General features: G+C 72.0%; 50 protein-coding genes (1 of these 50 running past the window's edge). 34 read left to right on the top strand and 16 right to left on the bottom strand.

Features of this window, described 5'->3' with window-relative positions; genetic code table 11:
* From QM638_RS21215 to folE, 5 genes are all read left to right on the top strand, one after another.
* On the top strand, window positions 1–697 hold the 3' portion of the coding sequence (locus tag QM638_RS21215) for a zinc-dependent metalloprotease (RefSeq protein WP_415145348.1). 368 nt of this gene lie to the left of the window's left edge; the window shows 697 of its 1,065 coding nt (coding positions 369–1,065); the start codon falls outside the window, past its left edge; the stop codon is at window positions 695–697.
* Window positions 698–703: 6 nt separating this feature from the next.
* Window positions 704–1,738 carry a tRNA lysidine(34) synthetase TilS gene (gene tilS, locus QM638_RS21210; RefSeq protein ID WP_415145346.1) on the top strand — a complete coding sequence of 345 codons (1,035 nt, stop codon included), beginning with the start codon at window positions 704–706 and terminating at the stop codon, window positions 1,736–1,738.
* A 10-nt stretch (window positions 1,739–1,748) separates the two neighbouring features.
* Window positions 1,749–2,300: a hypoxanthine phosphoribosyltransferase gene (gene hpt / locus QM638_RS21205; RefSeq protein WP_415145344.1), complete on the top strand. Its 552-nt coding sequence runs from the start codon at window positions 1,749–1,751 to the stop codon at window positions 2,298–2,300.
* Between the two features lie 132 nt (window positions 2,301–2,432).
* Complete coding sequence (gene ftsH / locus QM638_RS21200; RefSeq protein ID WP_415145342.1) at window positions 2,433–4,598, top strand: ATP-dependent zinc metalloprotease FtsH; 2,166 nt, start codon at window positions 2,433–2,435, stop codon at window positions 4,596–4,598.
* A gap of 7 nt (window positions 4,599–4,605) precedes the next feature.
* Entirely contained in the window at window positions 4,606–5,181 is a 576-nt protein-coding gene (gene folE, locus QM638_RS21195) for a GTP cyclohydrolase I FolE (protein WP_415145340.1), read from the top strand.
* A 34-nt stretch (window positions 5,182–5,215) separates the two neighbouring features.
* Here folE and QM638_RS21190 read toward each other — a convergent pair whose 3' ends face one another.
* Window positions 5,216–6,556 (bottom strand): MFS transporter, encoded by a 1,341-nt coding sequence (locus tag QM638_RS21190; protein WP_415145338.1) that lies wholly within the window; start codon window positions 6,554–6,556, stop codon window positions 5,216–5,218.
* A gap of 53 nt (window positions 6,557–6,609) precedes the next feature.
* Between QM638_RS21190 and QM638_RS21185 the strand changes: the two genes are divergently transcribed.
* The 6 genes from QM638_RS21185 (at window position 6,610) to QM638_RS21160 (ending at window position 10,548) form a co-directional block, all read left to right on the top strand.
* Window positions 6,610–7,620 carry a GlxA family transcriptional regulator gene (locus QM638_RS21185; RefSeq protein ID WP_415145336.1) on the top strand — a complete coding sequence of 337 codons (1,011 nt, stop codon included), beginning with the start codon at window positions 6,610–6,612 and terminating at the stop codon, window positions 7,618–7,620.
* Window positions 7,621–7,681: 61 nt separating this feature from the next.
* The gene (folP, locus tag QM638_RS21180) at window positions 7,682–8,491 is read left to right on the top strand and encodes a dihydropteroate synthase (RefSeq protein ID WP_415145438.1); all 810 of its coding nucleotides are present in this window, start codon (window positions 7,682–7,684) and stop codon (window positions 8,489–8,491) included.
* A complete protein-coding gene (gene folB, locus QM638_RS21175; RefSeq protein ID WP_415145335.1) occupies window positions 8,488–8,853 on the top strand; it encodes a dihydroneopterin aldolase in 366 nt (121 codons plus the stop codon). The genes folP and folB overlap by 4 nt, the downstream gene beginning before the upstream one ends.
* Window positions 8,850–9,419: a 2-amino-4-hydroxy-6-hydroxymethyldihydropteridine diphosphokinase gene (gene folK, locus QM638_RS21170; protein WP_415145333.1), complete on the top strand. Its 570-nt coding sequence runs from the start codon at window positions 8,850–8,852 to the stop codon at window positions 9,417–9,419. Before folB ends, folK begins: the two co-directional genes overlap by 4 nt.
* Window positions 9,420–9,471: 52 nt before the next feature.
* Window positions 9,472–9,936, top strand: coding sequence for a DUF3180 domain-containing protein (locus QM638_RS21165; RefSeq protein WP_415145331.1), 465 nt, complete (start codon window positions 9,472–9,474; stop codon window positions 9,934–9,936).
* A gap of 75 nt (window positions 9,937–10,011) precedes the next feature.
* Window positions 10,012–10,548 carry a hypothetical protein gene (locus QM638_RS21160; protein ID WP_415145329.1) on the top strand — a complete coding sequence of 179 codons (537 nt, stop codon included), beginning with the start codon at window positions 10,012–10,014 and terminating at the stop codon, window positions 10,546–10,548.
* 38 nt (window positions 10,549–10,586) lie between these two features.
* On the opposite strand, the gene QM638_RS21155 is transcribed toward QM638_RS21160, so the two are convergent.
* The gene (locus tag QM638_RS21155; protein ID WP_415145328.1) at window positions 10,587–12,290 is read right to left on the bottom strand and encodes a hypothetical protein; all 1,704 of its coding nucleotides are present in this window, start codon (window positions 12,288–12,290) and stop codon (window positions 10,587–10,589) included.
* Window positions 12,291–12,442: 152 nt separating this feature from the next.
* Between QM638_RS21155 and QM638_RS21150 the strand changes: the two genes are divergently transcribed.
* Window positions 12,443–15,949 carry a CDP-glycerol glycerophosphotransferase family protein gene (locus QM638_RS21150; RefSeq protein WP_415145326.1) on the top strand — a complete coding sequence of 1,169 codons (3,507 nt, stop codon included), beginning with the start codon at window positions 12,443–12,445 and terminating at the stop codon, window positions 15,947–15,949.
* Window positions 15,950–15,967: 18 nt separating this feature from the next.
* On the opposite strand, the gene QM638_RS21145 is transcribed toward QM638_RS21150, so the two are convergent.
* Window positions 15,968–16,603, bottom strand: a complete 636-nt coding sequence (locus QM638_RS21145; protein ID WP_415145324.1) for a sulfotransferase family 2 domain-containing protein — start codon at window positions 16,601–16,603, stop codon at window positions 15,968–15,970.
* A 154-nt stretch (window positions 16,604–16,757) separates the two neighbouring features.
* On the opposite strand from QM638_RS21145, the gene QM638_RS21140 reads away from it, so the two are divergent.
* The 3 genes from QM638_RS21140 (at window position 16,758) to QM638_RS21130 (ending at window position 19,771) form a co-directional block, all read left to right on the top strand.
* Window positions 16,758–18,395, top strand: coding sequence for a glycosyltransferase family 61 protein (locus tag QM638_RS21140; protein WP_415145322.1), 1,638 nt, complete (start codon window positions 16,758–16,760; stop codon window positions 18,393–18,395).
* A gap of 96 nt (window positions 18,396–18,491) precedes the next feature.
* Window positions 18,492–19,241 carry a class I SAM-dependent methyltransferase gene (locus QM638_RS21135; protein WP_415145320.1) on the top strand — a complete coding sequence of 250 codons (750 nt, stop codon included), beginning with the start codon at window positions 18,492–18,494 and terminating at the stop codon, window positions 19,239–19,241.
* Window positions 19,238–19,771 carry a hypothetical protein gene (locus QM638_RS21130; protein WP_415145319.1) on the top strand — a complete coding sequence of 178 codons (534 nt, stop codon included), beginning with the start codon at window positions 19,238–19,240 and terminating at the stop codon, window positions 19,769–19,771. Before QM638_RS21135 ends, QM638_RS21130 begins: the two co-directional genes overlap by 4 nt.
* Window positions 19,772–19,785: 14 nt before the next feature.
* Here QM638_RS21130 and QM638_RS21125 read toward each other — a convergent pair whose 3' ends face one another.
* From QM638_RS21125 to QM638_RS21110, 4 genes are all read right to left on the bottom strand, one after another.
* Window positions 19,786–21,213 (bottom strand): SDR family NAD(P)-dependent oxidoreductase, encoded by a 1,428-nt coding sequence (locus tag QM638_RS21125; protein WP_415145317.1) that lies wholly within the window; start codon window positions 21,211–21,213, stop codon window positions 19,786–19,788.
* Window positions 21,214–21,309: 96 nt separating this feature from the next.
* A complete protein-coding gene (locus tag QM638_RS21120) occupies window positions 21,310–22,533 on the bottom strand; it encodes a hypothetical protein (RefSeq protein ID WP_415145315.1) in 1,224 nt (407 codons plus the stop codon).
* Between the two features lie 74 nt (window positions 22,534–22,607).
* Entirely contained in the window at window positions 22,608–25,910 is a 3,303-nt protein-coding gene (locus QM638_RS21115; protein WP_415145313.1) for a CDP-glycerol glycerophosphotransferase family protein, read from the bottom strand.
* Between the two features lie 205 nt (window positions 25,911–26,115).
* On the bottom strand, window positions 26,116–29,775 hold the full coding sequence (locus QM638_RS21110; protein WP_415145311.1) for a CDP-glycerol glycerophosphotransferase family protein: 3,660 nt from the start codon (window positions 29,773–29,775) through the stop codon (window positions 26,116–26,118).
* A 148-nt stretch (window positions 29,776–29,923) separates the two neighbouring features.
* Between QM638_RS21110 and QM638_RS21105 the strand changes: the two genes are divergently transcribed.
* Window positions 29,924–31,156, top strand: a complete 1,233-nt coding sequence (locus tag QM638_RS21105; RefSeq protein WP_415145310.1) for a hypothetical protein — start codon at window positions 29,924–29,926, stop codon at window positions 31,154–31,156.
* Window positions 31,157–31,181: 25 nt separating this feature from the next.
* Here the strand turns inward: QM638_RS21105 and QM638_RS21100 are convergent, their stop codons facing one another.
* Entirely contained in the window at window positions 31,182–32,165 is a 984-nt protein-coding gene (locus tag QM638_RS21100) for a sulfotransferase family protein (RefSeq protein WP_415145308.1), read from the bottom strand.
* 201 nt (window positions 32,166–32,366) lie between these two features.
* Between QM638_RS21100 and QM638_RS21095 the strand changes: the two genes are divergently transcribed.
* Together QM638_RS21095 and QM638_RS21090 are read left to right on the top strand one after the other, a co-directional pair.
* Window positions 32,367–33,047, top strand: coding sequence for a hypothetical protein (locus tag QM638_RS21095; RefSeq protein ID WP_415145306.1), 681 nt, complete (start codon window positions 32,367–32,369; stop codon window positions 33,045–33,047).
* Between the two features lie 29 nt (window positions 33,048–33,076).
* Complete coding sequence (locus QM638_RS21090) at window positions 33,077–33,403, top strand: hypothetical protein (RefSeq protein ID WP_415145304.1); 327 nt, start codon at window positions 33,077–33,079, stop codon at window positions 33,401–33,403.
* A gap of 11 nt (window positions 33,404–33,414) precedes the next feature.
* Here QM638_RS21090 and QM638_RS21085 read toward each other — a convergent pair whose 3' ends face one another.
* From QM638_RS21085 to pseB, 3 genes are read right to left on the bottom strand one after another with little or no spacing between them, the layout of a single operon-like run.
* Entirely contained in the window at window positions 33,415–34,146 is a 732-nt protein-coding gene (locus QM638_RS21085) for a cytidylyltransferase domain-containing protein (RefSeq protein WP_415145302.1), read from the bottom strand.
* Window positions 34,143–35,264 (bottom strand): DegT/DnrJ/EryC1/StrS family aminotransferase, encoded by a 1,122-nt coding sequence (locus tag QM638_RS21080; protein WP_415145300.1) that lies wholly within the window; start codon window positions 35,262–35,264, stop codon window positions 34,143–34,145. The genes QM638_RS21085 and QM638_RS21080 overlap by 4 nt, the downstream gene beginning before the upstream one ends.
* A gap of 6 nt (window positions 35,265–35,270) precedes the next feature.
* Complete coding sequence (pseB, locus tag QM638_RS21075) at window positions 35,271–36,284, bottom strand: UDP-N-acetylglucosamine 4,6-dehydratase (inverting) (RefSeq protein WP_415145298.1); 1,014 nt, start codon at window positions 36,282–36,284, stop codon at window positions 35,271–35,273.
* A 134-nt stretch (window positions 36,285–36,418) separates the two neighbouring features.
* On the opposite strand from pseB, the gene QM638_RS21070 reads away from it, so the two are divergent.
* The 5 genes from QM638_RS21070 to QM638_RS21050 are packed head-to-tail and all read left to right on the top strand — an operon-like array spanning window position 36,419 to window position 42,902.
* Window positions 36,419–37,534: a PseG/SpsG family protein gene (locus QM638_RS21070; RefSeq protein ID WP_415145297.1), complete on the top strand. Its 1,116-nt coding sequence runs from the start codon at window positions 36,419–36,421 to the stop codon at window positions 37,532–37,534.
* On the top strand, window positions 37,531–39,828 hold the full coding sequence (locus QM638_RS21065) for a glycosyltransferase (protein WP_415145295.1): 2,298 nt from the start codon (window positions 37,531–37,533) through the stop codon (window positions 39,826–39,828). The genes QM638_RS21070 and QM638_RS21065 overlap by 4 nt, the downstream gene beginning before the upstream one ends.
* Window positions 39,821–40,522, top strand: a complete 702-nt coding sequence (locus tag QM638_RS21060; RefSeq protein ID WP_415145293.1) for a hypothetical protein — start codon at window positions 39,821–39,823, stop codon at window positions 40,520–40,522. Before QM638_RS21065 ends, QM638_RS21060 begins: the two co-directional genes overlap by 8 nt.
* Entirely contained in the window at window positions 40,519–41,085 is a 567-nt protein-coding gene (locus QM638_RS21055) for a hypothetical protein (RefSeq protein ID WP_415145291.1), read from the top strand. The genes QM638_RS21060 and QM638_RS21055 overlap by 4 nt, the downstream gene beginning before the upstream one ends.
* A gap of 5 nt (window positions 41,086–41,090) precedes the next feature.
* Entirely contained in the window at window positions 41,091–42,902 is a 1,812-nt protein-coding gene (locus tag QM638_RS21050) for a glycosyltransferase 61 family protein (protein ID WP_415145289.1), read from the top strand.
* 18 nt (window positions 42,903–42,920) lie between these two features.
* On the opposite strand, the gene QM638_RS21045 is transcribed toward QM638_RS21050, so the two are convergent.
* Genes QM638_RS21045 through QM638_RS21030 form a run of 4 tightly spaced genes read right to left on the bottom strand, consistent with a single transcriptional unit; the run spans window position 42,921 to window position 46,685 of the window.
* Complete coding sequence (locus QM638_RS21045) at window positions 42,921–44,087, bottom strand: hypothetical protein (RefSeq protein ID WP_415145287.1); 1,167 nt, start codon at window positions 44,085–44,087, stop codon at window positions 42,921–42,923.
* Window positions 44,084–45,127 (bottom strand): sulfotransferase family 2 domain-containing protein, encoded by a 1,044-nt coding sequence (locus QM638_RS21040; protein ID WP_415145285.1) that lies wholly within the window; start codon window positions 45,125–45,127, stop codon window positions 44,084–44,086. The genes QM638_RS21045 and QM638_RS21040 overlap by 4 nt, the downstream gene beginning before the upstream one ends.
* Window positions 45,124–46,182 (bottom strand): pseudaminic acid synthase, encoded by a 1,059-nt coding sequence (gene pseI / locus QM638_RS21035; protein WP_415145283.1) that lies wholly within the window; start codon window positions 46,180–46,182, stop codon window positions 45,124–45,126. The genes QM638_RS21040 and pseI overlap by 4 nt, the downstream gene beginning before the upstream one ends.
* Window positions 46,179–46,685: a GNAT family N-acetyltransferase gene (locus QM638_RS21030; protein ID WP_415145281.1), complete on the bottom strand. Its 507-nt coding sequence runs from the start codon at window positions 46,683–46,685 to the stop codon at window positions 46,179–46,181. The genes pseI and QM638_RS21030 overlap by 4 nt, the downstream gene beginning before the upstream one ends.
* Window positions 46,686–46,865: 180 nt before the next feature.
* Between QM638_RS21030 and QM638_RS21025 the strand changes: the two genes are divergently transcribed.
* The 4 genes from QM638_RS21025 (at window position 46,866) to QM638_RS21010 (ending at window position 49,755) form a co-directional block, all read left to right on the top strand.
* Entirely contained in the window at window positions 46,866–47,129 is a 264-nt protein-coding gene (locus QM638_RS21025; RefSeq protein ID WP_415145279.1) for an acyl carrier protein, read from the top strand.
* A complete protein-coding gene (locus tag QM638_RS21020; RefSeq protein ID WP_415145277.1) occupies window positions 47,126–48,373 on the top strand; it encodes an AMP-binding protein in 1,248 nt (415 codons plus the stop codon). Before QM638_RS21025 ends, QM638_RS21020 begins: the two co-directional genes overlap by 4 nt.
* 115 nt (window positions 48,374–48,488) lie before the next feature.
* A complete protein-coding gene (locus QM638_RS21015; RefSeq protein WP_415145275.1) occupies window positions 48,489–49,217 on the top strand; it encodes an SDR family NAD(P)-dependent oxidoreductase in 729 nt (242 codons plus the stop codon).
* Window positions 49,201–49,755 carry a hypothetical protein gene (locus QM638_RS21010; RefSeq protein ID WP_415145273.1) on the top strand — a complete coding sequence of 185 codons (555 nt, stop codon included), beginning with the start codon at window positions 49,201–49,203 and terminating at the stop codon, window positions 49,753–49,755. The genes QM638_RS21015 and QM638_RS21010 overlap by 17 nt, the downstream gene beginning before the upstream one ends.
* 133 nt (window positions 49,756–49,888) lie before the next feature.
* Here QM638_RS21010 and QM638_RS21005 read toward each other — a convergent pair whose 3' ends face one another.
* On the bottom strand, window positions 49,889–50,896 hold the full coding sequence (locus QM638_RS21005; protein WP_415145271.1) for a type IV toxin-antitoxin system AbiEi family antitoxin domain-containing protein: 1,008 nt from the start codon (window positions 50,894–50,896) through the stop codon (window positions 49,889–49,891).
* Window positions 50,897–51,343: 447 nt separating this feature from the next.
* Here QM638_RS21005 and QM638_RS21000 point away from each other — a divergent pair, with 447 nt between their 5' ends.
* The 7 genes from QM638_RS21000 (at window position 51,344) to QM638_RS20970 (ending at window position 57,573) form a co-directional block, all read left to right on the top strand.
* Complete coding sequence (locus tag QM638_RS21000) at window positions 51,344–52,306, top strand: Rossmann-like and DUF2520 domain-containing protein (RefSeq protein WP_415145269.1); 963 nt, start codon at window positions 51,344–51,346, stop codon at window positions 52,304–52,306.
* Entirely contained in the window at window positions 52,303–53,190 is an 888-nt protein-coding gene (gene panC, locus QM638_RS20995; RefSeq protein ID WP_415145267.1) for a pantoate--beta-alanine ligase, read from the top strand. The genes QM638_RS21000 and panC overlap by 4 nt, the downstream gene beginning before the upstream one ends.
* Complete coding sequence (gene panD / locus QM638_RS20990; protein ID WP_415145265.1) at window positions 53,190–53,612, top strand: aspartate 1-decarboxylase; 423 nt, start codon at window positions 53,190–53,192, stop codon at window positions 53,610–53,612. Before panC ends, panD begins: the two co-directional genes overlap by 1 nt.
* Window positions 53,613–53,621: 9 nt before the next feature.
* Window positions 53,622–55,370 (top strand): L-aspartate oxidase, encoded by a 1,749-nt coding sequence (locus QM638_RS20985; protein ID WP_415145263.1) that lies wholly within the window; start codon window positions 53,622–53,624, stop codon window positions 55,368–55,370.
* Window positions 55,367–56,272 carry a carboxylating nicotinate-nucleotide diphosphorylase gene (gene nadC / locus QM638_RS20980; protein ID WP_415145261.1) on the top strand — a complete coding sequence of 302 codons (906 nt, stop codon included), beginning with the start codon at window positions 55,367–55,369 and terminating at the stop codon, window positions 56,270–56,272. Before QM638_RS20985 ends, nadC begins: the two co-directional genes overlap by 4 nt.
* Window positions 56,273–56,274: 2 nt before the next feature.
* Window positions 56,275–57,057 carry a type III pantothenate kinase gene (locus QM638_RS20975; protein ID WP_415145259.1) on the top strand — a complete coding sequence of 261 codons (783 nt, stop codon included), beginning with the start codon at window positions 56,275–56,277 and terminating at the stop codon, window positions 57,055–57,057.
* A 183-nt stretch (window positions 57,058–57,240) separates the two neighbouring features.
* Window positions 57,241–57,573 (top strand): histone-like nucleoid-structuring protein Lsr2, encoded by a 333-nt coding sequence (locus QM638_RS20970; protein ID WP_415145257.1) that lies wholly within the window; start codon window positions 57,241–57,243, stop codon window positions 57,571–57,573.
* The last annotated feature ends 98 nt before the right edge of the window (window positions 57,574–57,671 follow it).

Genomic DNA, 57,671 nt, shown 5'->3' with positions numbered 1-57,671 from the left:
CGCGGCCGAGGTCGGCGGCCTGCTGGGATTCCTCTCCGGCAAGGTGCTCGGCCAGTTCGACCCGTTCGCCGAGCCCGCCGGCCGGCTGCTGCTGGTGGCGCCCAACGTCGTCCACGTGGAGCGCGAGCTCGACGTGGACGCCGCCGACTTCCGGCTCTGGGTCTGCCTGCACGAGGAGACCCACCGGGTCCAGTTCACCGCCACCGGGTGGATGCGCGACCATCTCTTCGCTCAGATCGAGGAGCTCGCCGGCACGCTCGACCCGGGCAGTCTCGGTGACGGGCTCAAGCGGGCCATCGAGGCGGTGCGCACCGACGGCAACCTGGTCGAGTCGATGGCGACCCCCGAGCAGCGCGAGATCCTCGACCGGGTGACCGGGATGATGTCGCTGCTCGAGGGGCACGCCGACGTGGTGATGGACGGCGTCGGCCCGACGGTGATCCCGACGGTGGCCAAGATCCGGGCGGCCTTCGACCGGCGCCGCAAGGGTGTCGGCGCGCTCGACCGGCTGGTGCGGCGGCTGATGGGCCTGGAGGCCAAGATGGCGCAGTACCGCAACGGCGCGGCATTCGTCCGCGCCGTGGTGGACAAGGTCGGGATGGCCGAGTTCAACGCCGTCTTCGCCGGCCCGGAGAACCTGCCGAGCAAGGCCGAGATCACCGACCCCGATGCGTGGGTCACCCGTGTCCTGGGGTGAGCCCGGGTGAGCCTGCATCCGGCGATCGCCGCCGTACGCCGCGGCGTACGGGGGGTGCTCGACCCGCTCCGATCCGGAGAGCCGGTGGTGGTGGCGACGAGCGGCGGCGCCGACAGTCTCGCGCTGCTCGCGGCAGCGGTCTTCGAGGGGCACCGGCGCGGACTGCGGATCGTCGGAGCCACCGTCGACCATGGCCTGCAGCAGGGGAGCGCGGCCCACGCCGAGCGGGTGGTGGCGCAGATGGCGACGCTCGGCGCCGACGAGACCGTCGCCGTCCGGGTGCGGGTGGCCGACGCCGGCCTCGGCCCCGAGGCCGCCGCGCGGCAGGCGCGCTACGCGGTGCTGGACCAGGTCGCGGAGCGGTTCGCCGCCCCGCTGGTGCTGCTCGGTCACACCCGCGACGACCAGGCCGAGACGGTGTTGCTGGGCCTGACCCGCGGCTCCGGGATCCGCAGCCTGGCCGGGATGCGGCGCGGCTTCGACCGCTACCGGCGCCCGCTGCTGGACGTCTCGCGCACCGACACCGAGACCGCGTGCACGGTGGCCGGCATCGAGTTCTGGTCCGATCCGCACAACAGCGACCCGGCCTTCACCCGGGTGCGGGTCCGTCGGCAGGTGCTGCCGATGCTGGAGGCGGCCCTCGGCCCGGGCGTCGCGGCCACGCTGGCCCGGACCGCCGACCAGGCCCGCGAGGACGCCGACTTCCTCGACGACGTCGCCGAGAGGACCTATGCCCGGCTGGCGGGTCCGGAGCCGCGGCCTCGTGGCTCGGTCGCCGATGGCGGGATCACGCTGCCGGTCGCCGACCTGGCCCGACTGGACCCGGCGATCCGGCGACGGGTGCTGCGGCGGGGGGCGGTGGCCGCCGGCAGCCCGGCGGCGGAGCTGTTCCACACCCACCTGATGGCCCTCGACGGGCTGGTCACCGACTGGCACGGGCAGCGCTGGATCGACCTGCCCGGCCATCGTCGCGGCGTACGGCGGGGAGGCCTGGTCCATCTCGAACCGACCGCCGGGGGCGATGCCGGGGACGCCGGTTAGGGTGGGCGGCATGGATTCCGCGCGCGTCGGGGACGACCTGGTCAAGGTGCTGTTCACCGAGGAGCAGATCAAGGGCAAGATCGATGAGCTCGCCGCCCGCATCGCCGCCGACTACGCCGGCCGGGACCTGCTGCTGGTGGGCATCCTGCGTGGCGCGGTGATGGTGATGGCGGATCTGGCGCGGGCGCTGGAGCGGGACGTGGAGATGGACTGGATGGCCGTCTCCTCCTACGGATCGGGCACCAAGTCCAGCGGTGTGGTCCGCATCCTCAAGGACCTCGACTCCGACCTCACCGGCCGGCACGTGCTGATCGTGGACGAGATCATCGACACCGGGCTGACCCTGACCTGGCTGAGCTCCAACCTCAGCTCGCGCGGGCCCGAGACCGTCGAGATCGCCACCCTGCTGCGCAAGCCGGACGCCCAGCAGATGCCGGTGGAGGCCAAGTACGTCGGCTGGGACATCGGCAGCGAGTTCGTGGTCGGCTACGGCCTCGACTACAACGAGCGCTACCGCAACCTGCGCGACATCGGCGTGCTCGCTCCGCACGTCTATTCGTGAGCGGCCCGGGGCGCGCGCCGGATTGCGCTGTGAGCGAAAAATACGCCGATTGGGCGCCGCCTGGGACAATGGACGCCGCTGAGACGTTGTAGATGTCGTCGAGTCCTGCGAGAAGATGGTCGGAAGAAGCCTGTGAAGCGCATTGTCAAAGGTCCCTGGTTGTGGATCGTGCTCGCCGTCGTCGGCGTGCTGCTGGCCCTGCAGTACCTCGCTCCCCGAGGCGGTGGCGACGAGATCTCCACCGGCCAGATGATCTCCTACATCCAGAAGGACCAGGTCAAGGACATCACGTTCGTCGACGGTGACCAGCAGATCAAGGCCACCCTCGTCGACGGCACGCGGTCCGCGGGCGACAAGGTCACCACCCACTGGGTCGAGGGCGACCAGGAGTCCATCATCAAGATGGTCCGCTCCGACGACAACAAGAACCTCGAGGAGTTCAACTCCGAGGTCGCGCAGGCGTCGGTGCTCGGGTCGATCCTCAGCTTCCTGCTGCCGTTCATCCTCATCGTGGTGCTGTTCCTGTTCCTGATGAACTCCGTCCAGGGCGGTGGCGGCCGCGGCGTGATGCAGTTCGCCAAGTCCAAGGCGAAGCTGATCACCAAGGACATGCCGAAGACCACCTTCGCCGACGTCGCCGGCGTGGACGAGGCGGTCGAGGAGCTCCAGGAGATCAAGGAGTTCCTCGCCGAGCCGGCCAAGTTCCAGGCGGTCGGCGCGAAGATCCCCAAGGGCGTGCTGCTCTACGGCAACCCCGGCACCGGCAAGACGCTGCTCGCCCGGGCGGTCGCCGGCGAGGCGGGCGTCCCGTTCTACTCCATCTCCGGCTCGGACTTCGTGGAGATGTTCGTCGGTGTCGGCGCCTCCCGGGTGCGGGACCTGTTCGAGCAGGCCAAGGAGAACGCCCCGGCGATCGTCTTCATCGACGAGATCGACGCGGTCGGTCGCCACCGTGGCGCCGGCATGGGCGGCGGCCACGACGAGCGCGAGCAGACGCTGAACCAGTTGCTGGTGGAGATGGACGGCTTCGACGTCCGCGGTGGGGTCATCCTGATCGCGGCGACCAACCGGCCCGACGTGCTCGACCCCGCGCTGCTGCGCCCGGGCCGGTTCGACCGTCAGGTCCAGGTCGACCCGCCGGACCTGACCGGTCGCATCCAGATCCTCCAGGTGCACGCTCGCGGCAAGCCGCTCGCCGGCGACATCGACCTGGCCAGCGTGGCTCGGCGTACGCCCGGCTTCTCCGGTGCCGACCTGGCGAACGTGCTCAACGAGGCGGCCCTGCTCACCGCACGCAGCGACGAGAAGCTGATCACCAACAGATCGCTCGACGAGGCGATCGACCGGGTGATCGCCGGTCCGCAGAAGCGGACCCGGCTGATGAGCGAGCACGAGAAGCTGATCACCGCCTATCACGAGGGCGGGCATGCTCTGGTCGCCGCGGCACTGCCGCACAACGACCCGGTGCACAAGATCACCATCCTGCCGCGCGGGCGTGCGCTCGGCTACACCATGGTGCTGCCGGACGAGGACAAGTACTCCCAGACCCGCTCGGAGATGCTCGACAAGCTCGCCTACATGCTCGGCGGCCGGGCGGCGGAGGAGATGATCTTCCACGACCCGACGACCGGCGCCGGCAACGACATCGAGAAGGCCACCAACCTGGCCCGTGCGATGGTCACCCAGTACGGCATGACCGAGCGGCTCGGCGCGATCAAGCTCGGCGAGTCCAACTCCGAGCCGTTCCTGGGCCGCGACCTCGGCCACTCGCGCAACTACTCCGAGGACGTCGCCGCCATCGTCGACGAGGAGACCAAGAAGCTGCTCGCCAACGCCCACCAGGAGGCCTACGACGTCCTGGAGGAGAATCGGGACGTGCTCGACACCCTGGTGCTGGCGCTGGTGGAGAAGGAGACCCTCGGCAAGGCCGAGATCGCCGAGATCTTCAGCGCGCTGCGGCGCCGCCCGGATCGTCCGGCCTGGACCGGCTCGGAGACGCGCAAGCCGTCGGACCGGCCGGCGGTCACCATCCCGGAGTGGATCCTGGAGCGGGACAAGGCGGCCAGCGCACCGCGGGATGGCGGTGTCGCGCCCGGCTTCGGCGTCGCCGCCCCGGGGGTCGCCGGTCCCGGCGTGGCCGCGCCGCCGATCAACGGCCAGGTGAACGGTCAGATCGGTGGACAGCCCCACGGGCAGCAGGGGCAACCGGGCCAGCACGGTCAGCACGGGCAGGCGGGTGGCCAGGTCGGCGAGGAGGACGGCGGCACACCGCCGCCCCCGCCCCCGCACCTGGGATGATCGCTCGATGACCTTCGACCAGGCCCGTGCCGAGGCGGCCGTTCGGGAGCTGCTCTGCGCCATCGGCGAGGATCCCGACCGGGAGGGGCTGATCGACACCCCGGCGCGGGTGGCCCGGGCGTACGCCGAGCTGACCGTCGGGCTGCACCAGGAGCCCGAGGACGTCCTGACCACCACCTTCGACATCGGCCACGACGAGATGGTGCTGGTCCGCGACATCGAGCTGTGGTCGATGTGCGAGCACCATCTCGTGCCGTTCACCGGCGTGGCGCACGTGGGCTACATCCCGGCCGCCTCCGGCAAGATCACCGGCCTGTCGAAGCTGGCCCGGCTGGTCGACGTCTACGCCAAGCGTCCGCAGGTCCAGGAGCGGCTGACCACTCAGGTCGCCGACGCCCTGACCCGGCTCCTCGAGGCCCGCGGCGTGATCGTGGTGATCGAGGCCGAGCACCTGTGCATGACGATGCGCGGAGTGAAGAAGGCGGGCGCTCGCACCATCACCTCGGCGGTCCGCGGCACCATGCGCTCCAACCCCTCCACCCGCGCCGAGGCGATGGCCCTGATCCGCGGCGGCACGCGCTGACGCAGCGGGCGGGCTGGCTGGCGGTGGGGCAGTTTCACCGGTTCACCGGTGAAACTGGAACTTCCTGCGCGTTGCAACCCTCGAGAAGCGGCAGTTTCCCGCGAGAAGTACGACGACCGGCGACCGCGCAGAGCACCGCCGCCACCGCGCACAGTCCCGCGGCGCCGTAGAAGGCGGGATCGTAGGTGCCGGTGACGTCGCGGACCCACCCCGCCGCCGAGGCAGCCACCGCCGCGCCGAGCTGGTGGGCGGCGAAGACCCAGCCGAAGACGACGGCGGTCCGGTCGGCGAAGTGGCGCCGGCACAGTGCGACGGTGGGCGGCACCGTCGCCACCCAGTCCAGCCCGTAGAAGAGCACGAAGACCCAGGTCGAGGGGCTGGTGTGCGGGCTGAGCAGGGAGGGCAGCGCCAGCAGCGCCAGCCCGCGGCCGAGGTAGTAGACACAGAGCAGCAGCGTCGGCTCGACCCGGTCGGTGAGCCAGCCGGACGCGATGGTGCCGCCGATGTCGAAGACGCCGACCAGTGCGAGCAGGCTGGCGGCCACGGTGGGCGGCATGCCGTGGTCGGTCGCGGCGGGGATGAAGTGGGTGCCGATCAGGCCGTTCGTGGTCGCCCCGCAGATCGCGAAGCTGCCGGCGAGCAGCCAGAACACCCGGCTGCGCGCCCCGATGGCCAGTGCCGCGAGCGCGGTCCGGGCGCCGCCGCCGCGCACCCGGTCGGGACCCGGATCGGCGGCGGTCGCGCCGTACGCCCGGAGGCCGAGGTCGTGCGGGTGGTCGCGCATCAGGACCAGCACCAGTGGGATGACCGCGGCCGCGCCGCAGCCGACCACCACCGCGGCGGTGCGCCAGCCGGCGGCATCGGTGAGGTGGGCCAGCACCGGTAGGAAGATCAGCTGGCCGGTGGCGTTGCCGGCCGTCAGGACGCCGCTGACCAGCCCGCGCCGGGCGACGAACCAGCGGGTCGCGACGGTGGCGACGAAGGCCATCGACATCGCCCCGGTGCCGACGCCGACGAAGATCCCCCACAGCACCAGGAGCTGCCACGACGCGGTCATGAAGACCGTCAGTCCGGCGCCCGCCGCCACCAGCATCAGGGCGAGGGTGACCACCGGCCTGATGCCGAAGCGATCCATCAGCGAGGCGGCGAACGGCGAGATCAGCCCGAAGAGCGTCATGTTGATCGACATCGCGGCGCCGATGGTGGCGTGCGACCAGCCGAACTCCATGTGCAGCGGGTCCATCATCACGCTCGGCGCCGCGCGGAACCCGGCCGCGCCGAGCAGGGTGACGAAGGTGACCGCGGCGATCAGCCAGGCCCGGTGCGGTCGACCGCGTACGGCGGACCGGGGGTGCTGCAGGGTGGGAGAGCTCACCTGAGAGATCCTGCTTGCTGACGATCCGGCGCAGAAGTGGCAGAATTGCCGATATGCGAAAGATTTCTGCCAACCGGCCGCACCGGGTGGCGGTCCTGCTGCTGGCGCCGGTGATCGGCTTCGATGCCGCCATCCCCTCGCAGGTCTTCGCCGGTGCGGTGAGCGCCGAGGACGAGCCGCTCTATCGGGTGACCACCGTCGGCCTGGCCGGCACGGCACCGGTCCCGACCCGCTACGGCTATGCGATGGTGCCCGAGGCCGGCCCCGAGGCGCTGGCCGAGGCGGACACCGTGATCGTGCCCGGCACGCGCTTCCCGGCTGCTCGGTACGACGGCCGGCTGACCGAGGAGCTGGCGTCGGCGTGGGATCGGGTCCGTCCGGGCACCCGGCTGGTCTCGATCTGCACCGGCGCCTTCGTGCTGGCGGCCGCCGGCGTCTTCGACGGCCGGCGCGCCACCACCCACTGGCACTATGCCGAGCCGTTCCGCAGGCTCTTCCCGCAGGTCACGCTGAGCGAGGATCGGCTCTTCGTGGAGGACGACGGGGTGTACTCCTCGGCCGGCCTGGCGGCGGGCATCGACCTGTGCCTGCACCTGATCCGGACCGACCACGGCGCCGAGGTGGCCAACCGCGCCGCCCGGGAGATGGTGGTGCCGGCCTGGCGTGACGGCGGGCAGGCGCAGTTCATCGAGCGGCCGATCCCGGTCCAGGACGGGCCGAGCACCGGGGCGGCGCGGGAGTGGGCGCTGGCCCATCTGGGGGAGCCGATCGAGGTGGCCGATCTGGCCCGCCGGGCCTCGATGAGCCTGCGCACCTTCAACCGCCGGTTCCGCGAGGAGACCGGGGGCTCGCCCGGTGCGTGGCTGCTGGACCAGCGGCTCGAGCACGCCCGACACCTGCTGGAGTCGAGCGACCTGGGGGTGGAGGAGGTGGCCCGTCGCTCGGGCCTGGGCACCGGCACCACCCTGCGACAGCGCCTGCGCGCGCGGGTCGGGGTCAGCCCGTCGGCGTACCGCCGGGCCTTCCGCAGCCCGGAAGGCGACCGATCCCGCGCGACAGGGTAGGTTCGGGGCCGTGTCGGACACCCCGATGGCGCTGTTCGCCCCGCTCGGTCGGCCCAGGGTGATGGGGATCGTCAACGTCACCCCGGACTCCTTCAGCGACGGTGGGCGCTACCTGGCCGCGGACGACGCCATCTCCCACGGCCGCGCCCTGCTGGCCGACGGCGCGGACATCCTCGATATCGGCGGCGAGTCGACCCGGCCGGGCGCCACCCGGCCGTTGGTGGCCGAGGAGCTGGCCCGGGTCATCCCGGTGATCGCGGAGCTGGCGGCGGACGGGGCGGTGATCTCGGTGGACACGATGCGCGCCGAGGTGGCGGCCGCGGCGCTGACCGCCGGTGCCCGGATCGTCAACGACGTCTCCGGGGGGCTGGCCGACCCCGAGATCCTCACGGTCACCGCCGAGCGAGGGGGGGCGTTCGTCGCGATGCACTGGCGCGCACACAGCACGACGATGCAGGACCGCGACCATCTCCACTATCCGGGCGGGGTGGTGGCCGACGTCCGGGCGGAGCTGGAGCTCCGGATCGAGGCGGCCCTGGCCGCCGGGATCGCTCCGGACCGGCTGATCCTGGACCCGGGACTCGGCTTCTCCAAGACGGCCGAGGACAACTGGGCGCTGGTGGCCGGCGTCGCGCAGATCCAGTCGCTCGGCCACCCGGTCCTGGTGGGCGCCAGCCGGAAGGCGTTCCTGGGCCGGCTGCTCGCCGACCCGGACGGGGTGCCGCGTCCGACCGACGAGCGGGAGAGCGCCAACCTGGCCGTCACCGCCGCGCTGGCGGCCCGCGGCGTGTGGGGCGTGCGGGTGCACGACGTGCGCGCCAACCGCGACGTCCTCGCCGCCGTACGACGACTCCAGGAGGCAGCGAGATGACCGACGAACTGGCCATCAGCGGCATCGAGTGCTTCGGATTCCACGGGGTCTTCGACTTCGAGCGTCGACAGGGCCAGGTCTTCGTCATCGACCTGGTGCTGGGCCTCGACACTCGCGCGGCGGCGGTCTCCGACGACTTGCAAGACACCGTCGACTACGGAAGTCTCACCGGCAAAGTCAAGGCAGGAGTGGAGACTGACCCGGTCGACCTGATCGAGACACTCGCCCAGCGCATCGCCGATCTCTGTCTCTTGGAGGCCGGTGTTGAATGGGTGCGTGTCACGGTCCACAAGCCGGGCGCACCCATCGACGCGACCTTCTCGGACGTCGCGCTGACGATCACCCGGAGGCAGAACCAGTGACTGAGACGCCCAACCCGAACATCATCGACGCTGACACGCTGACGGGGGAGATGCGGCCGATCCGGCGGACGGTCCTGGCGCTGGGGTCGAACCTCGGGGAGAGATTCGCGAGTCTGCAGGGCGCGGTCAGCGCGTTGGCCGACACCCCGGACCTCTGGGTCACCGGCATCTCGCCGGTCTACGAGACCGAGCCGGTGGACAGTCCCGAGGGCGCCGGTCGCTTCCTGAACGCCGTGGTGCTGGCCGATACCACCCTGTCCGCGGCCCGGGTCCTCGACCGCGCCCAGGCGATCGAGGATGCCTACGCCCGTGAGCGCTCGGACGTGACCAACGCGCCGCGGACGCTCGACATCGACGTGATCGTCGTCGGCGACCGGCGCAGCGATGACGAGTTCCTGGTGCTGCCGCACCCGCGGGCACACCAGCGGGCGTTCGTCCTCCGGCCGTGGGCGGACGTCGAGCCCGGCGCCGAGATCCCCGGGGTCGGACCGATCGCGGACCTGCTCGCCGGCCTCGACACCGACGGCATGGTGCTGCGCGAGGACCTGGTCCTCGAGGTCGGGTGAGCTCGCCCAGGCCCCGGGTCGATCGACGGCCCGGCCGTCCGGGGCAGACCGGGTGAAACCACGGCTGCGGCCGATCTCGGCGGCCGCGATCACCGCATGGGCCATCGTGGGCCTGATCGGCGGCTGGGTGCTCCACCCGCTGCTGGAGCACTGGCGTGGGGTGGCGCCGGTGGTGACCTGGGTGCAGCCACTGGTGCTGGCGCTGATCGCGTTGATCCTGGCGGGCACGGCGTGGACCACCTGGCGTCAGCTGCAGGTACGGCGCGAGCACCTGGAGCCGCACCATGCGGTCAACCGGCTGGTGCTGGCCAAGGCCTGCATCCTGGTGGGGGCGCTGCTCGCTGGTGGGTACGCCGGGTACGCGGTCAGCTGGCTCGGCTACAGCGGCGATCCGCTGGCCGGACAGCGGATCCTGCGCTCGCTGCTGGCCGCGGCGGCCGGCGTCGGCATCCTGGTGGCCAGCCGAGTGCTGGAACGCGCGTGTCGCGTGCGAGAAGACGACTCCGAGGACGACTAGTCTCGCCCTATGGGTTCCTCATCAGCAACATCTGTCACACGGCGCCGCCAGCGCAGCGCGCGGGTCGGTGTCGCAGTGGTGCTGCTCGTGGTGGCTGCCATCCTGGTCGTCGGTGCCGCCGTGACCGGTTCGTGGCTGTTCGTCACGCTGGCCGCCGCGGTGGCGGTGCTGCTCGGCGCCGCCGCCACCAAGATCACCCATGCCGAGGTGCTCGCCACCCGGCGTGCCGCCGCCACGGACCGCGCGCAGCAGGCCCAGGCCTACCGTCGGCTGACGGAGGAGCGCGCCGCGGAGAACGCGGCCTTCCGGGATCACATGAGCAGCACGCTGGCCGAGAAGGAGGCCACCGTGAGCGAGCTCGAGGCCGCCCTGGCGGCCGCCCACCAGCGGGCCGCGCGGGCGGTGCGGCTGCGCGGCGAGGAGGCTCGCCGCGCGGTGCAGGCCGAGCGGCACGGTGAGGTCCTGCAGACCCAGCTCACCGACGCCGAGGAGCGCGCCGCCGAGGCGATCCTGCGAGTCGCCGAGCTCGAGACCGAGCTGGACGCCGTACGCGCCGAGCTGGAGGCGGAGCGCAGCTCCGCCGCCGCGTGGCGCAAGGCGCAGAGCGCCTGAGGCCTGCCGCCGGACGAGGCACCGGGAGACCCCCGCGATCAGTCCCGGGCCGGGTCGGTGGCCGAGATCGCGCCGGCGACCGTCTCGGCGGCCTCGACCGGCCTGACCTCGGTGGTCGACGCAGCCCCGCCCGGGTCGGGTAGGGCCGGCAGGGCCCGTCGCCGGCGCCACGGAAGCCTGCGGCGCAGTGCGTCGTCCTCCCGCGCCAGCAGCGTCCCGCCCGCCGCGATCCATGGTCCGGCCTCCGGGGGATTGCGCCGATGGCTGAGCATCCAGCCGACGATGCCCTGCTCGACGAACCGGAGCCAGGTGGTCGCGTCCCATCCTTCCTCCGCGGCCCGGACCACCAGGCCATGCAGCACGATCGCCTGCGGCCAGCCGAGGAACTGCTGCTCGGCCGACGGTTCGGCGAGCAGGTCGACCCGTCTGGTGTCGGCCGTCGAGAGCCAGCCGTCGAGCAGCGCCGACTGGGCGGGCGCTCGGGACAGCCAGGTGGCGAAGTCGACGTCCTCGCGGTCGAGCAGCGCGAGTTGCCAGCCGACCGCGGCCGCGATCCAGGGAGCGGTCACCAGCACCGAGCCGACTCGTGGGCCCGGTGCCATCCGGCGGAGGATCGCCCGGGGGTCGAGGGGAGCGGTGCTCGCCGGCCGTGGCTCGTCGTACAGCGGAGGCCTCGTCTTGCGCGAGGCAGCGATCACGGTGTCGGCGTAGGCGGCGGTCGCCGAGACGGAGATCCGCGGCGGTCCCGCAGGCTCGGGCTCGGCGGGGCCGGATTCGGCTGGACCGGATTCGGCGGCCTGCGGGCGGGGCTCGATCGGTGGCTCGAGCCAGCCGAGGTCACCCACGATCCGCACGCCGAGGCTGGTCAGTTCGTCGACATCGCGCGCGGTCCACTCGAGACAGCGTTCGACGTACTCGAGCGGGAGGCGTGGCGTCTGCGCCGCCGGGTCGCGAGGGAGCTCGCGCATGGTGTCCGAGACACCATAGCGGAGGTAGCGATACTGCGCACGGTCGCTCCAGCCGTTGTTGCGGAAGGACGCGTTCACCAGGCGGAGCACCTCGGCCTCGTCGGAGGTCAGCGATCGGTTGGCCGACCGGTCCGCGACCTGGAGCGTGCGATCGCGCAGGCCGAGGAACGACTCGAACACGCTGGACAGCCAGGTGCGGTCGCCCTCGTTCACGACGACGACGGTGAGGTTCTCCGGGCCGACGACCCTCGCCCACGACTCGGTCAGCCGCCCGAACCCGTGCCGCCGCCAGAACCCGTGATCCGGATCCTCGGTCAGCTCCCTGAGCCAGGGCTCGAACGTGGCCGGGGAGCCGTTCACCAGGCGCTGCTGCCACTGCGAGGGGAGCAGTTTGTCGTAGCGACGCACCATCCGGACCACGTGCAGCCGGTCCGGTCCCAGGTCGTCACGGAGCCGGAGGATCGCCTCGTGGTCGGCGTTGGCGAACGACTCGGAGCTGGCGACGACGCGGTAGTCGTCGTACGCCGCACACTCGGCGACCAGATCCGTCCAGGCCTTCGGGTCCGCCCTCGGTCCGCCCCGGCGTCCGCGGTGGCCGATCAGCCCGACGGCCTGGCGGTAGGCCTGGACGGTGCGGCCGAGGTAGTGCGCGCCCTGGTCGTGCATCTCCTCGCGGCGAGCGTCCATCGCATGCTGCAGCGCGGTCGTGCCGGTCTTGTGTGGACCGATGTGGACCAGTCGAACGTTCGCTGGCAGCAGCAGCTCGGGGGTCACTAGTGCTCCTCAGCATGATCGGGCGAATCCGGAGTATCCCATCATGGTCTCGGCTTCCGCCGTGCGGCGGCTTGGCGGAGTCTGCGGCGAGACAACGAGTACCAACGAGTACTATCGGCCCGCGCAGGCGAAGCACCACCAGAGGGGACGGCATGGCGCGCTCTTCGGTCCGCCGACGGCTGCTCCCCTGGGTGGGCGCGGTGCGCCGACGCGGCTGGCCCGCGCCTCTCCGCCGCGCCGGTGCCCTCGTCGATCGACTGGCGGGCCGGTCCCGGCCGCTGGTGACGGTGGTGGTGAGCGAACCTCGGGATCCGGAGTCCGGGGAGTCCACCGGCTCGGCCCTGGCGGCCAGCCTGGCGTCGATCGAGGCTCAGCCATATCGACCGATCGAGGTGCTCGTCGTCGGTTGCGTCGCCGGCGAGGCTCGCTCCGGCGGGCCCGAGCCGGGAGCCGGCGTTCGGATCCGACGGCTCGGCCCCTACCAGAGCGTCGACCGTGGGCACCGGGAAGCGGTCTCGCTCGCCCGGGGTCGCTATCTGCAGTTCCTTCCCGCCGGCTTCCGGCTCCCGACCCGTTCCCTGACGCGAGCGATCGCCAGCCTGGAGCGGACCGGTTCGCAGCTCGCCAGCGGCCGGCTGGCCCGACCGGCCGGGTTCTCGCCCTCGGTGCTGCCGCCCTACGACCCGGTGCACGAGGTCGACAGGACCTCGGTGAGCCTGCCCGAGCTGCCGCTGGTGGCCTGGGACGCGGAGCTGTGCACCCGGCTGTGCCGGACCGACCTGCTGCGGCGGGCGATCGCGGCCGGACCACCGACCGCCCTCGGGCTCTGGGCCGAGGCGGAGCACGCCGACCTGCTGGCGGATCCGATGGCGCTGGCGCCGGCGACGCCGGACGGCCGCTTGCCCGATCCCACGGCGGGGCTGTCGTCATGGTTGGCCGAGAACGGAGCGAGCGAGCAGCTCGCCGTACGGCTGGGGGAGCAGGCGGCGTCCGCGTGGCGCGCCGGCCAGCTCGACGGGCCGGTGGCGGCGATGCTCGCCGAGCCCGAACGGCTCGATGCCCGCGACTGGGGTCGGTTGCGCGACCGGGTGACAGGCCTGGTCGCCGGCATCGACGCCGAGGCGATGAGCAGGGTGCGGGTGGAGTCGCGGATCCGCGCACGCCTGCTGATCGAGGACCGGCGCACCGAGCTCGAGGAGTTCGCGGCGGCGCGCTGGTACGAGCGGGACAACCTGGCGACCCAGGTGCGAGACGGCCAGGTGTACGCCGATCTCGACCTCGTCGTGCCGGAGCGGATCCTCCGGATGGACCCGCCGCTGACTCCGGCCCGGGTCCTCGTGCGGGCGGTGCGGAGCCCGGCCCCGGGCGTCTTCGAGATCACCGTGCTGACCCGGATCGAGCTGGTCGACATGGCGGTCGCGTCGCCGTCGGTCGGGGCCAGGCTGCATCGGGTCGACGCGGGCGGCTCGAGCATCGACCTGCGGGTGACCACGCACCCGGATCCGAGTGCGAACCTGGTCATCGACCATGCCTACCAGGACTACCGGCCGGGAGGGGCGACCTTCCGCGTCGAGGCGGAGGACCTGACGCCGGGCAGCTGGGTGCTCGAGGTCGAGGTCGAGGTGAACGGCGTACGGCGTGCCACGACCCGGGCCGAGCTGGATCCGCGCGGAACGGCGCGACTCTTCGGGACGCCGTACCTCGCCGACCATCGGCTCTCCGGGACGCGGCTCGGGATCCGGTACGACGGCCGAGTGCTCCTCGAGGCCGCACCTGCCGAGGAGCCGGCGGTGTCGGTCGACTCGGTGCTGGTCGGCGACGGACACGCCACCCTGACCCTGGCGGCTGGGCACGGCCTGACATCGGTGCGAGCCGGCGATCAGGAGGCCCCGGTGGTCGGCGACACCGCCCGGCTCCGTCTGCCGGACCGCGACGCCGAAGCGCTCACCGGCCTCTCCGCGGGCGGCCCGGGCCGCCCGCGGAGAGGCATCGACCTCGCGTGGCCGGTGGGCGCCTGGACGGAGTGCCGGATCCCCGCCACCGGCCCGAACCCCGGCGGGGTGACGGTGACGCGGACCGCCGACGGCACCATCGCCACGCTGCCGGCGCTGGGTCACGCCGAGCTGTGCGGCCTCACCCTCGAGGGGCAGCACCTGGTGGTGCACGGTCGCTGGCTCGGTGGCGTGCCCGACCGGCCGGTGGCACTCGCCGTGACCAACGGGCGTGCCCACGTCTCGGCCGAGGTGATCTCGCGATCCGATGGCACCCTCACCGCGTCTCTTCCGCTGCGCTGGTCGGAGTGGGGCGGACCGCCCGACGGGTGGGGCGAGGCTCCGGTGCCGCAGGGGGAGTATCGGTTCGAGCTCGACCTCGGCGACGGCGCCGCCGGCGTGCTGCACTGTGCGGCGAGCTACCTCGGCGACCTGCTCCGCTTCCAGCTCGGTGAGACCTTCCGGCTCCGACCGGTGCGGACCGGCGACGGCCGTCCCGCGTTCTTCCTCGGCAGGCCGCTGCGACTCGAGGACTCCGGCGCCTACCCACAGCGCCTGCTGCAGGAGCGCCTGTTGGCCAGCACCGGCCCGGTCGACGAGGGGGTCGTCTATCTGATGACCTACGCCGGCAGCTCGGCGACCGACAGCCAGCTGGCCATGCACCGGCACCTGCGCCGTACCCGCCCGGACCTGAGCCTCGTCTGGGGCGTGGCCGGCGCCGACTCCCGGGTGCCGGAGGGCGGCAGTGCGGTGATGCTCAACTCACCCGAGTGGTACGACGTCCTGGCCACTGCCGGCTGGATCGTGCAGAACATCGACTTCGACCGCTGGTGGCGCAAGCGGCCCGGCCAGCGCTATCTGCAGACCTTCCACGGCTACCCGAGCAAGTCGATGGGTCTGCGCCAATGGCGAGCCAAGGGCTTCACCCCGCGACGGCTCCGCGCCGAACTGGACAAGGCCGCTTCGCAGTGGGATCTGATCCTCACGCCGGCGCCGGAGATGGACGAGCACTACCGGCGTGAGTACGACTACGCCGGTGCGATCTGCGCCGAGGGGTACCCGCGAGACGATGCCTTGGTGCTGCCGGGTGCCGACGTGGTCCGGGAGCGGACGCGTCGCCTGCTCGGCGTCGCGCCCCACCAGAAGGCGGTCCTCTATGCCCCGACCTGGCGGGAGCATCTGGCCACCAACTGGCGGCGCGCGGCGATGGTCGCCCATCTCGACCCGCAGGTGGTCAGTGAGTCGCTCGGAGACGACTATGTGCTGTTGCAGCGCGGCCACCGGTTCAACAGCGCGCAGGTGGCACGGCGCGGAGTCGTCGACGTCACCGACTATCCGGAGATCAACGACCTCATCCTGGCCTCGGACGCCGCCGTACTCGACTACTCGAGCCTGAGGTTCGACTACGCGCTCACCGGGCGTCCGATGGTCTTCCTGGTCCCCGATCTGGACGAGTACGTCGGCGGACTGCGCGGGTTCCTGTTCGACTATGCCACGAGCGCCCCCGGGCCCCTGGTGAGCACCGGCGCGGAGGTCGTCGCGGCCTTGGCGGACCTCGACGGGCTGAACCGGACCTATGCCGCGGAGCTCGCGGCCTTCAACGCGCGCTTCAATCGCCTCAACGACGGCGGTGCGACCGAGCGGGTGGTCGGACGCTTCTTCGGGTAGCGCGGCGCACGCGGGGAGCTAGAGCTCCGGGACCGGATAGCCGAACGCCTCGAAGTCGCGGGCGTAGAAGGTGCACAACCGTTCCAGCAGTGCCGGACTGAGCTCGACGTCCCGGCTGGCGAGACGTCCGTCGGCGGTGCTGTCCAGATGACGCTTCGGCTGCGCGTCGATGCCGAGGTCGAATCGGTCGTTCAGGTCGGCGAACATCGCCTCGAGCCCGTCCTCGAGCCGATAGACCGCCGCTCGGGCGACCTGGAACTCGTACTGGGGCCGGAGGTGATTGTCGAGCACATAGGGGTTGTCGGCGTAGCGGTCGAGGGTCACCGTCGCCCACTTCTCGACCATCGCGGCGCCGCCGAGCGCCGGGTCGCGGAAGCGATGGGCGTACTCGGAGCGGAACCGGGCGATCGGATCGCGCACCACCATGAAGATCGGGTCGAACTTGTGCAGTCGCAGCGTCGCCCTCAGCAGCGCCGCCTCGTAGTGCTGCGGGGTCACCCGGCGGTAGTCGAACTGGAGCGGGCTGGTTCGTTTGGTCATCCGGAAGTGCATCCGCCAGCCGCTGCCCTCGATCACCCGCTCCACCGACGTACCACCGGTCTTCGGGATGTGCACGAACAACGCGGCACGATCGTCCTTGGTGAAGATGGGCATCTGACCTCAGTTCTCGGTGGAACGGGCGGGGCGCTTGTCGGGTATCACCCTAGGAGATCGGGCTGGGCATCGACCATGCCGCGGCTGTGTGGCGCCCCCGCGTCTGCGGGCATGCCGGGGCCACGTTCGTCGCCCCGGTGCGTACGCTGGGCCGGTGACCTTGCTGAGCACCGCTGCGACCACGATGAGGACGATCAGCGAATCGGTGACGCGGCGTGCCAGGTCATTCCGCCGGCGGGACGAGAACGGCCACGACGACGGCAGCGTCTGGGCGACCGGCGATGTCCGGGCGGTGCTCGACGACCTGGGTGTCGAGCTCGACGGCGACGACTCGGCACGGCTCGACCTGGCCGAGATCTGGGCTCGGACCCCGCCGAAGCTCCATCTCAGGGTCGCGGCGCGCGGGCGTCGACGCCTCATCGTCGACTCGGCCGGTCGGCTGCCGCGGACCCCGGGGGCGATCGGCCGGCTGCTCTTCCATCTCGAGCCGGGTGGGTTGCTGGTGCTCGCCCCGGGAAGCCGGCCGCCGGCGACCGCCGCCGAGGCCGACGCCCTGCAGGGCTCGCTGGAGGCGCGGTATCCGGACTCGGTCGGCCGCATCCGAGCGGTCCGCGGGCACCTGGTGGTGGAGAACCGTCGGCGTCTCCATGCCTGCGTACGCGAGCCGCAGGCGGCCCAACTGCTCAGACTGCGGCCCGACCTGGGCCGGGTGTTGAGTACCCGCCCGTCGGTCACCTGTCGGGCCAAGGGTCGACTGAGTGAGAGCAGGACGGACCTGACCACGGTGCGGCCGCGGGCCTGGGTCGTGCCCGAGCTCGCGATCCGGGAGTACGACGGTGTGATCAGCGCGCCCGGGCAGGTGGTCAGGACGGACTCGCTGCTGTTGCCGGAGACGTTCCGGCACTGGAGTCGCCCGAAGCTGCACAACAAGCACCTGCAGTCGGTGGTGCAGCCCTTCTTCTCCGATGCCTCCCGGCTTCCGCCGTTCGTGCAGAAGCCGCCGCCGGGCGGGCCACGCGTGCTCGAGGGCTCCTTCTTCCATCTCGACAACGAGATCCGTGGTCACTTCGGCCACATGACCACCGAGGTGGTGGCCAAGTTGTGGGGGTGGCGGGAGGCGAAGCGCGCCGATCCCGGCCTTCGGGCGCTGCTGCACGCGAACGGACCCAGGACCACGCTGGCATCCTGGGAGCTGGATCTCCTCGCGGCCGGCGGGGTCGCCGCCGAGGACATCGTGGTGACCCCGGATCCGGTCCGGGTCGAGCATCTGCTGACCGCCACCCAGATGTTCGAGGATCCGTATTACGTTCATCCGGATCTGGCCGGGATCTGGGGCGAGATGGGTGACCGACTGGTGGCCGAGGGGAGCACGGCGACTCCGGACCGTATCTTCGTCTCCCGGCGCCTGACCAAGCGGGCCTGTCGCAACGGCGCCGAGGTCGAGGCGCTCTTCGCCGAGCTGGGATTCACCGTCATCTTCCCCGAGGACTATCCGCTGCCCGAGCAGGTCCGGATCTTCCGGCAGGCGTCGGCGGTGGCGGGCTTCATGGGAAGCGGCATGTTCACGCTGATGTTCGTCAGCGATCCGAAGCCGGTGCTGCTGGTCGGCTCCGACACGTACACCCCGCGCAACGAGTTCCTGATCGCCGGTGCGCTCGGGCACGACCTGTCGGTGGCCTGGTGCGAGGCAGAGCGAGATGCCCCCCCGGATGGGAAGCGGTTCCAGGCGGGGTTCGTCTTCGACATGGACACCGAAGGGGAGTTCATCAGGGCTGCCGCAGCCGGGCTGTAGCCGGTGGCCGCGCGTCGCACCCGGGAGCCTCAGGTTGTCACCACGCTGAGTGGGAGGCGTGTTTCTGGCAGTCGGCTGTGGCAGTGTCTAAGGACGATGAGAAGACATGACCTGCTTGCCGGAGTGCACGAGCTGTTGCAGCCGAGGACCTACTTCGAGATCGGCGTCCGCAAGGGAGACAGCCTCGGGCTCTCCCGCGCCCGGAGCGTGGCGGTCGATCCCTTCTACGAGGTGGAGCGAGAGCTGTGGTGCGACCTGCACCTCGTGCGCACGACCAGTGACGAGTTCTTCGCGCGCGAGCAGCCGTTCGCCCACTTCGAGACTCCCGTCATCGACCTCGCGTTCATCGACGGGATGCACCTGTCCGAATACGCGCTGCGCGACTTCATCAACACCGAGCGCTTCTGCCATCCGGGCAGCGTGGTGATCTTCGACGACGTCCTGCCGCGCAGCGTCGAGGAGGCGGCCCGGGACCGGATCACCGGTCCGTGGGCGGGCGACGTCTACAAGGTCATCGACACTCTGCAAGAGCTCCGGCCCGACCTCACCGTGATCGAGCTGGACACGGCGCCGACGGGCACCCTGGCGATCCTCAATCTCGCGCCCCGCAACCGCACGCTGGTTCGCGCGTACGACGACCTGGTGGCCGACTACGTGACGCCCGACCCGCAGGACGTCTCGATCGAGTATCTCCAGCGGACCCGCGCGATGGCGGCCGAGGACCTGCTGGCCGCGCCGATCTGGGACACCTTGCGAGCGGTTCGCTCGATGCCACCGGCACGGGCCCGACGCGACGTGCGCGGCGCACTCCTCGCCGCGGGGCTGACCACGGGGGACGCGGCATGACGAGGGACGAGGTCAGCCTGACGCACAGCTACGCGCGGCGCACCGAGCAGGGCGTCTGGGTGGAGCTCCTGCTTCCCGGCAGCGCCGTTGCGGAGGGGGAGACCGTCCTTCGGTTCCGGGCGAGCGACGGCCGCCGGCGAAGGATGTCGGCCTCCGCCGTGGCGACCGGCGAGGGCGCCGTACGGGTCACCGTCACCGAACCACGGCGGCTCGGCGCGGGGACCTGGTGGCTCTCCGTCCGCGACGACCAGTCATGGCGACCCCTCGGGGCGCGGGTGGTCACCGGACCGCGCCCGACGCTGACCTCGCTGGTGGTGGGGCCGGCTCCGCTGACCCGGATGGCCCCGCCGGTGCTCACGCCGCCGGCGCCGCCGGTCCAGATCGTGGCGCCGAGCTCGGCACAGGCGGAGCCGGTCGCGCCGCGGGCACTGCGCGACCGGACGGTCACCGAGCTCGCCCAGGGCGTCGGCCGCCGTGGCCGCCGGCTGGGCGGTCGCGCGGTACGCGCGCTGCGCCGGGGCGCTCCCTGACTCGCCGGCTTGGCTCAGCCGTCGTACTCGGCGGCACCGGCGTGCAGCGCGGCCTGGATCGGGTCGAGGCGACGTAGGTCGACGACATGCCCGGTGCCCGGTGAGATCAGGGTGTCCAACGAGGCCTTGGCCACCGCCGTCGACTCCAGCAGCGACTCCGGCGGCTCCTCGCCGAACGCCTTGGTCCGCATCGGCGTTCCGGTGCGCTCGGGGTTGACCACGTTCACCCGGACGCCGGCCTCGGCCCACTCGTCGGCCAGCGCCTGGGTGAGGTTGACGGTGCCGGCCTTGGCCGAGGAGTAGAGCGCGTAGCCGCTGCGGCCCCGGGTGTAGGAGCTGGAGGTGAAGAGCAGCAGCGAGCCCTTCGTCCGGCGCAGCTGCGGATAGAACTCCTGGGCGATCAGGATCGGCGCGATGTAGTTGATCTCGGTCGCGGCGTAGATGGTCTCTTCGCTGGCCGCGGCGAGCTCGCCGCGGGGGAGCACGCCGGCGGTGTTGACCACGAAGTCGATGCTGCCGAACCGCTCGACCGCGTCGGCGGCCGCGGCCACGATGTCGGCCCGGCGAGCGACGTCGGTGCCGGTCGCCGAGCGGCTGTAGGAGGCGACGTTCGCGCCGTACTTCTCGGCCAGCGTGGCGATGTCGGCGCCGATCCCGTAGGAGCCGCCGAAGACCACCAGGGTCTTCTCGGCCAGCGACGCCCGGTAGTCCTCGTCGGTGTAGGTCGGCAGCGGCTGGTGGGCGTTGAGCTGGAAGAGCTTGTCGGCCAGGTAGACGTCGATCGGCTCGGTGACCTTCATGTTCTGCTCCTCGCCGTCGACCACCCAGATGGGCACCTCGGGCTGATAGCGGAGCACCACCGAGCAGTCGTCGGTGGCCCTGAAGTCCGGGTCCCGATCGGCCACCTCGTACGCCGCACGCAGCGTCGAGGCGAGGAAGGCCTGCGGCGTCTGGCCGCGGCGCAGCCGAGACCGGTCGGGGATCTCGGCGATGGTGTTGTCGTCGGCCAGCTCGATGATGGTGTCCGCCGAGGGGATCGCCACGTCCACCGCGCGGTAGGTGCGCAGCGCGGCGAAGCAGTCGCTGATGATCCGTGCGCTCAGCAGCGGCCGGACGGCGTCGTGCAGCAGCACGTGACAGTCCTCGTCGCCGAGTGCGGCCAGGGCGCGCTTGGTGGTCTCGTTGCGGGTCTGCGCGCCCTCCAGGATCTGGGTGACCTTCGGGTACCTGCCGCCGCGGGTCATCGCGTGGACCGCGTCCAGGTACCCCGGCGCCATCAGGACGACGATCTCGTCCACCTCGGGGTGGCGATCGAGGATGCCGAGGGTGTGCTCCATGATCGACGCCCCGGCCACCTTGATCAGCTGCTTGGGCAGATCCAGCCCGACCCGGGTGCCCACGCCGCCGGCCAGCAGCACCGCCACGTTGCGCAGTTCGGTCATCTCACTCCTCGCTCGGTACGACACGGCAGTGTCCCACAGCCCACTCGTCGGCACCGACGCTCGCCGTGGCTCGTGCCACCGGCTCGGCCGGGCCCGTCACCGGGGGCGACGCAGGCGCGCGCGTGCGCGCCGGGCCAGCTCGCGCGCGAGCCGCTTGCCGGAGACTCCGTCGAGGCTCCGGTCCGGGTCCTCGAGCCGCTCCACCCTGGCACGGAGCCGCTTCACCGTCCCGATCTGGTCCTGTTCCAAGCGGCAGGCGCGATCGATCACGCCGCTCAGTGCCGACGCCGCGGAGTTGAGCGATATCTGCGCCGGTGGACCGGCGTCGGTGTCGGCTTGGAAGTCGGCCGGAAGCAACAGGCACTCCGGATCGCCGACGACTCGAAGGCTCCGCTGCTCGATCAGGTCGACCCGCTGGCGACCCAGCTCGCGGACCGGTTCGAGCGCCCACTGCGGCAGGCCCGGGATCCGCTCGTCGAACTCGCTGGGCTCGGCACCGGTGATGCCGCGGAACGCCCCACCGCGCATGAGCTTGACGTAGGTGCTCTCCGGCCAGGGCTGCTTGTGCGACTCCACGTTGAGGCGGCGTACCAGTTCGGCCGCGTTGTAGCTGAACGACTCGTTGGAGCGCTCCGCGGAGATCAGGAAGCCGTCCGGCAGACCGAGCATCCGCTCGAACGCGTGCGGAAGCAGCGCCCGGTCGGAGTCGTCGGTGACGATCAGCGTGAATCGCTCGGGTCCGACCGCGGCCAGCCAGGCCGCCGTGGTCCGTGCCAGGTCGTGGGAGCGCCAGAACGCCTTGCCGGCCTCCTCACGATGCTCGGGCAGCAACACGCTGCGCAGCCATTCGTCGTAGGTCCGCGGGTCGAGGGCACTCTTGACCCGCTCCTGCCAGTGCGAGGGGAGCAGCCGGTGCAGGGCCCGCGAGGTGGCGACCACGTAGACGTTGTCGCCGCCCAGGTCGTCGACGATGCGCTGCGCCCTCTCCGGGTTGCCCATGCTGCCGAAGTCCTCGGTGCTCACGCACACTCGGGTGGCCGTCTGCTCACGCACGGTGGCGGCGAACTCCTCCCACACCGAGATGTCGGGCACCGGCTGGCCCGGTGGCGCCCATCGCAGCACCGCCCAGCCCGGCCGTACCGCGCGGTGGTAGACATGCCAGCCGGGCTCACGTGGCGGGTGCGGGTAGGCGGCGCCGTACTGCTCGAGCCGGTCGCGCGCCTGCGCGAGCGACCTCTGGATGGTGGTGGAGCCGGTCTTGTACGGACCGACGTGCAGCAGCACCGACCCCTCGGGCAGCAGGAGGTCTTCGGGGGACATGGGTACCTCCCTGGGTCGTGCCGGGCGATCGGTGCCCGGGGGCGCTCCGGCTTCGTCGGTCGTGTCGGGGTCGATCATCGTGCTCGTCGCCGGTACAGCCGAGACCCGGCCGATCGCATTCGTCGCCGGACGCCGCCGAGTCGCCTGCGGACCGCGCGGATCCGGCGTCGCAGCGGTCCGGTCGGCGCGGGCATGGGCTCGTCGGCGGGTCGACGGGCGGCCTCCAGCACCGCGCGGTCGTGGGCGTCCCGACGCCACCGGCGGGGGTCATCGGGCTTGCGCTCGGCCGGTGGAATCCATCTCGGCCAGTCGTATCGCTGCCGCCACTCGAAGAGTCGGAGGGCCATCGCGCCGGACCGTGCCTCGCTCATCTCCAGGGAACGGGTGAGCGTGGAGATGCGCTCGCCCTTCATGTGCCGCACGAAGTCGGCAAGCGTCAGAGCCGGAGCGAACTCGCGCTCGGTGGCACCCAGGTCCACGGCGTCGCGCAGGTGGGCGATCCGGTCGAGGTAGTGCGGGTCGTCCTTGTTCTCCTCGAAGTCATCGAAGGCGAAGGTGAGCAGAGCGCGGCGGACCCGGTCGCGGTCGACGAACGGCAGCCGAGCGAAGTCCCGCGCGAAGCGGGGGAGCTGGGTGGCCATCGCCTCGTACAGCTCGGCATCGCACGCCCGTGGCGTCATCACGGGTACGACGCGCTCGCCGTCGCGGCGATAGCCCTCGACGGTGCCGTAGGGCAGGTTCGCGAAGATCGCCTCGACGAAGAGCATCGAGTGCGTCGAGGAGGTGAAGTTGTGGCGGATCGCGTCGCCGTCGGTGAGATAGATGCTGCGTGCGTAGTAGAACGGGGTGGGTACCGGTCGACCGGTGGCATGGGCGATCAGTCGCACCAGGCAGTCCTGGGTGTAGCCCCGGCCCCAGTACTCCACGACCGCGAACGGCTCGTCGACATCGATCTCCTGCTGCAGGTAGGCGGTGACCAGATCCCGGTCCTCGCGCGCCTGGCGCTCCAGGTGTCTCCGGAAGGTCGCCGAGGCGGCCAGGGACTCCCGCAGCTCGCGCGACGCCGCCCGGCTGCGTGTCTCGGCGTCGCCGTACTGACGGGTCTCGGGCACCATCGCGTGCAACTCGGCGACGCTGAGGCTCGCGGTCTCGGCAAGCTCCGCGACCGACTGGACCCCGGCGAAGTTGCCGAAGGCGGAGAACGTGTTGGCGTCGATCCCGTCGACCTGGGAGGCCAGCCGCCAGGCCCGGCGGGACCCGTAGATGTAGCGGGTGCGCAGGTTCAACCCGTGCTCGGCGATGAGCGTGTCGGCGATCTCCTTGAGATGGTGGCCGTCGCGGGAGACGAAGTACAGCGTGCGGTAACCGCGGGCGATGGCATCGCCGAGCACCCATTCCAGGTAGGGGACCAGGTACAGCGCGACCCGCGCGTAGACGAACCGCTCGGTGTGGGAGAGATCCAGCTGGACGCGATCCTGGCGGAACAGGCCCGCCAGCAGCCTGCCGTCATAGGTGTCCAGCGCGGTGGCGAGACGACGCTCGTACGGGGTGAACCTCGGCGTGCGGACGCGGCGGGTGTCGATCCCGAGCTCACGCGCTCGGAGGATGTCCGCGTGCGGGTTGTCGCCGACATGGTGCCAGCGACCGTAGTGCCACTCCTCCTGGTCGGCGAAGACCTTCAGATAGAGCTTGCGAGTGCTCTTCTGGGCGTGCTGCTCGTTGGACAGGTAGAGCGGAAGCTCGGCGAGCATCGGGTCGGCCTTGGCGAGCATACGGCGGACGACGTCGATCGGTAGGTACTGGTCGCTGATCAGGACCACGGTGGCGCCGTCGTCCAGCAGATCCCTGATCTGCTGGATCTGCGCGTCGCACGGGATCACATTGTCGAGCTCCGCCTCCAGCTCCCAGCCCTTGAGCAGGGCGATCTGCTCATGGTCGAGCCGATGGAGGTCGGCGAGACGCTCGTAGATCTGATCGAAGGTGATCTCCAGATCGCCGCTGGCCTGGAGGTCGGGGTGCTTGCGACGGCTCTCCCGGACGTTGCTCTCCGCCTCCATCCGCAGCCGGACGAACTCGGCGGTCACATAGGCCGGGAACTTGTCCGGGGACTGCTCCATCATGTGGCGCACGTAGTAGAAGATCCCGTCCGGCTCCACGACCTTGCGGGCGATGACCGTGTCGAAGACGTCGAAGCTGTGGAAGGTGGGCAGACGGTCGTGGGTGGGCTCGAAGTCGAGTGCCCGCTGGACGATGGTCTCGAAGGTCTGGTCATCGGCGTACGCCCAGAAGTAGTCGTGCAGCCGTGCCAAGGTGGCCTCTGGGACACGACAGTCCTCGCCGAGCCGGGTGAGCAGCTCGTCGAAATCGCTGGCGATCGAGCCACAGGAGAGCTCCAGATAGTCGGTGCCGGGCTCGATGACCGCATTCCCGCCGTCGCCGCGCCCGGCGGCATCGAAGTCCAGGTCGAAGACATAACGGATGACCTTGGAGACGCCGGCAGAGAGCAGGTCGTAGAGGATCGAGGAGTAGTCGACGATCGCCAGATCGATCTTGTGAAAGACCTCGTAGATGTCCTCCTCGTTGTCCCAGAACATCAGGTGCGGTTCGTCGCCGTACTCGGCCCGCAACTGCCGGAAGGCGGGGTCCTTCGTCATGTGCGGGTGCATCTTGAGGATCAGCAGGATGTTCTCCCGGCGGAGCGTCTCGATCAGCCGCGGCAGGTCGGGGAACGCCTCGGCGAGGAAGTCGGCGTCGAACTCGCGCCGCGGCGTCGGGGCGTACAGCGCGATCCGGGCATCCGGCGCCAAGCCTCGGCGTGCCGGCAGATCGTGGTCGAAGGTGGACACCTCGCCGTACAGCCGGGTGTAGAGATCTTGTGGGTAACCCGCTCGGATGGCCTGGTCCGGGCCGAATCCGATCTGCTTCGCGAAGTGCCGCTCCATCGCCGGGGAGGTCACCAGGAACAGCTGGCGGTCGTGATAGGCCTGATTGTTGGTGATGTACTTGCGGAAGATGCGCTCCTGGAGGTATCCCTCGTTCATCCCGCGTTCGATGCTCTTGACACCGACGCCGTGCCACAGGTTGAGCAGGACGGCGCCCCGCAACCGAGGCGAGATCACCTCCTTGACCTGGTTCACCACCCAGACGCTGGCGCGGTTCTGCAGCGCCTGGCCCTGCCGTGAGGACGTGACGACGGCGTTGAAGCCCAGCCGGCGGACCTCGGCGACGGTGCCGGCATCGGGAGTGATCCACCAGGCCTCGATGTCCGGCCGGAACCGATTGACGTAGAGGAAGAGCCACTTCGGGTTCCCCGAGAAGGTGTCGGCGCAGTTGAACAGCCAGAGCGCCCTGCTGTGCCTGGTCTCGCCTGCTGCCATCCGTCGGTCACCCAGCTTCCTCTGTCCTCTCGTCGTGCGTGCTCGCGCCGACCCCAGACCCTTGCCCGGGCACCAGCGTGACCCGGCAAAGACCGGCCCTCATGCTAACGGTCGGCCGACGCCGCGGGAGAATGCGCTCCGCTCGGGCCCGACGAGGAGTCACCGTCGGTATCGGGTCCCGGCGGCGGTCGGCCGGGAGCGAGGGTCACGCCTCGACGGCGGGCGCGTCGCCGCGGGGCACGAAGACGGCGTCCACCAGCCGGGCGCTGGCGTGACCGTCTTCGAGGTCGGCGTACTCCGCGCGGAAGCGGGCGCGGTCGGCGGCGTACTCCTCGCTGAGGCGGGGCAGGTCGGCGAGCCAGGCGACCACCTCCGTGGTCGAGGTGGCGAACGGGCCCGGCGCGGTCGGCTCGTAGGCGATCACGCCGCCGCGAGCCTCGTGGTACTTCGCCAGATCCGGGACCAGGAAGATCATCGGCTTGTCGGTGACGCCGTAGTCGAAGCGCAGCGAGGAGTAGTCGAGGACGCCGACGTCCGAGGCCAGGACGAGGTCGTTGACGTCCGGGTAGTCGGTGACGTCGATGATCGAGGCCGACCGGTCCAGTACATCGTCCTTCGCCCGGGAGTGGAAGGCGTGTCCGCGCAGCAGCACCACCACGTTCTCCAACGCCGCGACGACCCGATCCGCCTCGAGGAAGTCGACCCGCTTGGCGGTCATGTCGTCGGCGGACATGTAGTCCCGGAACGTCGGGGCGTAGAGCACCACCGTGGTGTCCTCGTCGATGCCGAGGAGCTCGCGGGTACGACGCCGGACCGCGTTGCCCTCGGGGGTGAGCAGGATGTCGTTGCGCGGGTAGCCGATCTCCAACACCTCGGCAGTGGAGCCGGCCGGCTCCAAGAAGGCGGCCCGCAACAACGGGGTGGCGTAGGAGGCGGGGGAGACGAAGTAGTCCCACTCCCGGGCGCGCCGGTCGAAGCTCTCCACCTGGTGACGGGGAAAGCCGCCCTTGTCCCACCACTCGTGACCCATCACCTTGTACGGGTAGCCGTGCATCGTCTCGATCATCACCTGGCCGGTCGGCTTGGTGAACCAGTCGAGCTGGTGCACGTTGACCAGGTGGTAGCGGGCCTGGGCGAGGGCGCGGTGCCAGGCGGTCGTGCCCTCGACCAGGCCGAGGCCGCCCTCGGGCACCGGGACCGAGTGGTCGGCGACCGACCAGATCAGGCTCAGCTCGGCACCGCGGCGGCGAAGCTCGGTGTGCACGCCCAGCCCGTTGCAGTTGGTCACCTCGCCGTACAGGGACCGGAAGAAGACGCTGTCGTCGGACGCCTCGACCACCCGCGACTGCTCCGCCAGGCGACGCTGGTTGCGCCGCCCCCGCTCGTCGTCGCCCAGCGGCGGTTCCAGCTGGATCGCGAAGGTGGGCGGCGTGGTCGGAGCGATGTGCGTGCGGGCCCGGTGTCGGGTGCCGACATGCTCGGCCGGGAGGTCGGCGAGCAGCTGCGGCGCGACCGTGACGGGCACCCAGTCCGCCTCGTCCGAGGCGCCGTCGGTGAGGCCGATCAGATATCGATCCGTCGGGAGCGCCAGACCCGGCGTGCCCCAGTGCGTCCGGGTCATCGAGAACCTCAGTGTGCTGATCCCCGGCCGCGGACCGGCCTGGACGGTGCCCGGCACGTCACCGACCTTGGAGCGCAGCACCGGCGTCCCGGGAAGCTCCTCGGCGTGGCTCACCGCGACGCTCAGGTCGTCGCCGGTGAGCCGGTAGCCGGTGGCCACCGGAAGCCAGTCGAAGAGCTCGAGCTCGCCGGTGCCGGCGCGGGTGAGGACCCGTGGCGTGGCGTCCCGGTCCGGTACGCCGGGCGAGGCCGCGAGGCCGGCCGGGGCGAGCAGCGGAACGGCCCCGCCGCCGGTCTGGACCCTGACCCGCAGCGGTCGGCGCCGCTCGGTGGTGCTGAGGCCGACGAGCTGCGCGCCGAGACCGGACAGGTCGAGTCGTGCCCGCCAGCCCGACCGGGTGCGGGTCGCGGTGGTCGCGACGAACGGCCGGTCGCGATCGATGTGCGTCAGCTGAACGACGAGCGGGTCGGTTGCCTCGAAGTCGATCTCCAGGGTGTCACCGTCCCATCGGGTCGCGGTGGCCCAGGCCGGCCTGGAGGAGACCCGCAGCGCGAGTGGGTTGACCGCCCCGGCCGCGCGCCGACGGCCGTGGCGGAGCACCATCGCCCGGCCGCCCGGCAGGATACGGCTGTGGGCCACGCCGGCCGATCCGGCGACGGCGGGCTGGTTCAGTGGACCGGTCTCGCTCAGCCCGGCGACGCTCACCCGGAGCTCGAACTGGTAGTCCCCGTCGGGCAGGTCGGAGGTGTCGAGGATCGCCTCGAACCCACTCGGCGTGTAGTCGCTGTACAGGTGCCGTCCGGTGACGTCGGCGCGCGGCTGAGGGTGGGCACTGACGGTCAACGAGCGTCGGAACCGGTCTCCGTCGGTCAGGGTGAGCTCGAGGGTCTGTGGATGCTCGGCCAGGTCGATGCAGTTCAGGTAGGCCCAGCCGTCCAGCCGGAGCAGGTCGTCCTCCCAGGCGACGTGCAGCAGCCGGTGCACCAGATCGATCTCCCGGTCGGCGAGCAGGGTGGCCTCCTCGGCCACCTGGTCGGCGTACGGGAGGACCACGTGGACGCCGTCCTCGCCGACCCGGGTCGGGTAGCGCCGCACGTCGCGACCGTAGTTCTCCAGGATCGCGATCGCGTCCTCGCGCCGGTCGGTGACGATGAGCTCGTAGAGCACCTTGTCCATCGCCGGCACCTCACGCAGGTAGGTGGTGTGGGTGATGCCGTGGGTCAGCTCGCCGATGCCCTCGCGCAGGTGGTTCCAGAAGTCTTGGCCGGCGACGGCGATGTGCCGGACGAAGTACGGCATGTTGTTCGCCAGCAACTGCAGCACCCGGTGGTCGGCGGCCTCGGGGTGGCCGGCCTCGCGCAGTGCGGCCAGTGAGGTGCGCACCGCCTCGTTGTGCTCGGCCAGGTTCGTCACCGTGGCGGCCGCCTGCGAGATGGAGGATCCGTCGCCCCGCACCCGCCAGTGCACTCCGATCGTCGGCAGCACGTCGAAGGCACGGGCCGTGCCGAAGGCCGCCATCGAGACCGGCTGGTCCTCGTAGAGCCGGCCCACCGGGAAGCTCAGTCCGGCAGCATCCCAGAACCGTCGCCGGTAGACCTTGCTCCAGGCGACCGCGTTGACCATGGCGTCGGGGAACTCGGCGAGCGTGACGCCGATGTGTGCTTGTTCGTGGGCGCGTCGGATCCATGGGGCCGCCGGCACCGGCTTGCCGTCCCGCGCAAGGCGGTCGTAGTTGGTGACGGCGAAGTCGGAGCCGGACTCGGCCAGCGACTCGATGGCCGCGCTGAACGCCTGTGGACCGACCGTGTCGTCGGCGTCGACGAAGACCAGGAACTCGCCGACGGCGTGCTCCACGCCGGTGTTGCGGGCCGCGGAGAGCCCGCCGTTGGGTCGGCGCACCACCCGGATCCGCCGGTCCTCCCGAGCGATCTCGGCAGCGATCTCGGCGGAGGCATCGGGTGTCCCGTCGTCGACGACGATGATCTCCAGCTGGAGATAGTGCTGTGCACGCAGCGAGTCCAGGCACTCGGCGATGTACTCCTCGACGCCGTACGCCGGGACGACGACCGAGAGCAGCCCCGGGACGTAGGAACCCCGGCCGGTGGCACGGCGCACCGTGACCTCGGCATTGCGACGCAGGTTGCGCAGGAGTCCGTTGGGCCGCCGCTCGATGCCTCGGGTTGCGCCTCGGAGCAGGCGTTTCGACTCGGCTGAGATCCTGCGCAGACCGCTCAGTCCGCTCATCGGGGGCCGCGCCCGGTGGACCCCGGTCCACCGCCATCACGACGACCGCCTGGCTGGAGCCTCGCGCCGGCGTAGTCAGACATCGCGGCCATCGTAGACGATCGTGCCAGACATAATGTGGTCGCCGTCGGAGCAGAGACGAGGAGCGATGAGCAGCGACGAGATCCATCCGTCAGCGGTCGGGGTCAGCGCCCTTCCGGACGACGCGATCCTGGTGCATCTCGGCCCGTACAAGACCGGAACCACCGCGCTGCAGGCCTCCCTTGCGCAGCATCGCGACGACTTGGCGGCCCACGGGGTCCTCTATCCCGGACCCCGGCGCCATCATCATGAGGAGGTCTGGGCGCTGCGAGGGCGGTCGACCACCGGGCACTCCGAGGTGCCGCTTGCGCGCTGGCACCAGCTCGTCGAGCAGGTGCGCGCACACCGGGGTCGGGTGGTGATCAGCAGCGAGTTCCTGGCCGGCACCGGACGGGAGCACATCGGGAAGCTCGTGGAGGACCTCGGCCGGGACCGGGTCCACGCGGTGATGACGATCCGCAGGCTGATCTCGCTGCTGCCCTCGGACTGGCAGGAGAAGGTCAAGACGCACGGCTTCACTCAGCCGTATCAGGACTGGCTGGCCGAGGTCATCGAGCCGGCCGGAGACACCCGGGCGGCCAGGGACTTCTGGCACCTGTACGGCGTCACGAACCTGATGAGCAGGTGGAAGGGCCTGGTCGGTGCCGACCGGGTCGTCACCATCGTCTCCGACGACACCGACCGCGAGCAGGGACCGCGCACCTTCGAGGCGCTCCTCGGCCTGCCGAACGGCCTGCTGACCCCCGCTGCGGAGGTGACCAAGAACGCCAGCCTGACCGAGGACCGCATCGAACTGCTGCGCCAGGTCAACCTCGCCTTCGAACGACAGGGTTGGAGCGACAGGGAACTGCGGCTGCTGGTGCATCGGGGGCTGCTGACCGGCCTGCGCCAGCCGGTCGCCAGGGAGCTCGGCTCACCGATGCCGGTGCTGCCCGCCTGGGCGTCGCCGCGGCTGGAGCGGCTCAGCGACGAGCGCGCGGATGCGGTGGCGACCTCGGGTACGACGGTCGTCGGTGACCCCGACCGGCTCAGGCTCGACACCGCCGCGACCGCCACCCCGCTCGGCCCGTGGGAACCGCCCGAGGTGATCGGCATCCAGGCCGCCGCCGGTGGCATCGAGGCGACCATCGCCGCCGCGATCCGGCGCGCAAACAAGCCGACCGGACGGGTCCGGCAGGAGACCCGGGAGACACCGTCGGGCGAGCCACTCGACCGAGCACCTGCGTCGGCGCTCATCCGCGAGGTCGCCCGGCGCGGCCGGCGCCGGCTGGGGCGGGTGGTGCGACCGGGCCGAGCCTGACTCGGCTCGGCCGTGCACCGGACTCCTACCGACCGGCGGCGTCCATCTTGTCGGTGACCTCGCCGGCGACCCGGGCACGTTCCGCGGCGACGGCCTTGCGTCGCTCGCGCCGCACCAGTCGACGGCGTCGGTGGCTGCTGATCTCCCAGCACTCGTCGTAGTAGGCGGTGAGCTCGGCGGCGGCCTGGGCCAGCGCCGCCCGTCCGGCGGCGAGAGCGGCGGCATCGGGGACTCCGACAAGATCGCCGTAGGTCTGGTAGACGCTCCGGGTCAGTGCCTCCGCACGGGGGACCACCTCCATCTCGGACCAGTCGGCGGCCGAGCGGAGGAGCGAGGGATCGACCAGGCCGGCCGCGGAGGCGATCTGGTCGGGTGTCGCCGAGGTGACGAGGTCGAGGCCGAGCGCGGTCCCGGCGTCGGTGAGCGCGGTCTGCCAATCGGTCAGCAGGTCGGCGTACCGCACCACGGCGTGCGGGATGTCGCGAGCGTGTTCCTCGACCCCGAGCATCATGTTGACCCAGCCGAGCGCCCGCACGCTCGGCGTGGTGCGGGTCCCGTAGGCGAGCTCGCGAGACCTGAGCACCTCGGCCGGGTCGCGCAGCAGGGTCACCACGTAGGTCTGCGCGCCCAGGTCCTCGCCCACCCGGCGATAGAGGTCGAGAAACCAGCCGATCCGTGGGTCCTTGACCACCACCCGCGGGCTCTCGGCCAACTGCGCGCCGAGCCACTCGCGCAATTCGGCGTACACGGGCTTTCGCTCGCCCACCGACGTCGCGCGCTGCCACGCCTCCGGGCGGCTGTCGTCGACGGCGATCGCGGCCTTCTCCAGCAGCGTGTTGTGGAAGTCGACGGCCCACCGGGGCTCGCTGAAGCCGCGCGGGTTGGTCCGGCCGGCGGAGACCTCCGGCTTCGGCACGTGGTAGCCGAGCCTGCTCAGCAGACCGGTGAACAGGCTCGTGCCGCTGCGACCCGGGCCGGCGACGAGCACGACGTGGGGGGCGTGTTGCATGGGCAAACCCTGACACACGTTCCCGTGTCGCATGAGGTTCGTCCGTCGGCCGGTTGGTCGCGGGACCTCCGCTGGGGCAGGTGAACATCCGAGGACGCCGAGGTGAGCGGACCCCGACCCCGAGCGGAGCGTTCGATGGCGACTCGGTGAAGCCTGGCGCCGGGACCCCTTCGCGGTCGGAATCGCTGCCATGATCGGCCCATGACCGCCTCCGTCATCACTCGGGCTCGCGTTCCGGAGGGCCTCTCGCACCTGCGCGACCTGATGTCGGCGTACGCCGCTCGGACATCGGTGCGCACCGTGGCCGCACTCGGCAATGCGCCACTGGCGCCCAGCGAGGAGCGCGCGGACGCGATCGACGCCGCCGATCTGGTGATCCGGGTGAACAGCTTCGTGCTCGACGAGCCGGAGACCCCGCGGGCACAGGGCAAGCGCGCCGACGTGGTGGTGTGGAACCGGATCACCCGGCCGACGCGGCACACCTTCGACAGGTACCGCGACCGGCTCTACCTGTTGGCCGAGCCGATGCGCGCCCACGGCAATCCGGAGATGTGGCCGGCCTCCTGGCCGGCGGACCTCGGCATGGTGCCGTTGCCGAATCGGGACGTGCTGGCCCCGATCGGGGAGTCACTCGGCGTGCCGTGGCGCGAGGAGCGGCTCGCCCCGACCACCGGTCTGACGGCCGCCTGGCTGGCGGTGACGCTGTTCCCCGAGGCCGAGGTGCTGCTCTCCGGCTACTCCTTCGTCGACAACCCGACCCAGACCGGCTGGACCTACCAGGGCGGCGGCTGGTCTCCGGTCGCCCGTGAGCACCGGATCGAGGCGGAGGCACAGCTGGTGCGCTCCTGGCTCGCCGAGGGGCGGGCCACGCTGTGGCGCTGAGCGCGGTCAAGGCCAGAGTGCGCGAGCGCGTGCGACGCCTGGCCGGTCGCCAGGAGCTGGTCGACCGACTCGACCGCCAGTTGGCGCGGATCGAGGAGCACGAGCGTGAGCTGGCGCGGATCGGTCCGCAGCTGGCCGCCTTGGAGGAGCGGGTGGAGAGCCTGCGGGAGCGGGTCGAGGGCGTGCCGGTGGTCGCGCCGCGGCCGGACGGCTCGGCGGACGCGCTCGACCAGGTCGAGGCGCGCAGCCTGTGGGACGAGCTGCAGCGTCAGCGGGAGCAGGTCCGTGCCCGGATCAGCGCCGCGGCGCGATTCGAGGAGAGGCTGCGGCAGATCGAGGAGAGTCTCGGAAGCTGAGGGATTTCCGGTCAGCCGGCCTTCTGCGCCACGTGGGCGTTGAGCGCGGCGAGATCGGGCCGGGCGTCGAGGAGGTCGACCAGGCCGGCGGCGTCGAGCCGCAGGGCGTCGTGCTCCTCGATCAGGAGGCGCAGCAGGCGGAGGTCGTCGGCGACGTCGAGGGTGAGCCGGTACGCCGAGGCGTCCCGGTGCCACGGCAGGTTGAGCTTGGGCCGGTCCGGGTCGTCGTAGAGCCAACCGGTGACGTGCTCGCGATGGGCGGGCTCGGTCGCCGCCGCGTCCGCCTCGAGCAGTGCCGCCGCGGAGAAGACCTCGAAGTCCAGGCCGCGGGGATAGGTCCGACTCAGGGTGTTGCTGGCGTACAGCTCGGGGTCCCCCACCCGCAGGTACGCCTCCACGCCGGCCCGCACCACCGCACCGTCGATCAGCGGGCAGTCCGAGGTCACCCGGACCACCGTGTGCGGCCGGTGCTCCCGGACGGCCAGCCCGTAGCGTCCGAGCACGTCGTCCTCGCTGCCGCGCACCACGACGACCCGGCAGCGCTCGGCGACCGAGACGATCGGGTCGTCGGTGCGGTGGGTGGTGGTGGCCACCACCACCGGCAGGCCGGAGGCGGCCAGCCGGGAGAGGTGATGCTCCAGCATCGTCGCGCCGGCCGCCGGCCGGAGCACCTTGCCGGGGAGCCGGGTGCTGGTCATCCGGGCCTGGGTCACGATCAGCACGCCTGGGTCGGGAGCGCTCACACGATCCCCCTCAGCGTCTCGCAGACCAGGTCGACCTGGTCGTCGCGCAGGTCCGGATACAGCGGCAGGGAGAGCTCCTCGGCGTAGAACGCCTCCGCGCGCGGGCACAGCCCTCGGCGGTAGCCGAGATCGGCGTACGCCGGATGCCAGTAGACCGGCAGGTAGTTGACCTGTACGCCGATCCCGCCGGCGCGCATCCGCTCGTAGACCTCGCGCCGGCGGCCGTCTCGGATCCGCACCGGGAACAGATGCCAGGCCGGGTCCACCCCCGGTCGCTGCACCGGCAACACGACGCCGTCGACTCCGGCCAGTGCCTCCCGATAGCGCGCCACCAGCTCACGCCGTCTCGCGGTGAACCGCGCCAGCCGACCCAGCTGGGCCAGGCCGAGCGCACAGCCGAGGTCGCTGAGCCGATAGTTGACCCCGAACTCGTGCACCTCCTGGTGCCATCCGCCCTCGGTCCCGATCTCGAACCGGGACGGGTCGCGCACCAGCCCGATGTTGCCGAACTCCCGTCCGCGACGCGCCAGCTCGGGGTCGGCGAAGAGCACCGCACCGCCCTCGGCGGTGGTCATGTTCTTGGTGGGGAAGAACGAGCAGGTGGTCAGATCGGCCAGCGCGCCGACCGGCCGGCCGCGGTAGCTGCCGCCGATCGAGTGCGCGGCGTCGGCGAGCAGCAGCGCTCCGCATCGCGCGGCGATCGGTGCCAGCGCGTCGTAGTCCGCCGGATGACCGGCGTAGTCCACGGCGGCGATCACGGCGGTGCGGCCCGAGGTCACGGACGCGACCGCGGCCGGGTCGATCAGCGCGGTGTCCTCCTCGACATCGGCGAAGATCACCCGGGCGCCGTGGCGCGACGCCGTCGACGCGGTGGCCACGAAGGTCATCGGGGTGGTGACCACCTCGTCGCCCGGGCCGACGCCCGCGGCGGCGTAGGCGAGGTCGAGGGCCGCCGTACCACTGGTCGTGCTCACGCACCGCAACCCGCCGGCCAGCGCGCCGAGGGCCTCCTCGAAGGCGCTCACCGCCGGCCCCGTGGTCAGCCAGTCGCTGCGCAGCACGGCGACGACCGCCTCGATGTCCTCCTCGTCGATGGACTGGCGTCCGTAGGGCAGCATCGCCGGTCACAGCCCGGCGTCGATGATCGCGGCGATCTGGTCCTGGGTGTACCACTCCTCGTTGGTGTTGGAGCGGTAGCTGAAGTCGTCCGGCACCGGCTTCCCGTCGGCGGGCGGCTGGTACCCCCAGGTGGCCAGGTCGGGCTGGATCACGAAGTACCTCCCGTCCCGGACGACGACCGCGCGGCGGCCCTCCTCCGGGCTGATCATCTCCTCGTGCAGCTTCTCGCCGGGGCGCAGCGAGATGTCGTGCATCGGCGCCCCGGGGGCGATCGCCTGCGCCAGGTCGGTGACCTTCATCGACGGGATCCGCGGCACGAACAGCTCCCCGCCCTGCATCATGTCGAAGGCGTCGACCACCATCTGCACGGCCTGGGGCAGGGTGATGAAGAACCTGGTGCAGCGCAGGTCGGTGATCGGCAGCGACCTGCCCTGCTCGGCGAGCCTGGCGAAGAACGGGATCACCGAGCCGCGGCTGCCCATCACGTTGCCGTAGCGCACCACCGCGAACCGGGTCTGGTAGGCGGCGGCGTAGTGGTTGCCGGTGACGAAGAGCTTGTCGGCGGTCAGCTTGGTCGCGCCGTACAGGTTGATCGGGCTCGACGCCTTGTCGGTGGAGAGCGCCACCACCTTCTTCACGCCCGCGTCGATCGCCGCCTCCACCACGTTCTGCGAGCCGATCACGTTCGTCTTCACGAACTCCCACGGGTTGTACTCGGCGGTGTCGACCTGCTTGAGCGCGGCGGCATGCACCACGTAGTCGACGTGGTGCATCGCGCGCAGCAGCCGCTCCCGGTCGCGGACGTCGCCGAGGAACCAGCGCAGCCGCGGGTCGTCGTCGAAGAGGTGCCGCACCTCGTACTGCTTCAGCTCGTCGCGGGAGAAGACGACCAGGCGCTTCGGGTCCAGCCGGTCCAACGCGTAGCGGATGAACGCCTTGCCGAACGACCCGGTGCCGCCGGTGACCAGGATGCTGGCACCGCTCAGGAGGGGGTCCGGGACCAGTGCAGAGGCCGTCACGATCGTCGATGTTCCGGTCCCGGCGGAAACCGATGGTGACCTGGATGTGGCGGGTCGGCGACAATGCGATGGCGAGCGTGCCAAACGGGCCGGATCCGATTGGTCGCGGGGCGCCGATCCCGCAGGATCGGGGGGTGAGCAGTCCGGTCGGCGCCGAGGTGGCGATGATCTGCGACGCCGGCCCCGCGCTGGGCGTCGGCCATGTGATGCGTTGCCTCGCGCTCGCCGAGGAGCTGATCGGCCGCGGGATGGCGGTGACGATGCTCGCCGACCTCGACCGATGTGGCGACCTCGGCTGGGCCGCCGAGGCCGTCGTACGACGCGGGATCGAGCTGCGCGCCGAGCCGGCCGATCCGGCCACCGCGCGCCGGCTCGTCGCCGAGACCTCGCCGAGCGTGGTGGTGGTCGACTCCTATCGCCTGCCGCCGTCGACCTACGCCGAGCTACGGGCGCCGGGCCGGCGACTGCTCGCGGTGGTGGATGGCGATGACGGTGGCGATGACGGCGACGGCGGTCCCGCCCGGCGCGCGGCCGACGTCTACCTCGATCAGAACCTGGGTGCCGAGGCGGAGGACCGGCCTCGCCCGGCCGGCTCGATCCGCCTGGCCGGCCTCGACTACGTGCTGTTGCGCGACGACGTCCGCCGGCACCGACCGGCCGTGCCTCCGGCGGAGGTGGGCACGCCGCCGCGGGTGCTCGCCTTCTTCGGCGGCACCGACGCCGCCGGGGTCGCGCCGCCGGTGACACGCCTGGTCGCGGCGACCGGGGTGCCGTGTGAGCTGACGGTGGTGGTGGCGCGGCCGGAGCTGTCGGCGGCCGCCGAGGAGGTCGTCCCGGCGCCGGGTCAGCGGATCGAGCTCACCGGGCCGGTCGACGATCTGGCCGCCCGGGTGGCGCGGGCGGACGTGGTGATCAGCGCCGCCGGCACGTCCAGCTGGGAGCTGCTCGCCCTGGGCGCGGCGGTGGCCTTCGTCCGGGTGGCCGACAACCAGCGGATCGGCTACCGCAGGCTGCTCGACGCCGGCCTGGGGGTCGGTCTCGGCACGCCCGCGGAGCTGTCCGGTCCCGCTGCCTGCGCCGCGCTGGCCGGTCTGCTCACCGACCCCGGACGTCGGACCGCGTTGCGCCGGGCCGGGTGGCGGGCGGTCGACGGGGACGGTCGGGTCCGGGTGGCCGATGCGCTGGTCGGCGTACCGGACCGGCGACCGGTCCCGGGCCCGGCCTCGGCGTCGGCCGGGAGCCGCCGGTGAGGCCCACCCTCAGCGTGGTGGTGCCGTTCTACGGCGTCGAGCGCTACCTCGCCACCTGCCTGGACTCGCTGGTCGCCCAGTCGCTGACCGACTTCGAGGCCATCCTGGTCGACGACGGCTCACCGGACGGGAGCCTGGCGATCGCGGAGCGGTATGCCGCGGCCGACGACCGGTTCCGCATCGTGCGGCAGGAGAACGCCGGACTCGGGCCGGCCCGCAACACCGGGGCCGAGCAGGCGCGCGGGGAGTACCTCACCTTCGTGGACTCCGATGACGCCGTCCCGCCGCGCGCCTACGAGCGGATGGTGGGCAGCCTGGAGCGCACCGGCTCCGACCTGGCGGCCGGTGACGCACGCCGGTTCAACGACCAGGGCGTGCGCGACTCCTGGGTGCACCGGGTCCCGTTCGCCCGGGAGCGTCTGGCCACCCACGTGCGCGCGTTCAAGCCGCTCGCGCTCGACCGGATGGCGTGGAACAAGGTCTACCGCCGCAGCTTCTTCGAGCAACGGCGGCTGCGCTATCCGGCCGGGCTGTACGAGGACTATCCGGTCACCATCCGCAGCCACGTGCTCGCCACCCAGGTCGACGTGCTGGCGACGCCGGTCTACTACTGGCGCGAGCGCGACGGCGGCGACCTCTCCATCACCCAACGGGTGTGGCAGATCGCGAACCTCCGCGACCGGGTGGACTCCGACCTGGGCGTGCTCGACTTCGTCGCGGCCGAGGCGCCCGAGCTGCTCGGCCAGGTGCAACGACACTTCCTGCAGATCGATCTGCCGGCGGTGGTCGCCGCGCTGCACCGCAACGACGCCGGCGAGCACCCCGAGATCCTGGACCTGGCCCAGCGGCTGCTGGCCTGGATCGACCCCCGCCAGGTCGCCCGGATTGGGCCCTTCGACAGGGTGCAGGCACAGCTGGTCGCCGCCGGCCGGCTGCCCGAGCTCGAACAGCTGGTGGCGCACCGGGCCCGGCACGGCACCGCCGGACCGGTCGTCCGGCGCGGTCGGCTGCGGCCGCGCTACTACCGCGTGCTGCCGTTCCTCGACGATCGCACGGTCGGGGTGCCGCTCGACGTCTTCCGGGTCGACCATCGCCGGCTCGCCCTCGACGCCTGCGTCACCGACGCCCGGTTCGAGGGCAGCGAGTCGGTCATCGAGTGCCGGGTCGGGGTGAGCACCCTCTCGCTGACGGAGGCGCCGGCGGTGCGCGCGCGGCTGTGCGGGCCGGACGGACGCCTGCACCCGGTCGCGGTGTCGCAACGCCCGGGGCCTACCCCGACCCGTCGGATGGTGGAGGTCCGGTTCCCGATCGCCCTCCTCGCCGAGGCAGCGGGGCACTGGACGGTGCAGTTCGAGGTCCGCGCCCAGGGGCTCACCGTCCGCGGGCCCGCGCGGGAGTACGACGGACCCCGGACCCGGTGGACGGAGCAGCACGAGCTGCGGCCGGGCCTGTGGGCCAAGCCGCAGCGGTCGGGCGGCGCCTTCGGCGTGACGGTACGGCGAGCGCCCCACCTGGTCACCGCGGTGGAGCTGGGCGGCGACGGTGACCTGGTGATCACCGGCACCCACGGCGCCGGCGGGACGCCGGTGATGTGGTTCGGCGTGGCCGGCGGGGGCGACAGCGTCGCGGTCGAGCTCGACCGGCCCACGGGAGACGGCCGGTTCCGCGCCCGGGTGAGCGCCCGGGCCTTCGCCGAGCACGGCAGTCACGACCGGCTCACCGAGCGCACCGTGTGGGCCGCCCGACTGGCGATCGGGACCGCGCCGCCGGTGGGGCTGCTGACCCCCACCCGCGTCGGCGCGGTCAGCACCGTGGTCGGGAGCCGCCGGGTCACCCTGCTGCCCGGGGCCGGCGGCAACCTGACCGTGCACGAGGAGTTCGCCCATCCGCTGGTGGACCGGATCGCCTTCGCCGGCGTACGTGCCCGGATCGACGGCCGCGTCGACCGGCAGGGGCCGAGGTGGCAGAGCCTTCGGCTGCGGCGCTACGTCACGCCCGCGGACCCGATCGTCCTCGAGCTGCCGGTGACCTGGACGGGTGATCGGTTCGGTGTCGAGGTCGACCTGTCGGCGCTGGTCAAGGAGCGCGATGCGCTCGAGGTCGAGACCGAGGGCCATGCCCCCACCCCCTGGGACCTGCTCGTTCCGGGGCTGGCCGGGAGTCAGGACGAGCCGGTCCTGCTCGATGTCGCGCTCGCCCATCTGCTGCCCGCACCGGTGGTGGTCGACGGCCGCGAGGTACGGGTGAGCATCGGCCGGATGGCGCGGCTCGGACTGACGGTGGCCGATGGCTGAACCACGCGACACCGGGCCAGGGAGCACCGGGCCAGGGAGCACCGACCCGGTCGGCGAGCTGCTGACGGCGTACGCCGCCGGCCCGGTGCGCCGGGTCGCGGTGGTCGGCAACGCGCCGCTGGCGCCGAGTGCGGCGCGCGCCGACGAGATCGACGCCGCCGACCTGGTGCTGCGCTGCAACAGCTTCGTGCTGGACCGTCCCGGCGAGCCGCGCTGTCAGGGGAGCCGGGTGCATGGGGTGGTCTTCAGCCGTGGCCTGCTGGCGACCGAGTTCTCCTACGCGCGCTACTCCGAGGTCGCCTACCTGGTCACGGAGCCGTCCCGGATCTACGCCCGTCGACCGTTGGCGCGCTACGTCAAGGAGTGGCCGCGCTGGTGGCCCGACGACCTCGGCTACCTGGCGGTGCCGAACCATCGCTTCACCCTGCCGCTGCTCGACGCGTTGGCGGAGCCGTGGCAGGAGCAGGTCTGTGTGCCCACCACCGGGATGATGGCGCTCTGGATCGCACGCACCTGCTTCCCCGACGCGGATCTCTGCTTCGCCGGCTTCTCCATGGTCGATGACCCCGACCAGACCAGCTGGCGGCATCAGGCCGGCGACGTCTCGCCGATCGGCGGCGCCCACCACATCGGCCCCGAGGGGGCCCTCATGCGTAGTTGGATCGACGAGGGGAAGGCACGGTTCTTGCGATGAGACGAGAAGAGACGGCCGACTCCGTGGGCGAGGACGGCGAGCGCCGGGTCCTGCCGGCGGGGTCCGGGCTGAGCCGGCGGCTGCGGGCGACGGCGCGGGGAGGTCGGGACCGGGTACGCCGGGCACTGCGCCGGTGCAGCGGTCGGGAGGCCACCGACCAGATCGTCCGGGTCCGTGCCCGGGTCGACGGGCTCACCGAGCGTGCCCAGGTGAGCGTGCAGCAGTCGGCCAAGGCGGCCCGGGACGCGGAGTTCTCCTCCCGCGAGGTCAATCGGCTGGCGCCGCAGCTGGCGGCGCTGGAGACGAAGGTGGAGCGGCTGCGATTGGCGCTGGACCAGCTCGCGCCGGATGCGGCGACGGACCCGGCCGCGCCAGCTGCGGCGGTGACAGATCCGGCGGCGGATCCGACGGCGCCCGACCCGACCGCACTGAGCCAGGCCCGCGGGCTGGTGGCGACCATCCAGGACGAGCATCGCCGGATCCGGGTGCGGCTCAGCGCGCTCACCCGGTACGAGGAGCGGCTGCGCCGGATCGAGGCCCAGCTCGGGCTGCCGCACGAGTGACCCGGATGACCCGAGTGCTCAGGCGACTGCGCGACGGAGTCGCTCGGCGCCTCGGCCCGAACATTGAGCAGGAGATGGCCCCGGTCGACGCCGCCAGGTGGGTGCCGGCCGCCCGGGCAGCGGGCTGGGAGCCGGATCGCCCCGAACGTCGTCTGCTCCGGCTGCTCGACCGGCTCGCCGGAGACCCCGCGGACCCGGAGCGGCAGCTGCTGGTGGTCGGCGACGACGCGGGCCAGCGGCTGGGGTCACTGGTCGTGCCCGGTCGGTTCCTGCGCGCCGACGCCGGTCCGCGCCGGCTCCGTCAACGCCTCGCCGATCGTCGCTGGCAGGTGATCGTGCTCGATGTCGCCGACCCCGAGCTGCGCCGCCGGCTGGCGATCCCGCTGTCGCTGGCGCTGGCCAAGGGCGGCGTGCTGGTCGTCGGCCGGGTGCGCACCGGCGTGACCAGTCCGGAGCAGAGCACGCTGCGCCACCTCGCCCGGCTGATCGACCGTGGCGTGGGCGAGCAGCCGCCGGCCGACGTACGCCGCCAGGACGTGGCACACCTGCGCGCCGCCTGGCGCGAGGTGGAGCTGATCGGCAACACGCTGGTGATCCACCACGACCTGCACACGTATGTCCGCCTCGACGACCGGGCGACCGAGCGCTGGCTCGACCGCCGGCCGGACCGCGGTGCCGAGGTGGTACGCCGCCCGGCGGCCCGGTTCGAGTCCCGCTCCGTGCTGCGGGAGAGCGACTCGTCGCGGGCCGGCAGCTGGCGGCGACGCTTCGCGGCTCCACCGGCCCGGCTGCGCGAGTACCTCGAGGTGACCTGCCGCCCGGGTGGGGTGCTGCTCAGCGATCCGGTGATCCTGCCGGAGTCGTTCCGCCGGCCGACCCGGCCGCGATCGCAGAACAGGTTCGCCCCGACCATCGCCGACCTGGCCGCGCGACCGCGGCCGCACCCGACCGGGGAGCCGGCGCCGCCGAGCGTGGAGGAGCTCGACGAGCCGCACTTCTACTGGGACTCGGAGTTCCGCGGGCACTTCGGCCACGTGCTCACCGAGATGCTCTCCAGGATGTGGGCCTGGGAGGAGGCCCGGGCGCGGCACCCCGGACTGAGGATCCTGATGGCCACCAGCAGCAACAAGGAACGCGACCTGACCGCCCACGAGCGGGCGCTCCTGCGCACCTTCGGCGTCGGCGAGGACCGGATCACCTTCTGCTACCGGCCGGTTCGCGTCCGGACGCTGCTCGCCGCGACCCCGATGTTCGCCCAGCCCGGCTATCTCCATCCGGAGATCACCGACCTCTGGGACCGGGTCGGTGTGGCGCTGGCGGCCCGTGGGCCGGCCGCCGGTGGGCCGACGACCGGTGGGCCGACGACCGGTGGGCCGACGACCGGTGAGCTGGCGATCGGGCGTGCTCCTCGGCGGATCTTCGTCTCCCGGCGTACCCGCCTGCGGGCCTGCGAGAACGCCGCGGAGGTCGAGGCGCTCTTCGTCGGGCACGGCTTCGAGGTGGTCCATCCCGAGGAGCACCCGTTCGAGGCCCAGGTCGAGCTCTTCCGCCGGGCCGAGGTGATCGCCGGCTACGCCGGCAGCGGTCTGTTCACACTGATGTTCGCCGAGACGCCGAAGCATCTGATCCTGATCTGTCCGGAGACCTACACCGCCCAGAACGAGTGGTTCATCGCCTCCGTCCGGGGACACCGCGTCGACGTGGCGTGGTGTGCGGCACGCGCCACCGGCGAGCGGGACTTCCACGCCACCTACCGGGTGGACTGGACGCGGGAGGGCCGGTTCCTGCGGCAGGTGCTGGCGGAGGTGTCGCGCTGACGCACCGGTGTGCCCGGCCTACCGTGCGGTGCTCCCGGCGGCGCGGCGGATGGCCGAAGCGGCGTGCCGACTCCGGCGTACGACCGACCGCCGGACCTCACGCCACCGAGCCGGTGGCTGGTCGGCCGGCGGCGCGGCGGCCGGTCCGGCCACCTCGGCCGGTTCGGCATCCTCTCGGGTCTGTCGCGCGCGGAGCCGGAGCAGCTCGGCGATCGCCGCCACCGCGACCTGGTTGATCGAGGTCTCGTCGACCTCGTCGGGCGCCATCGCCGCCGGGTCGAGCCGTGGCTCGAGGTCGGCCAGGTCGCCGACGAAGTCGCACTCCAGGGCCCTGAGGCCCTCGATCAATCGGGCCGACTGCTCCCGCACCCAATCGTGGTAGCGAGCCGGTATGCCGAACTTCGTGCGCTCGCCGACCTGCAGCAGCACCGGCTGGATGAACGGCTGCTGCACGTTGAGGCGCCAGGGCTCGCGCAGCACGAACTCGTCGTCGAGTTCGATCGACACCCGGCGGAGCAGCTCTGCCTGGGCGGCACCGAGCGACTCGTTGGCCGCGCTGTCCGGAGTGAGGTAGCGCTCCGGATCAACTTGGAGGACGGAGGCGAACCGTTTCCACAGCAGCGTCGGATCCCCCTTGGAGGCCGGCATCGTGACCACGTGCAGGCGCTCGGGCGGCACCTCCTCGCCCCACCGGCCGAGGATGTTCACCGGGTCGTGGTGGCGCCAGAAGCCGTGCCGGGCGCCGGTCTCGATCTCGGTGAGGAAGTCGGTGAACGGGAGCTTGTGATTGGCCTTCAGGTTCTGTTGCCACGCCGACGGCAGGGCACCGGACAGGGCGCGGCAGGTCACCACCACGTGCACCTCGCACTCGGCGAGCGGTGACAGGGCGGCGCGTATCTGATCGCGGGTGGCCCCGGCGAACATCTCCTTGCTGACCAGTGCCGTCTCCTCGCGCTGGCGGACCTCGTCGACGAACCGGTGCCAGGTCCACGGATTGCTGGGGGTGCGCCACATCCCTCCCCGCACGTCGCCCATCAGGGCGTCGTGATCCCACTTGGAGCGCCCCGGCATCCAGATCCCGTCCTGGCGCAGCAACCGACGTTGGTTGCGCCAGATGATCTTCTCGATGTACGTCGTCCCGGTCTTGGGCGCCCCGACGTGCAGGATCACCTTCTGCGCGCTCACATGTTCCTCTTCCGGTCGATGGCGACCCGGCTCCGGGCCGATGACAGCCGTCCCTGCACCTCGCGCAGCGGCGCGGTGACCCGCCACGAGCGAGACGCGCGCAGGTCGGCCTCCGCCAGCTCGGCGCGCTCGGCCCGACGGATCGCCCGCGCGTGCGCGGCGAGCAGCTCCGCGATGCGCTGGTGTCGCTCGACCAGCGCCGCCACCAGCGGCAGCTGCTGCTCGGCGTGGAGGGCCCATCGGTCGTAGTCGGCTGCCGCGGACCGCTCCGCCGGTGGCCAGGCGGCCAGGTCGTCGGCGAAGATCCGGGCGAGCGCGACCCCGGCCGGCTCGTCGTACACGCCCGGGTGGAACCCGATCGGGTTCTCGTTCTCCCGAGGTACGTCGGTGGCCAGGACGTCCGGGTCGACCCCCTGCGCCACCAGGTGGTCGCGCAGCCGGTCGAGACTCGCCTCGGGTGCCTCGGCCCGGCCGACGTACGTCGGCGCGAAACCGCCCAGCAGGCCGGTCTGGCTTCCCCAGTGCGCATCGTGCGGAGCCCGCTCCGGATCGGTGTCCAGCGCGGCGACGAAGGTTCGGAAGGCGCCCACCAGCCGGTCGGCGTCGCTCACTCCGCGCGGGAACCACGGCGCCGACCCGAACCGCTCCACGAACCGCGGCTCGGCCAGCAGCGCCTTGGACTGCCACGCCGACCACAGCCGCGCCGCGGGGTCGCGCACGATGGTGAACCGCAGCCAGTCCTCGGCGCCGAGGATCTCGGCTCGGCGCTCGGCGCTCAGCTCGTGCCAGCGGTGGCGCGGCGACCATCTGGTCATGTCGTGCACCGCCATCGCCCGGGTCACCTCGGCCTGGGTGGAGCCGGCGAAGTCGTCGGGTCCGAGGCCGGCGAGCCCGGCGAGGGTCCACAGCATCGAGGTGCAACCGGACTTCGGGATCGGCAGGAACGCGACCCGGATCTCGTCGAGCACCACGATCCGGGTCTCGGAGTGACGCCACAGCCGTTCCGCGACGCTCGGGGGCAGGCATCGCGGAACGGTCACAACAGGTCCCACGACAGCGGCGTCCCGGCCGGCACATCGCTGCGGAACGATCGCCCGGCCACCCGGTCGAACTCGGCGGGTGGCAACCCGTCCGCGGGACGCACCGAGCGCACGTTGTCGGCTCCGACCGGTTCGCCGGCGGTGACGTCGCGGGTGACGAACAGCGAGCGACGGAAGCGCAGCCCCTCGGCCTCGACCGCCTTGGGGCCGATCCGGGCCTCACCCAGGGCCTGCCACGCGGTGCGGGTCTCACGGACCAGCGCGGCCAGTTCATCGGGCTCCAGCGAGAACGCGGAGTCCACCCCGCCGTCGCCCCGGTCGAGGGTGAGGTGCTTCTCGATCGCCACCGCGCCGAGCGCGACGGCGGCCACCGCGGCACCGATCCCGGTGGTGTGGTCGGAGAGCCCGACAGCGATGTCCAGGGCACCGCGCAGCACCGGGAGGCCGCGCAGGTTGGTGGACTCCGGCGGGGCCGGGTAGGAGGCGGTGCAGGCCAGCACCAGGATCTGCTCGTTGCCGGTCGCCCGCGCGGTACGGACGGCGGCGTCGATCTCGCCGAGCGTCGCGGTGCCGGTGGAGATGATCATCGGCAGACCGGTCTCGGCGATCCGCCGGATCAGCGGCAGGTCGGTGATCTCCGAGGACGCCGACTTGATCAGCGGTACGCCGAGGCCGGCCAGGAAGTCGACCGCCGTCGGGTCGAAGGCGGCGCTGAAGCCGACCATGCCGAACTCGGCCGCCAGCGCGAAGATCGGCTCGTGCCACTCCCACGGCGTGTGTGCCTCGTCGTACAGCTCATGCAGCCGACGGCCGGGCCACAGCGGATGGTCGGCGGAGAGCCGGAACAGCGGAGAGTCGACGTCGAGGGTGATCGTGTCGGCGGTGTAGGTCTGGATCTTGAGCGCGTGCGCGCCCGCCTCGCCGGCCGCGCGCACGATGTCCAGTGCGCGCTCCAGGTCGCCGTTGTGGTTCCCGGACATCTCCGCGATCACGAACGGTTCGTGGTCGGCGCCGATGGCCTGCGAGCCGACGCTCAACTCCCGCGACGCGGTCACCGCGCTCCTTCCCGTTGCCGGCTGATCGGGACAACCTCGCGCAACGCTCCCCCCACCGGACGGATCCGAGGTGTCTGCTCGGTGAAGCCGAAGCGACGATTCATCGCGCGGACCGCCTCGTTCTCGGCCAGCACCTCGCCGGTGAGCCGCTCGACGCCCAGCCCGTCGGGCGGCTCGGCGAACGCGTAGCCGACCGCCTCGCGCATCACCCCCGTCCAGGCCAGCAGCGCGATGCCGTCGGCGGTGGTCGACTCGTGGTCGAGATAGAACCCCCAGCTGGCCTCCCGGTCGGTGATGTCGCCGAACGTGACCACGCCCAGCGGCCGCTCGGCGTGGCTGAAGATCAGCACCCGCCGGGACGGGTCGCCGCCGGTGCGGGCCCACCAGGCCGCGTGCTCCTCGGCGGAGATGACGTGTTGGGTGAGGCTGGCCAGGCGATTGGCCCGTTGGTTGCGCCAGGCGAGCATCGCGGGCAGGTCGGCGTCGGTGGCCGGTCGCAGCATGGTCCTCCTCGGTCGCTGTCGGTGGCCTGCTGTCCGCTGCCGTTGTGTCGCTCCCGGATGGCCGGTCGGTGTCCGCGCCGCGACGCGGGAGTGGCCGGACGATGGCGGCCTCGTGACGCCTGTGCGAAAGGCCCGATCCGGGGCGAGCGCGGGCCCGGATCGTGGGTAGTGTCCGCGACCATGCAGACCCTCGACCGTGCCGCGATCCGCGACCTGATGGCCCAGGTGCTCAGCGTGCAGGGAGCCGCGTTGCCGGCCGAGGAGGCGGATGCGGTGACCGCGCTCGGTGACATCGGGTTCCGGTCGCTGGACTTCTCCGAGCTCGCCCTGCGGGTCGAGGACGAGATCGGCGGCGAGCTCAACTTCGAGGCGGCCGGGCTGCGTGCCGTCCGCACCGTCGCCGACGTGCTCGACCTGATGGTCGACCTGCAGGCGGCCCCGTGAGTCCTCGCCGCCCCGGTGACGCCGGCGGGAACGCCGTCGTCTTCGCCGGCTCCGGGCGTCGTACGACGTGGGCGGAGCTGAGCCCGGCCGGGCGTGACCTCGTTCCCGACGGCGGTCCGACGGCGTACGGCGTGGTGGGGAACGCCGAGGCGCTGCCGATCGTCCTGGGGCACGCCCGGGCCGGCGCGGAGACCCTGCTGACCACGGCCGGACGGCTCGACGAGACGATGCGTGCCGAGCTGACGGCCGACGGGTTCGCGGTGATGGCGGGCGGCGTACGCACCGAGCCGACGGCGACGCGTCCGGGGGAGCCCGGCCGGCTGTGGCTGCTCACCTCCGGCTCGACCGGGCGACCCAAGCGCATCGGCCACACCCTGGCCTCACTGACCACCGTCACCGCGGGCCGGCCGCCGCAGACCTGGCTGTGTCCGTACCTGCCCGGCTCCTACGCCTGGTGGCAGCTGGTCACCCTCGGCCTCGGCGTCCCCGGCCAGGACCTGGTCATGCTCGACCCCGGCCGGGACGAGTGGACGCCGGCCGCGACCGCGTACGGCGTCACGGCGGTCTCCGGCACGCCGACGTTCTGGCGGCGCGCGCTGATCGGCGAGGGCCCGGCGCTGGCCCGGCTGGGCCTGCGGCAGATCACCCTCGGCGGAGAACCGGTCGACCAGGCGGTGCTCGACGAGCTGCGGGCGGTGTTCCCGGCCGCCCGGATCTCCTGGATCTACGCCTCCTCCGAGGTGGGCGCCTCGATCGTGGTGCACGACGGACGGGCTGGGTTCCCGGCCGGCTGGCTCGACCGCGAGACGCCGGGTCGGCCCCGGCTTCGGATCGTCGGTGGCCCCGAGGGTGGCGAGCTGCTGATCAGCTCGCCACACCATGGGGCCGGCCTGGCCGGCGAGGTGGCCACCGGCGACGCGGTCCGCCGTGAGGGCGATCGGATCCTGATCACCGGGCGGCTCGACCGGGACGAGATCAACGTCGGTGGCGCCAAGGCGTCGGCCGGCCGGGTGCGCGAGGTGCTGCTGAGCCACCCGGACGTCGCCTGGGCGACGGTCCGCGGGCGGCGCGCGCCGCTGGTCGGCAGCGTGGTGGTGGCCGAGGTGGTGGACCGGTCCGGCGGCCTCGACGTCGCCGACCTGACCCGGTGGGCCGCGGGCCGGCTGCCCGACTATGCGGTGCCGCGCCGAATCAGCGTCCTGCCCGCCATCCCGGTCAAGGAGAGCCTGAAGAGCGATGTCTGAGATCCCCGCTCCGATGCCCGAGCAGGTTCGCGGGCAGGTTCGCGGGCAGGTTCGCGGGCAGGTTCGCGGGCAGGTTCCTGGGTCGGGTCCTGGGTCGGGTCCTGCTTCGTCACCCGTGCCGGCCTCGTCGGTGGTCCTCGTCTCCGGCGCCTCGCGCGGTCTCGGCCTGGCGATCGCCGCCGACCTGATCGGCCGCGGCGTCAAGGTCGCGGCGTTCGCCCGCCGCCTCTCCCCGGACCTGGCCGAACTCGCCGCTCGGCATCCCGGCGCGGCGCACGTGGGTGCGGTCGACATCACCGACGAGGCCGCCGTCAGGGTCTTCGTGGGCCAGGTCGAGGAGCGGCTCGGCGTGGTCGACGGGCTGGTCAACAACGCCGCCATCGGCCAGGACTCGCTGCACGTGCACACCTCGCCGGACCGGATCGACCAGATCATCGAGACCAACCTGACCGCCCCGTTGGTGCTCACCCGGCACGTCGTACGCCGGCTGCTCGGCCGGGGCCGGCGTGGTCGAGTGGTCAACGTGACCTCGATCTGCGGCCAGCGCGGCTATCCGGGGCTGGTCGCCTACTCCGCCACCAAGGGCGGTCTCGACGCCGCGACCCGGTCCCTGGCGCGCGAGCTCGGCGGACGGGTGCTGGTCAACGCCGTCGCGCCGGGCTTCTTCGCCTCACAGATGTCTGCGGTGCTCGGCTCCACCCAGCTCGACTCGATCATCAGGCGTACGCCGTCCGGGCGGCTGACCACCGCCGCCGACGTACTCCCGGTGGTGGCGATGCTGCTCCTGGAGCAGACCAACCTCAACGGCCAGTCGATCGTGATCGACGGTGGCGGCGCCAGCTGAGCCGGTGCTCCCGGTGGCCGGCTCGTCGGTGCCACCGGTGGCCGGCTCGCTGCTCCTCGGCTCGGTCGCCGAGCTCGCCGGCTTCGCGGCGCGCAGCCACCTCGGCGACGGCCGGGTCGTCGCCTGGGCGGGACCGTACGAGACCCCGGTGGCCCTCGACGCCGAGATCGACCGGCCGGTCCCGTCGGCCCTCGCGGCACGCTTCGGGACCGCCGGGTTCTGGACGAGGTGGACCCGTACCGAGTGCCTCGCCAAGCTGACCGGTACCCCGATGCAACTGCTGGTCCGTGCCGGCCTCGTCGGTGCCTCAGGCGGTGCAAGCGGTGCAAGCGGTGCTGCTGGTGCTGCTGGTGCTGCCGGTGCTGCCGGTGCAGGCGGTGCTGGCTCCGACTGTCACCTCCCGGGCCTGGACCTGTGCACCGTCGTCCTGGGCTCGGGCCCGGTCGTCGTCTCTGTGGGTCGCCTCTTCGGCACGCCCGCCGACGGTTCCGGTCGCTGGCTGGGTCGTCGGCTGGGGGGTAACACGTTGTCCGCCTAGGTAGCAGCGTGTCGCAACATGCTGCTACCTAGGTGGACAACGTGTTACCCGACGCGGACAACGTGTTCCCCCCCAGCCAACGACAGGATCCGCCGGCCGCACGGCCAGAGCTCCGGCCCGCCCAGCAGCCGGGTCAGATGGCCGGTTTACGACGGGTGATGATGTACGGCGCCAGGTCCGCGATCGAGACTCCGTAGCGCCGGTTCGTCGCCTCGATCTCGCGTCGCAGGCGAGTCTTCGCGGCCTCGCGGCCAGGTCCCCAGACGTCCGCCCAGCCGACTCGGGACATGCCGAGGTGGAAACCGCGCAGGAAGTCCTCACGCACCTTCTCGTCGTACACCACCTGCTCTGCGGAGACCGGCGCGAGTCCGCCGAACTCGGAGCTCCGGTACTTGACGCGACCGTCGAACTCGATCAGATGGCGCCCGACTCGCATGTCGGCCCATGCGGTGCGGCGGCCATCGCTCAGCCCGAATTGAGTGTGGACGGTGTAGCCCATCTCGGTCAGAAGAACACGCCCGAGAGTCTCCCCGACGCTCTCGGAGTCGGCTACAGAGAGCTCGACCGCATCGATGGCGGCTCGCCGGTCCGGCCAGAACCGCATCCCTTCGATCACGGCCTGCAGTTCGTCCTTGCCGACCCCGATCGCCCGCACGCGATCCACTGCCACGAGGCCGTACGGCTCGCCGTACTCACGGGCGATGTCGACCGCGGTCCGCGCCATGCCGAGCACCTCGAACCGGCCGGCTTCGACCACGTCGTCCTTCGAGTACGGCGCGAGATGGTGTTTGATCCCGAAGGTGTTGTGTGTCCCGACGCAAGGGCGGGTCACGTGGGTCATCGGCTTCGGCGGTAGCAGGATGGCGATTCCCAGCTCCAGCGCGGCGGTCGTGTGGCTGCGAACGAACGGGACACGGATTCTGAGGCAGGCCGCCCGATCTCGGATGAGCTGCTTGGCGCCGGGCGTTGTCACGCTCGCAAGCAGTCCGGCCTCGGCGTACACACCTCGGCGTACGGCGACCCAGGTCCCCTTGCGCACCAATCGGTCGATCTCGGATCCGCTCATGCCGGCATCGACCGCTTGCTCGCGGGTGATCAATCCCTGGTTGGTGGCCATGATGGCGCGTACGCGACCTCGCATGCGCTCACGGTCCATGGAACCGTGACGTCTCGTTCGTACGCGCCGCGTGGCTGTGCATATCCGCGTCACGAATGGCCGCTGTGCACGATTCTCGGCCGGAATTCATGCGGCATCGGGTCGGTCGCGCCGGCGACGCCTGCGGTGGGTAACACGTTGTCCGCCTAGGTAGCAGCGTGTCGCAACATGCTGCTACCTAGGCAAACGACGTGTTACCCACCGCGGACAACGTGTTACCCCCCGGTCCCGGCAGCACTACCCCAGCCACCCCCAGCCGCCCCCACCCGGGGCCTGTGACCGGAGCCACAGGCCCCGGCGGTTTCGGCACCGGCGCCGCTCGACGTACCGTGGACACGCTCGGTCGCACGACCGAACGCAGGCACAACGTCCGGTACCCGAGCCGGCTCCGCGAGGAGTGGTCGGCGGGACTGGAACGAAAGGTCAGCAACCATGGACCAGACCCCCATGCGGGTTGGTGTCGTCGGCGCGGGTCGCGTCGGCGCCGTACTGGCGGCGGCGCTTCGAGCCGCCGGACACGAGATCGTCGCCGTCGCCGGCGAGTCGGACGCCTCCCGGGAGCGGGCGGCGGCGCTTCTCCCCGGCGTCCGGATGGACAAGCCCACCGCGGTCGCCCGGGCCAGCGACGTGCTGCTGCTCACCGTCCCCGACGACATGCTCGGCAACGTGGTCACCACGATGGCCGACGCCGGCGCCATCGGTGCGGGGCAGTACGTCGTGCACACCTCCGGCCGGCACGGCCTGGCGGTGCTCGAGCCCGCCCGCCGCGTCGGCGCCCGGGTGATAGCGCTGCATCCGGCGATGACCTTCACCGGCACGGCGGTCGACCTCGACCGGCTCGGCGGCTGTGTCGTCGGCCTGACCGCGGCCACCCCCGCCGACCGCGCCTTCGCCGAGCGCGTCGCCGCCGACCTCGGCGGCCGGCCGATGTGGGTTCCCGAGGAGATGCGCACCCTCTACCACGCCGGTCTCGCGCACGGGGCCAACCACCTGGTCACGCTGGTCGCCGAGGCGATGGAGGTCCTCGCTGCCGCCGGTGCCACCGACCCGGCCGGCACGCTGCGCCCGCTGCTCGGTGCCGCCCTCGACAACGCGCTCGCCGCCGGTGACGACGCCCTGACCGGCCCGATCGTGCGAGGCGATGCCGGCACCGTCGCCGCCCACCTGGAGGACATCGCCGCCAACGCGCCGCAGACGCTGCCGTCGTACGTCGCGATGGCCCGGGCCACCCTGACCAGGGTCGTCGCCGACGGCCGGGTGCTGCCGATCAGGGCGGCCAAGATCGAGCGGCTCCTCGACCGGGCGGAGCACGCCGCCACCGCCACTTCGCGCCACACCGAGACGACGAGGACAGCAGGGACGACGAGGACCGCGAAGACCGCGGAGGCTCCGTGACCGACCGAGCGGGTCGGCCGGCCGTCGCCGCGACCCGGGCGGAGCTCGCCGGTCTGCTCAGCGGGTGGCGCGGGCGTGGGGGGACCGGGCAGCGACAGGTTGCGCTGGTGCCCACCATGGGCGCGCTGCACGAGGGCCACGGCAGCCTGATCCGGCTCGCCCGCGAGCGGGTCGGTGACGGCGCGGTGGTCGTCTCGATCTTCGTCAACCCGATGCAGTTCGGCGCCGGCGAGGACTTCGACCGCTACCCTCGCACCCTTGCCGACGACCTCGCGGTGTGTGCCCGCGAGGGCGTGGACGTCGTCTTCGCGCCGGACCTCGCCGAGGTCTATCCCGGCGGCGAGCCCCAGGTCCGGATCGACCCCGGCCCGCGCGCCGACACCCTGGAGGGCCGCGCCCGCCCCGGACACTTCGCCGGGGTGCTCACGGTGGTCGCCAAGCTGTTCGGCCTGGTCCGCCCGGATGTCGCCGTCTTCGGCGAGAAGGACTACCAGCAGCTCGCCCTGGTCACCCAGCTGGCCACCGACCTCTGTCTCGGTGTCGAGGTGGTCGGTGCCCCGACCCGGCGCGAGCGCGACGGCCTGGCCCTCTCCAGCCGCAACCGGTATCTGGACCCGGAGCAACGCGCCGCCGCGACCGCGCTCAGCCGTGCCCTGTACGCCGCCCAGGCCGAGGCCCGCTACGGGGTCGATGCGGCCCTGGAGGAGGCCCGGGCCGAGCTGCGCACCGCGCACGGCGTCGACCTGGACTACCTGGTGATCACCGACCCGGCGCTCGGCGAGCTGCCGGACGTCGTCCCGCCCGGGACGCCGGCGCGGATCCTGATCGCCGCCCGGCTGGGCGACACCAGGCTGATCGACAACATGGCGCTGGTGATCGGCTGATGGCGTTGCGCACCATGATGACCGGCAAGATCCATCGCGCCACCGTCACCCAGGCCGACCTCCACTATGTCGGCTCGGTGACCGTCGACGAGGACCTCCTCGACGCCGCCGACATCCTGCCCGGCGAGCTCGTCTCCATCGTGGACATCACCAACGGCGCACGGCTGGAGACCTACACCATCGCCGGTCGACGCGGCTCCGGGGTGCTCGGCATCAACGGCGCGGCCGCGCACCTGGTCCACCCCGGCGACCTGGTGATCCTCATCGCCTACCAGCAGATGACGACCGGCGAGGCCCGTGAGCTGCGGCCGCACGTGGTGCACGTGGACGCGGAGAACCGCGTCGTCGGCGCCAGCGCCGATGCGGCCGAGCCGCCGCCGGAGGCTGGACTGCGGCGCGGCGACGCGCTCGGCGAGCAGTAGCCTGCGCTGGTGGATCTCGATGGACCCCGGCTCCCCAGCCGACTGAGCGCCCCCGAGCCGGGCTGGACCGAGACGGCCGACGTGGTGGTCGTCGGCTCCGGCATCGCCGGGCTGACCGCGGCGCTGCGGCTGCGCGGCGCACGCCCGGGCGACGGTACGACGCCCGGCCCGGTCGGCCGGATCGTGGTGGTCACCAAGGACGTGCTCGCCGCCGGATCCACGCAGTGGGCACAGGGCGGCATCGCCGCCGCGCTCGGGCCGGGCGACACCCCGGCACAGCACGAGATCGACACGCTGGTCGCGGGGGCCGGTGCCTGCGACGCGGAGGCGGTCCACGTGCTGGTCAGCGAGGGCCCCGACGCGGTGCGCGAGCTGATCGCGCTCGGCACGCGGTTCGACCACGACCCCGACGGCGAGCTGTCGCTGACCCGCGAGGGCGGACATCATCGCGACCGGATCGCCCACGCCGGCGGTGACGCCACCGGCGCCGAGATCCAGCGCGCCCTGATCGCGGCGGTGCGCCGGGCACCCGAGATCGATCTGGTCGAGCACGCCCTGGTGGTCGATCTGGCGCTCGACGCGGCCGGTGCCACCGCTGGGGTCAGCGTGCACGTGATGGGGGAGGGCCAGCGAGACGGGGTCGGCCTGATCCGTGCCCGCGCGGTGGTGCTCGCCTCGGGCGGTCTCGGCCAGATCTTCTCCCAGACGACCAATCCGGCGGTCTCCACCGCCGACGGGATGGCGGCGGCGCTGCGCGCCGGTGCCCGGCTGCGCGATCTGGAGTTCGTCCAGTTCCACCCCACGGTGATGTATCTCGGCCCCGACTCCCGTGGGCAGCAGCCGCTGATCTCCGAGGCGGTCCGCGGTGAGGGGGCGGTGCTGCTCGACTGGGAGGGCGAGCGGCTGATGGACGGCGTACACGAGCTCGCCGACCTGGCCCCGCGCGACGTGGTCTCCAAGACCATCATGAAGCGGATGCTGGAGACCGGCCGGCCGCACATGTGGCTCGATGCCCGGCACCTCGGGGTTCCCGCCGGCCGGTCGGGGCTGGCCAGCGACGAGCCCGACGCCCCACAGGCCGGCGCGTTCTGGCGCACCCGGTTCCCCACCATCTACGCCGCGCTGCGATCGCACGGGCTGGACCCGGTGCACGACCTCATCCCGGTCGCGCCGGCCTGCCACTACGCCTCCGGCGGCGTCCACACCGATCTGTACGGGCGTACCGGGGTGGCTGGCCTCTACGCCACCGGGGAGGTCGCCTGCTCCGGGGTGCACGGTGCCAACCGACTCGCCTCCAACTCGTTGCTGGAGGGTCTGGTCTTCTCCCGCCGCATCGCCGAGGTGTTGCCCGCCGAGCTGTCCGCCGAGCTCCCCGAGCCCGTCCCCGACGACCGTCCCGCCGGTCTGGTGGCCGGCGGCCGGCTCGGCGAACTGCAGGAGACGATGACCGCCCACGTCGGCGTGCTGCGCTCCGCCGTGGGACTGGCCGAGGCGGCGACCCGGCTGGGCAAGCTCGCCGCCGACCGATCCGACGAGGTCGACCTGGCCTCCTGGGAGGCGACGAACCTGCTGACGGTGGCCACCGCACTCACCGCCGCGGCCATCCGGCGCGAGGAGACCAGGGGCTCGCACTGGCGCGAGGACTTCCCCGACCGCGACGACCGCCGCCAGGCCGGCCACACCGAGGTGCGGCTCGCCGACGGTCTGCTCGATCTCGACTTCCATCCCGCGCCCGCCACCGACGAGAGGCTGCCATGATCCCGGCACGTCCCCGGCTCGATGAGATTCCCGCCGACCTGGTCGCCGAGCTGCGCGCCGCCGGCCTGGTGGTCGAGGACCTGTACGACGAGGTGGCCCGGGCCATCGACGAGGACCTTCCGGGCGTCGATGTCACCAGCGTGGCCACCATCCCGGCGGGCAGCACCGGCGTCGGCGTGTTCGCCGCCCGGGAGCCGGGGGTGGTGGCCGGGCTCGGCCTGGCCGAACTGGTCTTCCGCTACGTGCTCGGCGACGGGGTCTCGGTCACCGACCGGCTCCCGGACGGCAGCAGGGTCCGTCCGGGGGAGGAGGTGCTGCAGCTCGCCGGGCCGACCCGGGGCCTGCTCACCGCCGAGCGCACCGCGCTCAACTACGCCAGCCACCTCTCCGGGATCGCCACCGCCACCGCGACCTGGGTGGATGCCCTGGCCGGCACCGGAGCGGTGGTGCTCGACACCCGCAAGACGCTGCCGGGGTACCGCGCGCTGCAGAAGTACGCGGTGCGCTGCGGGGGCGGGTGCAACCACCGCTTCTCTCTCTCCGACATGGCGCTGGTCAAGGACAACCACGTGGTCGCGGCCGGTGGCGTGGTGCCGGCCTACCGGGCGGTGCGGGCGGCGTACCCGGATCTGGAGGTGGAGGTGGAGGTCGACGACCTCGACGAGTTGCGCGAGCTGTTGGCCGCCGGCTGCGAGCGGATCATGCTGGACAACATGACCATCGACCAGTTGCGCGCAGCGGTGGCGATCACCGCCGGCCGGGCCACCCTGGAGGCCTCCGGCGGGCTCACCATCGAGCGCGCTCGCGAGGTCGCCGAGACCGGGGTGGACTTCATCTCCTCGGGTGCGCTGACCCACTCGGTGCGGGTCTTCGACCTCGGCCTGGATCTGCGGGAGGGCTGAGGATGCCTCTGCTCGCGGTCGACATCGGCAACAGCCACACCATCCTCGGTCTGATCGAGGACGGCGAGGTGAACGCCCAGTGGCGGGTGATGACCGACGAGCGCCGTACCTACGACGAGTGGCCGGTGCTGTTGCGCGGGCTGCTCGGCGGCCATGGGGACGAGCTCGACGGGGTGGTCGTGTGCGCCACCGTCCCGGCGGTGCTGCACGAGTGGCGCGAGATGCTCGCCCGGCACCTGGCGCACCTGCCCAGCGTGGTGGTCGAGCCCGGCATCCGCACCGGCGTGCCGATCCTGACCGACAACCCACGCGAGGTCGGCACCGACCGGATCGCCAACGCGCTCGCCGCCAGCACCCGGTACGGCGGCCCGGCGATCGTCGTCGACTTCGGCGGCACCGCCACCACGTTCGACGTCGTCGCCGCCAACGGCGCCTACATCGGTGGCGCGATCGCCCCGGGCATCGAGGTGTCGTTGGAGGCGCTCGGTCGTCGCGGCGCACAGCTGCGCAAGGTCGAGCTGGTCAGGCCGCGCACGGTCATCGCCAAGAACACCGTCGAGGCGGTGCAGTCCGGGATGATCTTCGGCGTGGCCGCCCAGGTCGAGGGCCTGGTCGCCCGGATGACCGCTGCGCTCGGCACCGGCGCGGATGAGACCCGGGTGATCTCCACCGGTTATCTCGCCGAGGTGGTGCTCACCGAGTGCACCTGTTTCACCGATCATGCGCCGTGGCTGACCCTGCAGGGGCTGGAGCTGATATTCCGGCGGAATTCCACCGGTCGTTAGGGTGCACCCGGATGCGCCGTGGCGGTGATCCGCGGACGATCTGGTGATCTGGCGGTGGTCCGGCGGTGATCTGATATCGCCACACGCTTGAAGGGCATTTCAATCACCGGTTCCGTCATGGCATGATCTGTGGTGCGGGGGAGTTCTGCCCCCATACATTCACCAGTGACGAAGGAATGTGTCATGGCCCAGAAAGTCCAGATCATTCTTGAGGACGACCTCGACGGTTCTCCGGCCACCGAGACCGTCACCTTCGGCCTCGACGGGACGACGTACGAGATCGATCTCAATGACGAGAATGCCACCCGGCTGCGCGACGCGTTCGCGCTTTATGTGGGCCACGCCCGCAAGCTGACCGGTCGTCGTGGGGCCGGTCGGCGGGGAGCCGCGGCGGCCGTGGCCGGCGGGGCGAGCGCCAAGGAGATCCGCGAATGGGCTCGCTCGGTCGGCCGGGACGTCCCCGAGCGCGGCCGGATCCCGGCCGAGGTGCGTGCCGAGTACGAGGCCACCCACTGATCGCTGCGATCGCTGCTGTCGCGGGGGGGGGGGGAGTGGAAAGAGAGGGGGCGGCGCCGCGCGGGGCCCGGGGGGGGGGCGCGGGCGGCGGGGGGCGG

It is taken from the genome of Nocardioides sp., assembly GCF_047606145.1.
Lineage (GTDB): Bacteria > Actinomycetota > Actinomycetes > Propionibacteriales > Nocardioidaceae > Nocardioides.
Note: the sequence above shows the minus strand (reverse complement) of the source record. Positions and strands in the feature narration are given on the sequence as shown.

Coding starts and splice junctions, on each gene's coding strand:
- hpt (WP_415145344.1), top strand. CDS start 1,749: ATGGATTCCGCGCGCGTCGGGGACGACCTGGTCAAGGTGCTGTTCACC.
- folE (WP_415145340.1), top strand. CDS start 4,606: ATGACCTTCGACCAGGCCCGTGCCGAGGCGGCCGTTCGGGAGCTGCTC.
- QM638_RS21185 (WP_415145336.1), top strand. CDS start 6,610: ATGCGAAAGATTTCTGCCAACCGGCCGCACCGGGTGGCGGTCCTGCTG.
- folP (WP_415145438.1), top strand. CDS start 7,682: ATGGGGATCGTCAACGTCACCCCGGACTCCTTCAGCGACGGTGGGCGC.
- folB (WP_415145335.1), top strand. CDS start 8,488: ATGACCGACGAACTGGCCATCAGCGGCATCGAGTGCTTCGGATTCCAC.
- QM638_RS21150 (WP_415145326.1), top strand. CDS start 12,443: ATGGCGCGCTCTTCGGTCCGCCGACGGCTGCTCCCCTGGGTGGGCGCG.
- QM638_RS21145 (WP_415145324.1), bottom strand. CDS start 16,603: ATGCCCATCTTCACCAAGGACGATCGTGCCGCGTTGTTCGTGCACATC.
- QM638_RS21135 (WP_415145320.1), top strand. CDS start 18,492: ATGAGAAGACATGACCTGCTTGCCGGAGTGCACGAGCTGTTGCAGCCG.
- QM638_RS21130 (WP_415145319.1), top strand. CDS start 19,238: ATGACGAGGGACGAGGTCAGCCTGACGCACAGCTACGCGCGGCGCACC.
- QM638_RS21125 (WP_415145317.1), bottom strand. CDS start 21,213: ATGACCGAACTGCGCAACGTGGCGGTGCTGCTGGCCGGCGGCGTGGGC.
- QM638_RS21120 (WP_415145315.1), bottom strand. CDS start 22,533: ATGTCCCCCGAAGACCTCCTGCTGCCCGAGGGGTCGGTGCTGCTGCAC.
- QM638_RS21115 (WP_415145313.1), bottom strand. CDS start 25,910: ATGGCAGCAGGCGAGACCAGGCACAGCAGGGCGCTCTGGCTGTTCAAC.
- QM638_RS21110 (WP_415145311.1), bottom strand. CDS start 29,775: ATGAGCGGACTGAGCGGTCTGCGCAGGATCTCAGCCGAGTCGAAACGC.
- QM638_RS21105 (WP_415145310.1), top strand. CDS start 29,924: ATGAGCAGCGACGAGATCCATCCGTCAGCGGTCGGGGTCAGCGCCCTT.
- QM638_RS21100 (WP_415145308.1), bottom strand. CDS start 32,165: ATGCAACACGCCCCCCACGTCGTGCTCGTCGCCGGCCCGGGTCGCAGC.
- QM638_RS21095 (WP_415145306.1), top strand. CDS start 32,367: ATGACCGCCTCCGTCATCACTCGGGCTCGCGTTCCGGAGGGCCTCTCG.
- QM638_RS21080 (WP_415145300.1), bottom strand. CDS start 35,264: ATGCTGCCCTACGGACGCCAGTCCATCGACGAGGAGGACATCGAGGCG.
- QM638_RS21060 (WP_415145293.1), top strand. CDS start 39,821: ATGGCTGAACCACGCGACACCGGGCCAGGGAGCACCGGGCCAGGGAGC.
- QM638_RS21055 (WP_415145291.1), top strand. CDS start 40,519: ATGAGACGAGAAGAGACGGCCGACTCCGTGGGCGAGGACGGCGAGCGC.
- QM638_RS21050 (WP_415145289.1), top strand. CDS start 41,091: ATGACCCGAGTGCTCAGGCGACTGCGCGACGGAGTCGCTCGGCGCCTC.
- QM638_RS21030 (WP_415145281.1), bottom strand. CDS start 46,685: ATGCTGCGACCGGCCACCGACGCCGACCTGCCCGCGATGCTCGCCTGG.
- QM638_RS21025 (WP_415145279.1), top strand. CDS start 46,866: ATGCAGACCCTCGACCGTGCCGCGATCCGCGACCTGATGGCCCAGGTG.
- QM638_RS21005 (WP_415145271.1), bottom strand. CDS start 50,896: ATGCGAGGTCGCGTACGCGCCATCATGGCCACCAACCAGGGATTGATC.
- QM638_RS21000 (WP_415145269.1), top strand. CDS start 51,344: ATGGACCAGACCCCCATGCGGGTTGGTGTCGTCGGCGCGGGTCGCGTC.
- panD (WP_415145265.1), top strand. CDS start 53,190: ATGGCGTTGCGCACCATGATGACCGGCAAGATCCATCGCGCCACCGTC.
- nadC (WP_415145261.1), top strand. CDS start 55,367: ATGATCCCGGCACGTCCCCGGCTCGATGAGATTCCCGCCGACCTGGTC.
- QM638_RS20975 (WP_415145259.1), top strand. CDS start 56,275: ATGCCTCTGCTCGCGGTCGACATCGGCAACAGCCACACCATCCTCGGT.
- QM638_RS20970 (WP_415145257.1), top strand. CDS start 57,241: ATGGCCCAGAAAGTCCAGATCATTCTTGAGGACGACCTCGACGGTTCT.